Consider the following 57,671-nt stretch of genomic DNA (forward strand, 5'->3'; position numbering starts at 1 on the left):
CCTGCAGGACCGCACGCTCGAGGTGTACAACCTGCCTCCGCTTAGCCCCGAAAACCGCCGAGAACAGGCGCGGGAACAGCAAGCGTTGGAGAAGATCGCGGTCCCGCACGCTGCCAAGGTGCGGATCGGCATAGCACCCACGGCAGACAAAGCGCCAGCCAAGCCCTAAGCTTCGCCCTTGCTATAGGCCGGTCTCGTCCGTCCTCAAGCGGTCCAGAACGAAAAACAGCGGAATCGCCACCGCGGTGTTCAGCCCGGCACGCAACACTTCGTGTCCCCACCGGCCGCTGTACTCCTGCACGCCCAGCATCACGCGCTCCAGCACAAACAGCATCGCCGACTGCGCCATCGACAGGCCAAACACCAGCAGGGCGCGCGTCAGCGAGTTCTCCACATCCACCTTCAGCCCGACCGACGAAGCCGCAAATCCCACCAGCGTCTTCGCAACCCCATTCACGCCGATGTACTGATTGCTTAGAGTGTCCTGCAGCAGTCCAACAAAGGCGCCCATGAACGTTCCGCCGATCGCACTGCGTTGCGACAGCGAAAAGAAGATGACCACCAGCAGTGGCAGATCTATCAGGGCGCTTGCTGGCACCAGCTTCGGCAGGTACGCCGCGATCAGCAGCGTTACCAGCGGCACGCCGATCAGCACCAGCCACGGAAAGTGGTGCTCCTCCAGCTCCCGCCGGGTGGTAAAGCGTCGAACCCGCACTACCGCCCTCCCGGCTGCAGATCCGCAGCGTTTGGCGCCGAGCCCGGCGAGTAGCGGTCCGGGTGCAGCGCCGGCTTAGCGCTCACGTGGCCCGCAGCTTTGGCCTGTGCCTCGGTCATGGGCGGCGCGTTCTTCTCATCCTGCGCGTTCTTCTTGTCGGCTTCTTTCAGTCCCGGCAGTCGCTCCGCCACGATCTCCGATGCGCGGCGGTTTGCATCGTCCCCGTCCGACGCCGCAGACGCCGCCAGTTGCTGCGCCACATCCGTGATCACCAGCACCTCTTCCAGGCGGTCCAGGTTTGCCGCTGTCTTCAGCGTGATGGTCGTGTACGGCTGGTGATCGGGATCCATCTGCACGGAATCCACAACACCCACATTCAGACCGCGCGGAAACACGCGGTCGCCGCCGCTGGTCACCACTGGCTCTCCTGGCTTGATCCGGTCGTCCGGCAACAGGGAAGTGATCCGCACCCTGCCGTTCGCCGAGCCGCGCAGCACGCCGCGGCTGCGCACGTTGGTCAGCAGCACGCCTGTTCCGCTGCTCACATCATTGATCAGCAGCAGTTGCGAGCTGTTCGGGTACACATCGCGCAGCTTGCCGACGATGCCGTCTGGCGTGATCACCGCCATGTCCGGTTGTAGGCCATCATTGCTGCCCTTGTTGAGGATCAGGATGCGCGAACGATCGCTGCCGCCGGTGCCGATCACCTGTGCCGCGACCGTCTTGCCCACATATTGTTCTTTGAATCCCAGCAGGCGCTGCAGCCGCTGTCCCTGCCGTGCGTCTTCCAGCATGCCCGCTTGCTGCAGCCGCAACTGATCGATCTGGTACTGCAGGTCGCGGTCATGCTGCCGCACGTGTCGCAGGTCCACATAGCCGTGCCACGCTTCGCGTACCGTGTGGCCCACGCGCCAGAAGCCTTTTTCCACGGGCACAATCGTCCACGCTTCCCATGCCCGCGCCAGCCGCACGTGGTGCCCGTCGGCACGTCCGCCGTAATCCGGCCGGTGCATCTGCGTGGCCAGCGCGATGAACTGCAGCAGCAGCACCGCGAACAGCGTAATCAGGCTCTTGTACCGCGCGAAAAAAGAGTCCACGTCCTGCCAGTGCCTCAGATAGGTGAGTCAGGAGTCCACGCCAAAACGCCGCTGACCTGCTGACCCGCTGACTCGCTGGTTCGCTTCTAATCGATGCTGATCTTGCGCAGGAGGCCGAAGTCCGAGAGCATGCGTCCCGTTCCAAGCACCACCGACGCCAGAGGATCGTCCGCGATCGAAACTGGCAGCCCCGTTTCCTCGCGGATGCGGCGATCCAGGTTCTTGATCAGTGCACCGCCGCCCGTCAGCACAATGCCACGGTCCGAGATGTCGGCCGAAAGCTCCGGCGGGGTCCGTTCCAGCGCTACGCGGATCGCGTTCATGATCGTCGCAATGCACTCGCTCAGCGCGTCGCGGATTTCCGAATCGTCGATCGTGATCGTCTTCGGCACGCCCTCGATGAGGTTGCGGCCCTTGATCTCCATCGTCAGAGGCTTGTCCAGCGGAAACGCCGAACCAATCTCAATCTTGATCTGCTCCGCCGTGCGCTCGCCGATCAGGAGGTTGTACTTGCGCTTCAGGTAGTTCATCACGGCTTCGTCCATCTGGTTGCCGGCCATGCGAACCGAGCGCGAGTACACAATGCCCGCCAGCGAGATAACCGCGATGTCCGTGGTTCCACCGCCGATGTCCACGACCATGTTGCCGCCGGCTTCAGTGATCGGCAGGCCGGCGCCAATGGCTGCGACCATCGCCTGCTCGACTAGATACACTTCACTCGCCTTGGCGCGGTAGGCCGAATCCTCGACGGCGCGCTTTTCCACCTGCGTGATCTCGCTCGGCACGCCGATAATGATCCGCGGATGCACCAGCATCTTGCGGTTGTGCGCCTTCTGGATGAAGTAGTTCAGCATCTTCTCCGTCTGCTTGAAGTCGGCGATTACGCCGTCCTTCATGGGACGGATGGCGACGATGTTGCCCGGCGTGCGGCCTACCATCTCCTTGGCCTCTTTGCCCACCGCCTCCACCTCTTTCGTCACGGTGTTGACCGCGATAATGGAGGGCTCATTCACCACCACGCCCTTGCCACTGGCAAACACGAGTGTGTTTGCCGTGCCCAGGTCGATGGCCAGGTCATTCGAAAAAATGGAAAAGAGAGAGCGCAGGCTGCGCGATCTGGAGTTGCGTCCCTTGTAGTCGTTCTGCGGCATTCTCTTGGGCTGATCCTGGATGGGGCGTTCCTTTGATTCTAGCCCCATGGAACACACCGCACCGTCCCTCGCCCAACTTGGCACTTCATCAGGCGGGACAGCCTTGCCGTCCTGCAGCGCGAAACTGCTGTTCCGGTGCGCCAAACGCGCTCGCTCTGCGGCAGCGCCTCTCCCCCGCGCCGCGCTACCATGAAGATCGAGGTTACGAATTACCAATGATTGTTGGCGTTCCCAAAGAGATCAAGGATCACGAGAGCCGGGTCGGCATCACTCCCGCGGGCGTGCGCGCCCTGACTGAGGCCGGTCACAAAGTGCTCGTTCAGACCGGCGCGGGCGACCTGTCCGCCTTTCCCGACGATGATTACCAGAGCGCCGGCGCTGAAATCGTCGGCACCGCCTTTGACACCTGGCGCCTCGCCGACATGGTCGTCAAGGTGAAAGAGCCCACCGAAAAGGAATACGGCTTCTTCCGCGACGGGCTCACCCTGTTCACCTACCTGCACCTGGCGCCGCTGCCCGCGCTGACCGACGCCCTGATGAACAAGGGCGTCACGGGCATCGCGTATGAAACCGTGCGCGACGCCGCCGGCACTCTGCCGCTGCTCACGCCCATGAGCGAGGTCGCCGGCCGCCTCAGCGTCCAGATGGGCGCTGCCTACCTGCAAAAGGAACACGGCGGACGAGGCGTCTTGCTGGGCGGCGTTCCCGGCACCCTGCCGGGCTCCGTCGTTATCCTTGGCGGCGGCATCGTCGGCACCAACGCGGCGAAGATGGCGCTCGGTCTTGGCGCGCGCGTCACCATGATCGACCTCAACCTGAACCGCCTTCGCGAGATCGACGACATCTTTTCCGGTCGCGTCCTCACCCTGGCGTCGAACAGCTATAACATCGCCAAAGCTGCCGAAGAAGCCGACCTGCTCGTCGGCGGTGTCCTCATCCCCGGCCACGCCGCGCCCAAGCTCGTTACTGCAGCCATGGTCAAGAACATGAAGAAGGGTGCCGTCATCGTGGACGTCGCCATCGACCAGGGCGGCTGCATCGAGACCGCGCATCCGACCACGCACTCCGATCCCTCCTATGTGGTCGACGGCGTTGTGCACTACTGCGTCACCAACATGCCCGCGGCGGTGCCGAACACCTCGACGCTGGCTCTGACCAACGCCACGTTCCCCTATGTTCTGCGCATCGCGAGCCAGGGCGCGGAGCAGGCAATCCGGAGTAATCCAGGCCTTGCAGAAGGCGTCAATACGTACAAGCAGAACTTGACCTACGCCGCCGTGGCAGAGTCACAGTCCCGCGACTGGAAGCCCGTCGCGGAGCTACTCTAAACCGCGAGACTGCGTACCGATCGATAGTGTCATCCTGAGCGGAGCGAAGGAGATGCTTTCTGCCCGCAGCAGCACCTCTGCTGCGGGCCTCCGCACCAGCCCATCGCACCCGGAGGCGACGGCACAGTGGAAAGCAGAAAGCAACGCGACATCATCCTGCTGGCCGTTGGCGCCACGGTCCTGTCGCTCCTCATCGCCGCGCTCAACGCCTTTCGCCTTCCGTTCCTGAACCCCTCCACCGCCGGCGAAATCCTCGCCTTCTCCACCGTCACGGTGGTCGCGTTTCTCCTGTTTCTCGTCTCGCTCGTTCTGCTTGTCCGCAACACGCTGCGCATCGCTGCGGAGGGCCGCAGCCGCGTCCTGGGTGCCCGCCTGCGCACCCGCATGGTCTGGGGCGCTCTGCTCATTTCGTTGCTGCCCATCACCGCCATGTTTGCCTTCAGCTATCAGCTCATGAACCGCGCCGTAGAGCGCTGGTTCTCGCAGCCGGCAGCAGCTCTTCGCGCGGAAAGCGCCAGCCTCGCGCAGAACCTCTCGCTCTACGTCACGGCGAACGCCCGCGCTGAGGCCGCCAGCATCGCCGTGGATTTCTCGAACGACGCCAAGGCAAAGGACAGTGCAAAGCTCTTCGCCGATGACCTCCAGTCGCACGAGGCCACGCTCCAGGGTGGCTTCGTCGTCCTGTACCAGGACGGCGTTCCCGCCACTCACTTCCGCACGCCCGTCAGCGACGACGCAACCGTCACGCTGGAGCAGGCTGAGGTAGCCTCCACCGCGGGAGCGCTGGACAGCCACGCTCGCGCGACGCCCCGCTCCGGCCCGTTGCGCACCGTGCTCTGGCAACTTGCGCAGGGTGGGGAAGACGGCATGCTCAGCATCAACGGCACCGACTACCTGGTCGGCTCCGCCTGGCACACGCCGCGCTCGCTCATCGTCGTCGCATTGCCGCTGCCGGCCGGTCTCAACGAGAGCATGCAGCGCCTGCGTCGCGACGGCAATCAGTACTGGATCCTCTTCCGCCAGCGCAAACAGATTCGCCTTACCTACATGCTGCTCATGCTCATGATCAGCACCCTCGCGCTCTTCTGCGCTTCATGGCTCGCGCTCCAGCTCTCTCGCCAGATCACGCGCCCGGTTGAGGCGCTTGCCGAAGCTATGACCGCGCTCGCCCACGGCGATTACGGCCGGCGCGTCGACGCCGCTACGACCGAGGAACTCGGGGAACTCGTCACGATTTACAACACCATGGCCGGCGAGCTGCAAAACAGCCGTCGCCTCGTCGAACGTTCGACCCAGCAGGTCGTCGACGCCAACGCCGCGCTCGAATACCGTCGCCGCGAGCTCGAGACGATGCTCCAAACGATCCCCAACGGCGTCGTCATGCTCGATCCCGAACGCCGCATCCGCCTCGCCAATCGCGCCTTCGGCGAAATGCTCGATCCGGGCGGCCAGCGCGTCTTCGTTGGCGAAACGCTGCGCGACGTCCTTCCTGCCGACAACATCGACCCCGTCGAGCGGCTTTTGCAGCGCTGCCATCGCATGAGCTCCGCCTCTGCCGAGATGGAGATGCGCGCACCATCGGGCACACTCAACATCGCCGTGACCGCAGCCCTGCTGGAACCCGGCGGCACATCCGAACGCACCGCCATCGGCTACGTCGTCGTTCTTGAAAACGCCACCGAGCTCCTCCGCGCGCAAAAGCAGTCCGCGTGGAAAGAAGTCGCGCGCCGGGTCGCGCACGAGATCAAGAATCCGCTCACGCCCATTTCGCTTTCTGCGGAACAGATTCGTCGCCACATCGGCCGCATCGCCGACCTGCTCGCTACCAACAATCTCGAGTCACCCTCAATCGCCACGATCCAGCGTTCGAGCGAGGTCATCAGCGGCTCCGTCGAAAGCATGCGCTCGCTGGTCGACCAATTCTCATCGCTTGCCGAGTTTCCTCACGCCCGCCCGCGCCCGGCCGACCTGAACACCATCGTGGACAACTCGCTCGCCATGTTCGCCGGCCGCCTTCACGGCATCTCCGTCATCAGCGATCTCAGCCCTTCACTCCCGCTTGTTCTCGCCGATCCCGAAGCCCTGAAACGTGCCCTGTCCAACCTGGTCGACAACGCGGCCGAGGCGATGAATCAAAGCCTGCTGCGCGAGATCCGCATCACCACCGCCTTGAGTCGAACGGCCGAACACATGGTCGAACTCATCGTGGCGGACACCGGCCCCGGTGTGACCGACGAGATGCGCGAGCGCCTCTTCCTGCCATACTTCTCCACCAAGCAGCGCGGCAGCGGCCTTGGCCTCACCATCGCGGCCAAAATCGTGGCTGACCACCAGGGCACGATTCGCGTCGAAAAGAACCAGCCCTCCGGCGCGCGGTTCGTCATCGAGCTTCCCATCGCGTCGCAGGGGATCGAAGCCTCAGCCGATCCCGCATCGTCCCAGGTTGCCGAAGCTTCCTTCCCTGCATCCACCACCGACGAGGTACACGCATGAAGCACGTCCTCGTTGTGGACGACGAAGCCGACATCCGCTCGCTGCTGGAAGAGATCCTGCGCGACGAGGGCTACATCGTCACCACCAGCGGCTCCGCGGTCGAGGCGATGGAACTCATCCGCGACGCCGAGTACGACGCCGTCCTGCTCGACATATGGCTGCCGGATGGCGACGGCCTCGATGTCCTCGGCAAGGTGCGCGACCTGAACCTGCCATCGCCTCCGGAGATCATCATGATCTCCGGCCACGGCACCATCGAATCCGCCGTGCGCGCTACCAAGCTCGGCGCCTACGACTTCCTCGAAAAGCCCCTCTCGCTGGAACGCACGCTGCTCATGCTCAAGAACGCGATCGAGGCGCGACAGCTTCGCCGCGACAACCGCGAACTGCAGCAGCAGCTCGCGCAAACCGCATACGTCACCGGCGAGAGCGTTCCCATGAAGGCGCTGCGTCAGCAGATTCGCCTCATGGCACCCACCAACGGCCGGGTGCTCATCTTCGGCGAATCCGGCACCGGCAAAGAGCGCATCGCCCGCACCATGCACGCGCAGAGCCAGCGCGCCGACCGCGTCTTCGTCGAACTAAATTGTGCAGCCATCCCGGAAAACCACATCGAAAGCGAGCTCTTCGGCCATCGCCACGGGGCTGTGGACGGCGGCGCCCACGAGAAGCGCGGTACCTTCGAACGCGCTGACGGCGGCACACTCTTTCTCGACGAAGTCGGCGACATGAGCCTGAAGACGCAGGCCAAGGTGCTGCGCGCTCTGGACGAGCAGCGTTTCTACCCCGTCGGCGCGCATAATCCCGTCCACGTGGACGTGCGCGTCATCGCCGCAACCAACAAGAACCTGGACGACGAGATCGCCCGCGGCAACTTTCGCGAAGACCTCTTCTACCGCCTCAACGTCATCCCGTTCTACGTTCCGCCGCTGCGCGACCGCATCGAAGATCTCCCGCTCCTCGCCCATGAGTTCCTGCAGGAGTTCGGCCGCCAATACGGCCGGCCGCGTGTCGAGATCGCGTCCGATGCCGTCGCAGCCCTGCAGAACTATCGCTGGCCCGGCAACGTTCGCGAGCTGCGCAACGTGATCGAGCGCGTGCTCATCCTGAATCCCAAAGCCAATCGGATCGAGCGCAAACACCTGCCCACGCTGGCTCATCGCGAACTCCGCACCGACGGCGTGCCCGCGGCAGACGGCTCACGCGGCAGCAGTCTCGCGGAGGGCTCGCGCACGCTGGTCGAAGCCCGCGAAGCCTACGAGCGCGATTACATCCTGAAAAAGCTCGACGACTGCCACGGCAACGTCAGCCGCGCCGCGGAAGCACTCGGCCTGGAACGCTCGCACCTCTACCGCAAGATGAAAGCTCTCGGCGTGCCCATCCGGGAGTAGCTGGACCTATTCGTCGTCCCGCTTCGCCTGCTGCTCGCCCAAGGCCTCCAACTGCCGGCGCCAGTCCAGCTCTTCCACAAAGCCGCGCGACGACCGCCAGTCCTCGCGCACCTTCACGAAAAGCTCAAGGAACACGCGCGTACCCAGCAAACCTTCCAGCTCCTTGCGTGCCGCCGTGCCAATCTGCTTCAGCATGGTGCCGCCCTTGCCGATCAGGATCGCCTTCTGCCCAGATCGCTCCACAAAGATCGCCGCCGCAATCTTCGTCAGCGGCAGCTTCGGCTCCTCACCCTTCTTCGGCTTCTTCACCGGCCCGGGTTCTTCCCACCGCTCGATCACCACGGCCGAGGCGTAGGGAACCTCCTCGCCCGTGTACAGCAGAATCTTTTCCCGAATCAGCTCGGCCGCCAGGAACCGCTCCGGCTGGTCCGTCAACTGGTCGGCAGGGAAGTAGCGATCGCTTTCCGGCAGCAACGCCACAATCGCGCTCAGCAGCTCCTCCAGCCCATCGCGCTTCTTCGCACTGATCAGCATCACCTGCGCAAAGTTGTGCTTCGTCGACCAGTGCTGAATCAGCGGCAGCAGTTTTTCGCGCTCGATCAGGTCCACCTTGTTCAAGACCAGGATCACCGGCGCGTCCACGTTGCGCAGCAGACTCAGCGCAAACGCATCTTCTTCGGCGCTCAACGCCTTGCGATCATCTTTGTCCACGCGCCCCGCGGCGGGATCGTGCAGGCGATGCGTCGCGTCAACCAGGAACAGCACGGCATCGCGCGACTCCAGCGCGTCGTGGACCTCCTGCATCATTCGCTTGTCCAGTTGCGTGCTCGGCTTGTGAACGCCGGGCGTGTCCACCAGGACCACCTGCGCCGGCGGCTGCGCGGGCCGCGATCGCAGCTTTGGCCGCTCCGGCACCTCCAGCACGCCCAGGATGCGGTTGCGCGTGGTCTGCGCCTTGTGCGTCACAATCGCCACTTTTTCGCCCACCAGCGCGTTCAGCAGCGTCGATTTGCCCGCGTTCGGCCGGCCGATGATTGAGACAAATCCAGAGCGAAAGGGAAGAGAAGCCATGCTCTGTTCAGTCTACGTGGCCGGCATGGCGGCAGCAGCCTACTCTCGCCCGCGTTGCGGCGCCTCGGCCGGCTTCACCAGCAGTCGCACCCGCGTCACCAGACGCGCCGTGGATGCCAGCACCTCCAGCCGCAGGCCGTTCGCCTCTACCACCTCACCCGGCAGCGGGATGTGGCCCGCAAGCTCTGACACTAAGCCGCCCACGGTTGTCGACTCCAGGTCATCCGGCAACAGGCGGTACCGAACGCGGCTCTCGCCGTCCTGCTCGTTCTCCTCCACCTGCTCCTCGTACGCCTGCAGCAGGTCGCGCAAGTCGCTCATGTCCAGGTTGCCGGGCAGCACCCACACACCGTCTCCCTCAGCCTGAATCTCCTGGTGCGGAACGGCTGGCTCGTCGTGTTCGTCCTCAATGTTGCCGACGATCGCTTCCAGCAGGTCTTCAATCGTCACCAGACCCGCCACCGCGCCGTACTCGTCAATGACGATGCGCATATGCTGCTTCTCGTTCTGCATCTCGCGCAGCAGCTCGTTCACGCGCTTCGGCTCCGGCGTAAACGCCGCCGGCCGCTGCATCTCGCGCACGGTGCGCTTCGCCGCGTCCTCGTCTGTCACGCTCAGCAGGTCATGCGCGAAGGCGATGCCCGTGATGTTGTCCAGCGAGCCGTGGTACACCGGCACACGGGAGAACGCGCTCTCCACTAATTGCTCGGTGAACTCCGCCAAGGTCGTCGTGTCTGGAATCGCGAACACCTCCGGTCGCGGTGTCATCACCTCGCGCACGACCATGTCGCCAAACTCCACCACGCTGCGCACCAGCGCGCGGTCGCTTTCCTCCAGAATGCCCTCTTCCTCGCCCGCCTCCAGCAGCGCATCCACGCCTTCACCGGTCGACGGAACCTCTTCCGCGTCCTCGTGTTCTGCCAACTGCGCAATGCCCAGCAGCAGTCCGACCAGCAGCGTCAGCGGCAGCACCACGTAAAACAGCACCTGGTATGCCCAGCGCACCCGGCGCACCCAGTTGCCGCGCGTTCGCAAGAAGATCAGTTGCGGCACCAGCCGGTCAAACACCACAACCACCAGCGCCAGCTCCAGCAATTGCACCACGTACCGCAGCACGCCCGGCTCCCGCGAGTGCCTCCCCAGCAACAATCCCAGCGCGGCCACCGACGTCAGCCGCAGAACCGTGGCCGAAAGCGCCAGGGAATCCCGCGACAGTCCGAAGCGCGGCTCGATCAACTCGACCCAGGAGTCCAGGTTGTCTTGGTACGCGCGCGCCAGGAACTTGCCCATTTCCGAGTACACGCGGTCGGCGTACGCACTCAGCACCAAGGCCGCAAACAGCAGCAGCGTTACCAACGCGAGCATCATCACACGCGTTCCTTTCCAGCGCCGCGCCGCGTTCCTTTTGTCGCCGCCTGCTTCGCCGATCTCTGCTTCACGGCAACGCTCTTCGCTCGGACGAGCTGTACGTTCTTCACCGCACCGTCACCCGCTGCGTTCGCATCCTCGCTGACGCGCTCGATCAACCCACCTGGCAACTTCAGCTTCAAGCGCAACTGGCTCTCCAGGGCGCGCATCTCGCCCTCGTCTGCCTCATGGTCATAGCCGGCCAAGTGCAGCACCCCGTGCAGCGTCAGCACCCGCAGCTCGTCTTCCAGGGAATGCCCGTGCTCCGCCGCCTGCCGCGCGGCTGTCTCCACAGAGATCGCCAGATCGCCCGCCATGCTCTCATCGCCGAGATCCTGACCGTTCTCCGCCGCCGGGAATGACAACACGTCTGTCGCCTTGTTCTTGCCGCGAAACGCCTTGTTCAGCGCCTTGAGCCGGGCATCGTCCGCCAGCAAGAGGTTCACTTCGCCGGGCAACTGCACCGCGCGCTGCGCTGTCTTCAGGAACCGCGCAAGCACCGCCTTGCGCAGCGTCCGAAACAGGTCTTCGCTCCGCCCGCCATCCGGCTCTTCGATCACGATCAAGCGAGCTTCTCGCTTCGGTAGGGGTCGTCCTTCATCCTGCTTTGGATGCTACCCGAACGTCCCCCGAGCGTTGAAAGGCCCTGCCGAAACCGGCAGGGCCCCACATTTCAGTTTGGCAACGAGACCTATTGCATCGTCTTCGTTCCCGGAGCAACCTCCACCGGCGCATCCACCCCGTCGGTCAGCGTCAACTGCATCTGCTGCTCGCGCGCATGCGTGTCGTACGCCTTGACGATGCGCTGCACCAGGCTGTGCCGCACCACGTCGTTGTCTTCAAAGTGCGTGAAGCGAACGCCTTCCACATCGGCCAGCACCCGCAGCGCGTCCAGCAAACCGCTCCGCTTCGGGTTGGGCAGGTCGATCTGCGTCAGATCACCCGTGATCACAGCCTTCGAGTTCATGCCCAGGCGCGTCACAAACATCTTCATCTGCTCGATGGTCGTGTTCTGTGCCTCGTCCATGATGATGAAGGCGTCGCTCAGCGTCCGGCCGCGCATGAAGGCCAGGGGCGCGATCTCGATGATGCCTTTTTCCAGCAGCTTGTCGACGCGCTCCTTATCCAGCAGGTCGTACAACGCGTCGTACAGCGGCCGCAGGTAGGGATCAACCTTTTCCTGCAGCGATCCCGGCAGGAACCCGAGCCGCTCGCCCGCCTCCACCGCGGGCCGCACCAGGATGATGCGGCTGACCTTCTTCGCCATCAGCGCGCTCGCCGCCATCGCTACCGCCAGGTACGTCTTGCCCGTACCCGCCGGTCCGATGCCAAACGTCATGTCTGCCGCTTCGATGTTCTCTACGTACTTGCGCTGATTGGTCGACCGCGGATTCACCATCCGCTTGATGCCGGTCGCCGTGCGCTGGCGCCCGGAATCGACCAGTTGCCGCAACGTCACATTCGGGTCCGTGACGGCCAGCTTGATAAGCGCATGCAGTTCCGGCCCAGCCAGATGCACGCCCGAGCGCCGCAACGCCTCAAAATCCGCCACAATCCGCTCAACTCGGTTCACCGCTTCCGGCTCGCCGCTTACTTCCAACGCATGGGATCGCAGATCGATTGCGACGCCCAGCGCCTGCTCCATCAGGAAAAGGTTCTCATCGCGCGCTCCAAACAGGGCTTCAGTATTGGGCGAGATCTCCAGCGAGCTCTTCACGGACGTAGATACCAATGCGGGCTATGCCTCCGGACAACGGGGTTGGCGTACAAGGATTGGATGGGAGAAGGAGAGACTTCGGCTCACCCCGTGGCGCAACCTGGTGCACAGAGACTGTGTCAGGTGTGTGGAACCCACGGGATTGGCGCGCATCACCAAATCGGCTCGAAGTTGGGCAAAGCATAGCGCCGGGTATCGGGGGCGTCAAGCAGGTTCTGCATGAATCTTTGTGCAAAAAGCGTCCAGCCTAGTGCCCTCCGCACCGACAGCCTGTGATTGCGTCGGCTGTGAATTTCGCGTACATTGGAAGGGTTGCGTGCTACGCGGCAGCGATCTGCTGTGTGCCCGCCCAAGACATTCGCCCGCGCGCCGGGCACCCAGAGAAAAGAGAACCATGGCAAACCACGTATCGTCCCTGAAGCGCGCCAAGCAGACGCTGGCCAAGACCGCCGTCAACCGCTCCAACCGTTCCAAGCTGCGTGGCAGCCTGCGCCTCCTGCGCGAAGCGCTCGTCAAGGGCGACGCCAACGCCGCCAAGGAGCAGTACCGCTCCACCGTCTCCATCCTCGACAAGGCGGTCCAGAAGGGCGTGCTGCACGATAACACCGCGTCACGCTACAAGAGCCGTCTCAACGCCCGCCTGAAGGCGCTGGCGACCAAGGCCGCCTAAGCGTTCTCGATCTACTGGAGCGGCACGGACCTGGTCCGTGCCGCTTTCTTTGTCCGCACGTTCATTGAAGGTGCCCGGGCGCTCACCGCATCCGTTTTGGCGCGCCACATTCGATCGACTGCCATCTACACTAGCCACACGTGCTGCCCACCGAACAAATCCCAGCCACCATCGGTACGCGCGAAGAGAAGATCTCGCCCGTCAAGCTGGCGGCTGTTCAGTACGTCATCGCGACCATCATCCTTGTCCTGCTCGCCGGCCTCTGGCGTCTGCAGGTGCTCAATGCCAGCGACTTCCGCATGCTGGCCGAGGCCAACCGCATCCGCAAGGTTCCCATCCTTGCGCCGCGCGGCAAGCTGCTCGACCGCGAAGGCCGCCTCATCGTCGACAACTACTCGTCGGTCGCCTGCTACCTGCTCCGCGAGCAAATGCACGACGCCGATGCCGAGATCCGCATGATTGCGGACGGCCTTCACCTGACGCCCGACCAGGTGCAGGACACCATCCGCCACTACCAGTACGCCCCCAAGTACCAGCCCATCCCGCTCAAGGCCGACATCTCGCCCGACGAGCAGGCCTTCATTGAAGCGCATCGTAACGAGCTGCCCGAGCTCGAACTTCTGGAGGAACAGCGCCGGCTGTACCCGCGCCACGGCTTCGCCGCCCATCTGATCGGCTATGTCGGCGAAATCTCGGAGCAGGACCTGAACAACCCGAAGTACGCCTTCTACGAACCGGGCGATGTGGTGGGCAAATCAGGAGTTGAGCAGGCCTACGACTCGCTCTTGCGCGGCGAAGACGGCTCCCGCGACCTGATCGTGAACAGCCATGGCCGCGAGATCGGCAAGCTGGGCGAAGAGCTCGCCAAGCCCGGTCAGGACCTGCGCCTGACCATCGATCTCGACCTGCAGACTGCCGCCGAGAAGGCGATGGAAGGCAAGAACGGCGCCCTCGTCGCCATCGATCCGCACACCGGCGAGGTGCTCGCCATGGTTTCGAGGCCGGTCTTCGATCCAAACCAGTTTGCCGTGCGCCTCACTCGCACCTACTGGAACAGCATCCTGACGGACCCCGAGCACCCCTTGCTCAACAAAGCGATTCAGGCCCAGGTCGCGCCCGGCTCCACCTTCAAGATCATCATGAGTGTCGCCGGCCTGGAGCAGGGCATCGCTCAAACGCAACACGTCGTTTGCTCCGGCGGTGCCGAGTTTTACGGCCACTACTACCATTGTGACGCGCACCACGGGAACGTGAGCATCGACAACGCCATCCCGCAGTCGTGCGATGTGTTCTATTACGTCTTGGCCCAGCGCCTCGGCATCGACACCATCGCGCGGTACGCCACCGCGTTCGGCCTTGGGCAGAAGACCGGCATCGACCTGCCGGAAGAGGCCGCCGGCACCATGCCCAGCTCTCAGTGGAAGATGAAGAACTTCCACCAGCAGTGGTTCGCCGGCGAGACCATCTCCGTCGGCATCGGCCAGGGCGCCATCGCAGCTACGCCGCTGCAAATGGTGCGCGCTCTCAGCGGCATCGCCTCGGGTGGAGCCCTGAAACGCCCGCACATCGTCTTCCCGCAGGAGATTCCGGAGGATCAGCGATCAGCCTTCGCCGAAAGCTTTCCGGGCAGTGGCGACAAAAACGTGCCGATCCAGTCCGCCGTGTGGCAGACCGTCACGGAAGGCATGTCCGCGGTGACCACCTACGGCACCGCCGCCAGCGTGCACCTGGACGGCATCGACTTCGCCGGCAAGACCGGTACTGCCCAGGTCATGAGTCATGACGCGTCCGCGCGCAACGGCGGCGGCAAGAAGACCCAGCCGAACTCGTGGTTCGTTGGCATCTCGCCGCGTCGCAACCCGGATATCGCCGTTGCTGTCCTTTGGGAGAACGGCAACTGGGGCTGGCACGCCGGCTCAGTCGCCGCACAGGTGATCAACGCCTTCGTTGAAAAGCAGCGTTCGCACAGCAAGAACCTCCTGATCGCACAGGCGCCCGCTCCGGCTCCGGCCGCGCAGGGGAGCGACGCCGACAAGCAGGACGACGGTGGGCAGAAGAACGGAGACACCGACGGCAACAAGAACGAGAAGGAGCCAACCGCCTCCGCAGAAGCGCCTGCAGCGAAACCGGTGCATGTAAAAGCAAGTGCCGGCGGTGCAGGAACTTAGACGAAATATCAAGAACTTGCACGCGGAATCAAGAACTTACGGCATCTCGAAATCCTAAGCCGCCCGGAAAGAAGAACTTGCAAATCCGGTGGGAGGGGGAGGGAAGCTCTTCGACGCCTCATCGCTCTTTGCCCATGCACTGAACTGCTACTCCAGTACGACCTAGATACGACACAGATGTTCCGCTTCTCCAGCTTTCGCGATTTCGATTGGGCGCTTCTCGGCATGGTTCTGCTCATGTCGGCCATCAGTGTTCTCGAAATCTACTCCGCGACACTTCACACGAAGTTCCACGGCTTTCACACGAAGCAAATCGGCTTCCTGCTTGCCGGCTTGGTCGTGATGTTCGTCGTCTCGCAGATCGACTACCACAAGCTCATCGACATCTCGCCATGGGCTTACGGCATCAGCATCGTCTCGCTGCTGGCAGTGCTCGTGGTCGGGCAAAAGGTTCTGGGTGCGCGGCGCTGGATCAAGCTCCCCGGTGGCATCCACTTTCAACCTTCGGAATGGGTCAAACTCGTCCTGATCCTCGCGATGGCCCGGTACTTATGGGGTCTGGTCGGTCGAGAACTCGACTGGCGCGAGATTGGTAAAGCCTTTGCGCTCATCGGTGTGCCGATGCTGCTCGTTCTAAAGCAGCCCGACCTAGGAACTTCGCTTACCTATGTTCCTGTCCTGGTCGTGGGATTGTTTCTTGGCGGGATCCACTGGCGTCGCGCGCTGATCATCGTGGTCACGTTCGCCGTGTTGATCACCGGGATTTGGAAGAGCGGAAAGATCCTGAAGCCCTACCAAAAAGCACGCTTGACCAGCTTCCGCCACCCGGAAGACGACCCAAAAGGCACCGGCTACCAGGTGCGTCAATCCCTTATCGCCGTCGGCTCAGGAGGCGTGTGGGGCAAAGGCGCGACCAAGGGCACGCAGACGCAGGGTGATTTCCTGCCCATCCCCTACACCGACTTCATCTTTGCCGCGCTGTGCGAAGAGCACGGCTTCGTTGGAGCGGCCCTCGTTCTGCTGCTCTACCTATTTATTCTGCTCCGCCTGATCCAGAACGCGCAGACCGCAGCGGATCCGCCAGGGACCTTCCTGATCATGGGAGTCACAGCGGTGCTCATCTTCCAGATCGCGGTCAACGTAGGCATGGTGGTCGGACTGATGCCGGTAACGGGCATCCCTTTGCCGCTGCTCAGTTATGGTGGTTCCAGCGTCATCTTTTCCTTCTTTGCGCTCGGGATGGTGATGAACGTCCGTATGCGACGGTTTGTGAACTAGTCAAAACGTTGAAGGCGGTGCAGGGACCTGTCCGCAAACGCTGGCGCGAAATCATTTCCTGTTGCACAATGAACGCAGCGAAGTTGTACCTGTACCGCCGAGGAGCGGCGGGACGCCGGGCGAACTGTCCGGCAACCAACGAGTTTTGAAGTTTTTTGCACCAACGAACAAGCCGCCGGGCAGAGGGCAACAGTCCACCGGGGCCGATGCAGAACAATGAAGCGGTGCTCGCGGATGGCGAACGTTCCCGCCCGGCCTTTTGGCCCGGTTCGTGTGAACACAAGTCCTGCAAGGGCCCGCGTAAGTTAGAGGTTTGTATTTGGCAAGACCACCGCAGATGCGAAGCAACCATCCTGGCCGTTCCCCAATGGCCGGGCTGCCTTGCGTGCGCCTGCGGTTTTGGCGTGAGCGCATGAGCGTTCCTGCCGGTGTTGCCGTGCATTCTGTCTGCGCCAGCCTTCACGGGTAGCAGCACGCGCTGCGGACCACGGCTCTCTCTCCGCGTGGCGGAAAGAGCAAACAGAAGTGTCCAAAGAAATCTATATCTCCACAACGCCGCATGAGACGCGCCTAGCGATTGTCGAAGACGAGCAGCTTTCGGAGATCTATTACGAACGCGAGAACGAGTACACGCTCGCGGGATCCATTTACAACGGCAAAGTGACACGCGTGCTGCCTGGCATGCAGTCCTCCTTTGTGGACATCGGCCTGGAGCGCGACGCGTTCCTGTATGTGACCGACTTCATGGAGGAACAGGGCGACGCTGCCGACTTTGAGTCGGAGAACGGCGGCAGCCGCCGTGGCCAGCCGCGTGAAGCAGGCAGTCGCGATGAGGGTCGCCGCGAAGAGGGCCGTCGCGAAGAAGGCAGCCGTGGTGCGCGTGATCGTGGCCGCCGTGGTCGCCGGGACGCGACCGAGCCAACGCAGGAGACCACGAGCTTTGATGAGCCGATTGCGCCCGCTCCGGTGGACGAGTCGGCGAACTATGACAACCAGGCGGCGCTGGACGAGCAGGGAAGCCGCCGCTGGCGCGGACGTCGCGGGCGGCGCCGTGGTCGTGGTGGCCGTGAAGGTGGCAGCAGCGACGCCTCGACCGGAGGTTTCCCGGAGCAGGGCGACGTGCGGTCCGATCTGAGTGGCGAGACGATCGTGCTGGAAGGATCGTCGGACGATGAGGTTGAGTTCGACTCAGGCGTTAGCGCTGACGGAACGATCACGATCGATCTGGAAGGAGCTGCGGAGCCCGAGAACCTGGGGCGGCGCAACGTGCACCGGCCCGGCCGCGTTGGCCGGCCAGGCAGCGACGAGCGCGCTGCGCGCCAGAACCAGCCGGAGGAGCGAGAGCCGCGTCAGCGCGATGATCGTGGTCGCGATCGCCGCAGCTTTGGGTCGCGTGACCGGGAAGAGGATTTCGTGCCCGCGGGTGCGGCCGTCACGACTCTGCCGGGCGAGTCGATTCGCAAGTATCGCGATCCGGCCGAAGTGGCGGCCGAAGATGCCGCGCGTCAGGCTGCTGCGCCGCGTGCCCCCGAGCCCTTGGTTGCAGCGCAACCATCCATCGAGATCGTGGGTTGGAATGGTGGAGCCACCCTTCCAGGTGAGTCGATCTCGCGCTATCAGCGGTCTGAACGCTCCAGCAGGTCAAAGTCAGTAGCCGCGGCACCTTCGACGATGGACCAGGCGGAAGATGCGCCGGCGGAGACGCCGGAGGTTGTTGCCGCAGCTCCGGAAAGCTCCGAAGATGCTCTGGAGATGGCCGCGCCCACGACCGCTGGTAGCGCCGAGGTCGTGACGGAAGAGGTTGCACCCAGCCCGATTCCCGACCAGCAGAGCGATGTTGCCGCAGCGGCAGCACCGGATGAGACTGGCGGTCTGACGCAGCACCCGGCCCACGCAGACGAAAGCGCGGCAGTCAGCCCCCAAGTTGTGGACAATGCTCACGCCGCCGTAGAGGCTGCGGAAGAGAACGCCCCGGTGCCCGATGCCGGTGAGTATGAGCCGGCTGAAGGAACAGCCGCGCGGCTGAGCGAGACCGATCGTCGCGATCTGCGGCGCCGTACGCGGCGTTCTGAGGCTGTGGCCGCGGAGACGGGCGCCGACAGCGCCAGCGGCGAGCCAACTGCGGAAGATGTATCCGCGGACACCCACACCGTTTCCGGTGAGGAGCATGAAACGAGGGTGGAGGAATCGGCAGGCCTGATCAGCCTGTTCGGATCCGCCGGTGTACCCGGCCCGGTGGACCACACGATCACACAAGAGTCCGAAGCTCCCACTGCTTCCGAAGCTGCTGTGGACCAAGAGGTGGTGACTGCGCCGGAACTGGAGTCCGCTGCAGGCTCTGCAACTGCGACCGAGATTGGACCGGAACAGGATGCTGAAATCGTCAGCGGGGAGGCCGCCGAGCCGGCAGCGCACGAGTTCACCAGCATCCAGCCGGACGGCGTGATGCTCACTGAGCCGCTGCAGGACAAGGCCGACGCTGAGCCAGAGCAACAGGAAGAACTGGCAACGCCGTTCGACGCTCACGCCTATGACGAGACAGAACTGAGCGTGGCGGAGCTGTCCGGTGCCGAGCCCGTGCCCCAGGTTCATGCGTATGGGGAAGGCGACTTTCACGAAGAGGAGCTGGACGGCGACGAGTACGAGTTCGATACGGCGTTCGCTGCCATTGAAGAGGACGACTTCGACGAGTACGAAGAAGAAACTCTGGATGAGGCTACGGAGCAGCATGCTGACGGGCTGGACCAGCACGGGGACGAGCGGTCGCTGCTGAGCGGAGACGAGGACGAAGACGAGTTAGAAGCCTCGCCGGATACGGGCGGCTTTACGGTAGACGACTTCGGCGGCGAGCCGGACGAGGATGCTGCCGAGGAGACGACCGGGAGCGCGCCGGCACAGGGCGGAGAGCGTCGCGGACGCCGCGACAACCGTCGTGGTGGACGCGATCGCGACCGGGGCGTGCGTGGCGAGCGGCCGTTCCGTGGTGGAGCAGGCGCAGACCGTGGCCGCGGCCGCAGCCGCCAGAGCGTGCAGACCATGGACCTGCCCGCGATCACGGATCTGCTAAAGCCGGGGCAGGAAGTTCTGGTGCAGATTGCGAAGGAGCCGATCGCCAAGAAGGGCGCGCGGATCACGTCGCATATCGCCTTGCCAGGGCGCTTCCTGGTGTTTATGCCAACGGTGAACCACACCGGCGTTTCCCGGAAGATTTCGTCGGATGAAGAGCGCCGGCGCTTGAAGTCGATCCTGTTGTCGGAGAAGGGCGAGCACCAGGGCGGGTTCATCGTGCGGACGGCCGCAGAGGGTGCGACCGAGGAGGAGCTTCGCAACGATCTGCGCTTCCTGATCCAGCTTTGGCAGGACATCAAGATGCGTTCGGAGACGTCGAAGTCGCCGGCGCTGATCTATCACGATCTGGGCCTGATTGAGCGCATCCTGCGCGACCAGGTAACGGACAACTTCTCGGCGATCTGGGTCGATTCCGAGCAGGAGTATGAGCGCGTGCTGCGTTTCCTGCAGCGCTTCCAGCCTTCGCTGGTGCGCCGCGTGAAGCTCTACACGAAGGAAACTCCGCTGTTTGAGCACTTCGGCATTACGCAGGAGATCGATCGTGCGCTGAAGAGCAAGGTCTGGCTGAAATCCGGGGGATCGATCGTGATCAACCAGACGGAAGCTCTGGTAGCAATCGACATCAACACAGGCAAGTACGTCGGCAAGACGGCTCGCCTGGAAGACACCATTCTGAAGACGAACCTGGATGCGATTCCGGAAATCGTGCGGCAGATTCGGCTGCGCGACCTGGGCGGCATCATCGTCATCGACTTCATCGACATGGACGAGCGCAAGAATCGCGCCAAGGTGATGCAGGCACTGGAGGACGAACTGAAGACGGATCGCGCTCCTTCGAAGGTGCTGCCGTTCAACGACTTTGGCCTGGTCATCATGACGCGCAAGCGCGTAAAGCAGAGCCTGGAGCGCACGTTGTGTATTCCAGACCCGGTCACGGAAGGCACCGGCATGATCAAGTCGCCGGTTACCGTGGCGAACGAGATCTATGTGGAGGTTCGCAAGATGTACCGCCACATCGAAAAACCGGACATGATGCTGCGTGTCCACCCGGAAGTGGTGAAGCAGTTGAAGCAGAATGGTGCTCGTCGCTTGCAGGAGCTGGAAGAGATGACACACAAGACGATCCTGCTGAAGAGCGATCCATCCCTGAGCCCGGAGCAGTTCGACATCCACTAGGCGCAGATCGGAAGCATCAGGAACCGTTGAGTTGGAAGAAAACGCGTAAGGGGAGCCACAACGGCTCCCCCTTCCGTGTTTCAGGCGCACAACATGGCGCAAACGGGCGTCGTCTAACGTTCGGTAGAGTACGTCGAACAACTTAGAGGGGCGGCCCGGGTTACAGACCACTACCCAGATCGTCTCGTGGAGGAGTGCCAGACCCATGACTTTATTTTCTCGACCGTTTGCAAAGGCGGCGTTCGTGGCGGGTGCGCTTGCCGCATCGGCAGTGGTGTACGCCGCAACGCCGGCTGCAGCCGAGCCAGCAAACGAAATCTCTCAGATGAATCGTGCCATGCTTACACCGGGTGCGTACTCGCTTGCGGATGTGAATGCAGATCTGCACTACCGTACGGATGGTGTGAGCAGCTCAACCGACGCGGTGACCGACGAAGTTGCAAGCCTGTCAGCCAATCCTGCCGATGCGGCGGAGGGAACCGGCGCGGGCCAGTATGGCGCCCGGCGCCGTAGCTACGGTCGCTCGCGCTACCAGGATCGCTGGCACAACGCTGACGGCTCGACCAAGATCGCCTTTGTCGGCGGCGCGGGTCTGAATGTGCCCGTTGGTAATACGGGCAAGTTCTACACGCCCAGCTACGACGTTGAGGTGGGTGGTGGATGGAACTTCAATCGCACCTTCGGTGTGCTTGCAGAGTTCCACTATGATCACGTAGGTCTTACGGGCGGAGCCATTCAGTACGAGTACAACAACCTGCTGAACGCGGGTGTGACGGCGGATCAGTTGGACGGGTTCGATGCGAACGGACATGTTCTGTCGTTTTCTGTGAACCCGGTGGTGAGCCTGACCCAGAGTCATAGCAAGCTGGGCGCCTATGTGACGGGCGGCGTGGGCTACTACCGGAAGACGACGAACTTCACCCTGCCCAGCATCGGCACGGCGTGCGACTACTACTACTGCTACCAGTACAGCAGCAACGTGAACGTGGACCAGTACACAAAGGGCGGTTTCGGGGCCAACGCAGGCCTCGGCCTGACCTACAAGCTCTCGGAGTTCTCAAGCGAGCGGCTGTTTGTGGAAGCGCGCTACCACTGGCTGAACCTGGCGAACAGTAACAACCAGGACTTCTTCCCGTTCAACCAGCGGAATTCGGAATACATTCCGGTTACGGTCGGTATCCGCTTCTAGCCGGGACCGGTTCAGCGCAGACGAGGAACAAGCCTGGCTTGTTCCTCGTCTGCGTTTACGGGAAGTTCGATTACGGAAGATGCGCCATCAGGAAGAAGACCTTGTTGACGGACAGCGCGAAATACGTGCCCACCAGAAGAGCGCCGACATTCAAGAGCAAAGCGAGCGCAGACATCTGCCCGGGTAGTTGCCGGAAGCTCCGAAGTATCACCAGCCCGAAGATGATGGTGAGTACCAAGGGAAATCCGAGCATGCCGTAGGGCGGCAACGGCGAAAGCGTGGAGCAGAGATAAGTACCGGCGAACGCGGCTAGGCCCCAGACAACGGCGTGCAATGCCGTGTAGGCCGGCCGTACCTTGCTGTTCTGCACAAAGGTGCGCTGACCCAGCCTGGTGATCAGGAAAAGCATCGCCATGTAAACGCCGATTGCGACGATGTAGCCGGCGAACAGCGCTTCAGCAATCGGAATGAAAAAGCCGATCAAGGTTGGCAGACTCCAGGGTTTCAGTGTAGCCGTCAGGCGATGCCGCTGCTAAATGCCGACGGGATAGGGCTTCTCATGCATGGCGCTGCCGGTTCCAAGGCGCTCAAATCTGCCCTGCAGCAGGCTGAGCAGGCCGGTATACCAATAGCCCAATACGAACAGCAGAAGGAATGGCACGGTGAAGTAGTTCTCGCTCGCAATGGCATACCAGACGGTCGCGGCGAAGTAGCAGCCGATGACCAGTTCGATCCAGGGGATCAGGCCGAGACGCTTGCGGTACTTCTGTGCCTGCGTCTTCTCGCCCTTCTTCTGAACTCGATATTTTGGGGTGCGCGCAAAAGCACTCTGCACGCCGAAAAGAGCTTCCAGCACTGCTTTGGTGTTGGTGATGGTCAGGCCGACGCCCAGCGCCATGAGAAACGGCAGATACAGGAAGGTGCGGTACCAGCGCCGGGGAAAGAGCTCCTTCTGAGAAACCAGGTAGAAGCTGGAGATGGAAAAGGTGCTGGCCATGAACAGCGGGAAGTCGATGAGCAGCATCTGCCAGATACCCTGCCACGAGCGGATGATCATGGCAGGCATGAGCAGCGTGCTGAGCACGATCATGAGCGGGTAACTGATGTTGGCGGTCAGGTGGTACCAGGCTTCCAGCTTGGTGTGCCAGGGCGCGTCGGAGTTGAGAACGCGCGGCAGGATCTTCTTGCCGGTCTGGATGAGGCCCTTGGCCCAGCGCGCCTGCTGCGTCTTGAACGCCGTCATCTCGATCGGCAGCTCGGCCGGGCACTCCACGTCTTGCAGATAGCGGAACTGCCAGCCTTTGAGCTGCGCGCGATACGAGAGGTCGGTGTCCTCGGTGAGCGTGTCGTGCTGCCAGCCGCCGGCTTCTTCGATTGCCTTGCGCCGCCACATGCCCGCGGTGCCGTTGAAGTTGAAGAAGACACCAGCGCGGGAGCGACCGCCGTGCTCGAGCACGAAGTGCCCGTCCAGCAGGATCGCTTCGACCTGGGTCAGGAAGCTGTAGTTGCGGTTCAGGTGTGTCCAGCGGGTTTGCACCATGCCTACCGCGGGGTCGGCAAACTGATCGACGACGCGGCGCAGCCAGTCGGCGGGTGGGACGAAGTCGGCGTCGAAGATCGCCACGAGCTCGCCGCGTGCCGTGTTCAGGCCAGCATCCAGAGCGCCCGCCTTGTAGCCGTGACGGTCGGTACGGTGGATGTATTCGATAGGCTGGGGCGGCAGCCCTTCGGTTCCCTCGGCGTAACGCTGCACGATACCGGCCGCTACGTCCCGTGTCTCGTCGGTGGAGTCATCCAGAACCTGGATCTCGAAACGGTCGCGCGGGTAATCCATGCGGCAGCAAGCGTCGACGAGTCGGTCGATCACGTACTGCTCGTTGAAGATGGGAAGCTGAATGGTGACAGACGGCAGATCGGCTTCTGCAAAGCGGGCGGGCGGAGCGGAGGAGTGCTGGGCGCGCTTGCGGTTGCGGTAGTACAGCCACACCAGTTGGTAACGATGCACACCGTAGAACGCCAGGATCAGCATGACGATGAAGTACGGGATGAGCAGAGCCACATCGAACCAGTTCCAGCGGTACATCCCTTGGAAGGTTCGCTGAGCATAGTGGGTTCGCCAGTAGTGGCCGAGGCCGTGGGGTTCGGCGTAGATCAGCGTCAACGCAAGCGTGTGGATCGTTGCGAACAGGGGAATACTCCGAGCGGGTGCGTTGGCTTCAGTCTACGTGAAAGCGCCGGGCGTGTTCCGGCACGGAACGGGCTTCCATTCACGTCGGCGATTGCCGGAATGTCATACTGAGCGCGTGACCCCTCTCCATTCATTGGTCCTGAGTGCTCTGGCGGCGCTTGTGCCGGTTGCAGCGTTTGCGCAATCCTCCACGGAGATTCCGGCCTTCGGTACCGGAACGCAGGTGTTTGGGGCTTCAGCGGAATACGCGCCTGCGGCCGGCGAGATCTGGGGCTACACCACCCACACTCGCTTTGAGAGTTTGCTGCTGCAGTACAGCGTTGCCATCACGCACGGCAAGCGCACACGGCTGCGTTACGCGCCCGAACTGGTTCCGTTTGCAACGCTGCTGGAGCGGACGCCGAGTGAGACAAACCCCACTGCACCTGTGCGCAGCTACGCGTACGGCGCCAGGCCGGTTGGCCTGGAACTGGATTTGCGGCGTGGCAGCCGGGTGGAACCGGTGTTTTCGACGAACGAGGGCTTCCTCTACTACAACCGGCGTGTGCTTTCGCCGGGCGGGTCGCAGTTCATGTACACGCTGGACTTCGGCGGAGGCGTGCGCGTGTTTGCCTCGCCTCAGAACGCTTTGACGGTCAGCTACCGCTATCAGCACGAGTCGAACGCAAACATCAGCTTGCACAATCCCGGGACCGATAACCACGTGATCGCGATCGGTTTTTCGCATTTCACGCGGCGGTAGCGTTTTTACGCAAGCGGTTGCCCGCTTGGTGTAAGGTGCGCTTGTGATGGCTTCCCGGTTGATGGCGGCGTTGGCCGTGGTGGGTGCGATGGCAGGGCAGGGCGCAGTTGCGCAGGGCGATGGACCCAGCAAGTGGGTTGATCCGTACATTGGCGTGGACTGGGGCGGAAACACCTTCGTGGGGTCCACGGTGCCGTTCGGCATGGTGAAGCTGGGACCCGATATGGAGACCTTCGATGGCCGGAAGTCGGGCTTCGGGTACAGCAGCTACGGCCGGATCGAGGGCTTCAGCCACACGCACCTGAGCGGAGCGCAGGGCAAGTACGGCAACATCCTGCTGCAGCCGGTAGTTGGCCCAGTGAAGCCGGGGGACCTGGCGAGCGCTCGCGATGGGGAGCAGGCGCGTGTGGGATATTACCGGGCGCACCTGCAGCGATATGACGTGACAGCGGAACTGACGTCGTCGCGGCGAGTCGGATTTCACCGCTATACCTTTCCAAAGACGGATGACGCGCACCTTACGGTGGACGTGGAGCACTGCCTGAGCCGAGGTAGCGGCAAGGGTTGGGAAGACCAACACTTCGTGGGTGGCGAGGTGCACGTGGTCAGCGACCACGAGGTTGCCGGGTTCGGCCGCTACACCGGCGGCTGGAACCGCGGTGGAGAGTACCGCGTGTACTTCGACCTGATCACGGACAAGAAAGCCACGGCTGAGCGCACATGGACTGCCACAACGCTCACCGAGGCGAAGAACGCCACCGTGTCGACCGAGACGCCGCTGGGAGCAGTGCTCGACTTCAGCACCCGCGACGGTGAAGTGGTGCAGGCAAAGGTTGGCATCTCTTATGTGAGCGTTGATCAGGCCCGGCAGAACGTGCAAAAAGAAGTGCCAGGCTGGGACTTTGCGGCGGTGCAGCGTGCGACCGCTGCGGCGTGGGACAAGCAGCTCTCCGTGCTGAAGATGGGGCCGGCGACGCCCGATGCACAGCGGCGCATGCTGACGACCGCGATCTATCACACCATGCTGATGCCGGTGGACCGTACGGGTGAGAACCCGGGTTGGCAGTCCGGCGAGCCCTATTACGACGACTACTACGCGACGTGGGACACGTTCCGGTCTTCCGGGCCCTGGCTGACACTGGTGGCGCCGGACCGGCAGCGTGACCTGCTGCGTTCGCTGATCGACATTTACCGGCACGACGGCTACATGCCCGACGCGCGTAGCGGCAATGTGAATGGGCGCACACAGGGTGGCAGCAACGCGAACGTGGTTGTTGCCGACGCTTGGGTGAAAGGGCTCGCAGGCATCGATTACATGACCGCGCTGCAGGCCATGATCCACGACGCGGAAGTGCCGCCCACGGACAAGCAGAAAGAGGGCCGTGGCGGTCTGCAGGATTACAACAGCAAGGGCTACGTGACGCTGGCGGATGAGAGGTCCGGGTCGCGCACGATGGAGTATGCGAACGACGATTTTGCAATCGCTACCGTCGCGTGCGGGCTGGGACAGAAGGACGTTGCCGCCAAGTATGCGGCACGGTCGAAGAACTTCGAGAATCTGTGGGACCTGTCGTTGAAGGAGGAGGGTTTCACCGGATTTTTGCGACCGAAGAACCCGGACGGAACCTGGGGTCCGCCAAACACCAAGGTGCGCGGCACGTGGCCCGACTTCTTCTACGAGGGTGATGAGTGGACGTACTCGCTCTACGCTCCGCACGACGTGCGCGAGATCATTCGACTCGCCGGTGGTTCGCAGAAGTTCAACGATCGCCTGGACTGGACTTTCCGGCGCGGTCACTTTGATGTGACTAACGAACCGGGCTTCCTGCTGCCAGTGCTGTACGACTGGAGCGGGCGGCCCGATAAGAGCGCTGACATCGTGCAGCTGCTGCTAGAGAAGTACTTTACCGCGGATCGCAGCGGTATACCGGGCAATGATGATTCGGGAGCCATGTCGAGCTGGCTGCTATTTCAGTCGATCGGTTTCTATCCCGTCGCGGGGCAGGATGTGTATGTGTTCGGTACGCCTGCGCTGGCCGATGTGACTCTCGACGTCGCGCCTGGAAAGCAGCTCCACATCGTCAGCAAGGGCTTCGATCCGAGCGGGGAAGTGCACTACATTCAGAGCGCGACGCTTAATGGAGAGCCGCTGAACCGGGCGTGGTTCCGCCACAGCGAGATCGTGAACGGCGGGACGTTGGAACTGGTGATGGGGACGGCGCCGAGTGATTGGGGCAAGACGGATCCGCCGCCGTCGATGAGTGATCCCGGACCGGGCTTTTGCGAGCGGGTTCCGCGGCACTAGCTCGTTGAGGCAAAGAAAAGGCCCGGCGACGCCGGGCCTCTTTGTCGCTTAGCAACTAGTTCAGGAACATGGTCGTGTAGAGCGTGTCGCGCTGCACGGGCTTGAAGCCGGCGTCGCGGATGATGCGGCGCAGTTCCTCTTCAGTGGTGCAGTTGGCAGTTCCCGCCGCTTTGACCACGTTCTCTTCCAGCATGACGGAGCCGACATCGTTCCCACCGAACCGCAGGCCCATCTGCAGGACCTTGAGCCCCTGCGTGACCCAGCTGCTCTGGACGTTCTCGATGTTGTCCAGGTAGAGCCTGCTAATCGCGAGCGTCTTCAGGTATTCGACAGAGGTCGCCTCTTCCCAGCCGCGGCCGCCGAGCGCGGTGTGGTTGGGCTGGAAGCTCCAGGGGATGAATGCGGTGAAGCCGCCGGTTTCCTCCTGCAGGCGGCGCACCACCTCAAAGTGGTTCACGCGCTGCTCCATCGTCTCGCCTACGCCAAACATCATGGTCGCGGTTGTGCGCATGCCGAGCTCGTGCGCCGTACGGTGCACGCTGACCCAGTCCTCGGTGCGGCACTTCAGGCGAGCGATGCGCTTGCGAACGTCGTCATCGAGGATCTCCGCGCCGCCGCCCGGGATCGAGTCGAGGCCGGCATCACGCAGGCGCGCGATGGTGGTGCGCAGATCGAGCTCGGAGTACTCCGCGATGGCAAGGATCTCGCTCGCGGAAAGGCAGTGAAGCCAAATCTTCGGGAACCGCTGCTTGATGCCGGTGAAGAGTGCCTCAAACCAGTCGATCTTCAGGTCGGGGTGAATGCCGCCCTGCATGAGTACGCCGGTGCCGCCCATCTCCTCCGTCTCGGCGATCTTCTGAAAGATTGTCTCGAAGTCGAGGATGTAGCCCTCTGCGGCGAGCTTGCCCTTGAGCGGCCGGTAGAACGCGCAGAAGGTGCAGTACTCCGTGCAGAAGTTGGTGTAGTTGATGTTGCGGTCGATGATGTAGCTGACGACGCCGTCCGGGTGCAGGCGGCGACGAACCGCATCGGCTTCCATGCCAATGCCGATCAGATCGTCGGACCGGAAGCAGTCAATCGCTTGCTCACGCGTAATGCCCATACAGCCTCTAGATTACGCTCGCGCGTCGCCGGATGCGGGTGGCAGCGGTCCGCTTTCTGCCGCATCGCACAGCTTGCACGGAAGTGTTCGCCCCAGCATCGGGGCGCGGCCTTCCGGCGTGACGACCCATGGGCGCAACTGCCAGGGCGGATCGTGGCGAACGTGTTGGGCATGGCCGCAGGCGAGCTCGGCGACCCAGTCTGACTGCTCGTCCTGGTGGAAACCGGTGATCGGTTGGAGCATCAGCGGTGCAGCAGGATTGAGGCGACCGCAGCGCCACACGCCAGCGCAGAGAATAGGGCGGCGACCAGGGCGTAGGCGCGGGTGACGCGCTGTGCCTTCGCGGCTACTTCGGCTTCGCTGGACAACTGGCGACCGAGAGTTTCGACTGCCTTGTGCAGGAGTTCGACCTTGCGGTCCACCACCGTGACCTGTTCGCGAAGCGTCTCAAGGCGGGCCGTCTGTTCGCCTACGGAGGTGACAAGCCCGGCGTGGGTGCGAGCGATGGCAGCCATCTCTGCATCGACTGTGGCCTTGATTTCGCGGGTATCTTTGCGGAAGCGCTCGCCCAGCCCGGCCACCAATTGCATCAGGTGCGGCGTCACTTCGCGCACCAGGGTGGGACCAAGTTTGGAGAGCAGACCTTCCAGTGCCATTGCGCCAGCTTACACGGGCTAGACCGAGCGCAGGTGCAGACCGGCGCGGGCGCGCTGGCGATTGCCGACGTATAGATTGATGCAGCTCAGAAGAAAGATGACGGCCATGATGGACTGCGACCAGACGCAGTAGATGCACCATTTCTGGAGGATGTATTTCTCCAGGAACGTGAGACCGAGCGCGAGGAAAAGGCCGATTTGGCTGATCTCAAATGCCCAGAAGTCGCAGCGGAAGAGCGCGAGCGCGGCGATGAGGACGTATCCGGCGATGCCTGCAATGGCCACGGGCAGATGACCCTTGGAGTTCGGGTCTTCGTCAAAGCTGCGCGGCGGGAAGACAGCGAAGCGGGAATGATTGACGGCGCCGCAATCCCAATGCTCGTCGACCGCACACGGCGGAGCGACCCCGGGATCCTGCAAGTGAACGCGAAGGGCCAGTACACTGACCACCGCACCGCCGACGGCAAGCAGCGCAATCAACAGACGAAGCAAACGCATACTCTTTTGACTCTACCGTGAGTCGTTGGACAACCGGGAAAAGGAACCTGCTGCGCTGGTTCAGCTATGTGGGCGTACGCAGCAAGAGGTATCCGCCCAGCATGGCGAAGAGCAGGTCAGGGGACCAGGCGGCCAGCATGGGCGGAAGAGCGTTGACGTTGCCCATGGCTTCGAACACGCCGGACACGAGGGTGTAAACGACGGCCATGGCGATGGCGACGCCGACGCCCGCGAGCGATCCACGCTTGCCCATGGTCATGGCAAAGGGCACGGCCAGCAGCGCCATGATGAGAGTGATGAGCGGATAGGCGAGCTTGCGGTTGAGCTGAACGCGCAGTCGCATGGTATCAAAGCCACTCTGCTTCAGATCGGCGATGTACGTGTTGAGCTCGTTGAAGCTCATCTCCTGCGATGGGCGAACTTCTTTCTTGAAGTAAGCGGGCTGTTCGCGGATTTCGGCAAAGCTATTCAGCGTGAATGGCTGATATTGAACCACCGCACCATTCTGAAAGCTGCGCTGCCAACCGTTCTCCAGGATCCAACGCTGCACCTGTGCGTCCCAGTGAGCGCTGGTGGCGTAAATGCGGCGGCTGAGCTGGAAGGTCCCGGGCTGGAACTCAAAGACGGTCAGGTTGGCGAAGACGTCCTTGTCCGGATCGAAGAATTGGTAGTAGAAGATGCGTGCCGGCTGGCCGACGGAATCCTGCTGTCCGCTGATCCACTTGCGGTCGGGGCGCAGAAACGTCTGAGCGGGTTTGCCCTTGATGACGGAGCGCAAGGCTTCCTGCCGTCGATTGGCCAGGGGCAGATAGAACTCATCAAAGGCGAAGAGCGAGACAGCAATGATGGCCGTGAGCACCATGATGGGTGCGATGAGGCGGTAGATGGACACACCGCTAGCCTTCATGGCGGTCAACTCGCTGGAGCGGCTGAGCGCGCCAAAGGTGACCAGCACCGCGAGCAGGGCGCATAGCGGTGTGAGGTTGTACAGCATGTAGGGGATCAGGTTCAGCAGGTAGTCGCCGACCGTAATCAACGCGGTGCGATTGCGGATGATGTCGCCCAGCAACTCAAAGAAGCTGAAGAACAGCGACAGCATGATGAAGCTGACCAGGATGAGCGCGAGTGTGGAAAGAAACTCGCGGAGGACATAGTCGTCGAAGATGAGCGGAAAGCGATTGCTGCGGCGAGGAGTGGGGCGGACTGTCGTCTCTGCCTGCTGCTTTTCCCTGGCCGGGCGGAACCGTTCCAGCGTGGAACGGATCCAGTCCATCGGATTGAGCAGGGCCGCATTGCTGGAACCTAGGTCGCCGGTCGACATGCGCCACAGCAGAAGCGTGCCGAACAGAGCGAAAACCAGATTGGCGCCCCAAACGCCAAGGACCGCGCTGACCTTGCCCTGTTTCGCAAGGGCAACACCTACGGAAGAAAAGAAGTAGTAGACAAAGACGAGCAGGACGGTGAGCACGAATCCGCTGCTCTTGCCGCCACGCCGGGAAGCCAGACCAAGGGGCGTTCCAACCAGCATGAGGACCAGGCAGGCCGCGGGGTAGGAGAAGCGCTTCTGCAACTCGATGCTGTATTGCCGGCCTCCAGGAGCGCGGCTGCGTTGCAGCAGCTCTGTGGGTGAGAGGGCCAGCAGCGGAGTCTCGGAGCGGGTGAGCCGAATGTCGTCCTGCGGGGCGGCCTGGATGGGCGTGTCCGCTTCCTGAAAGGTGGAGATGTCGTACTGGTTTGGATCCCTGGGAGAGATTTCGTGCCGAGATCCGTCTTCGAAGTGCAGCCTGACTATTCCCTTGGGGCCGTTCTGCACGATTGCCTGCTGCGCCGTGGTGATGTAAGGACTTGCGGGCTGCGACAGATCGGCGAGAAAGACGTGCTTCCACAAGGCGGCGCCCTGCGCAACGCTGGCGTCCTGCACGTAGAGAACGTAGTTGCGGAAGTCCTCATAGAAGACTCGCGGCTGCACTTCAAAGCTTGCTTGCGAGGTCTTCAGGTCGTTTTCAAGCCGGAGCAGAGCAGAGGAAGCTCGTGGCGCAATGTACAAGGAGTTCCAAAGTCCCAGAAGGACCGCGAAGCCCGCGGCTATGGAGACGACCCGGACGAAGTTGAAGATGCCGAAGCCCGCGGCGCGCATCGCGGTAACTTCGCTGTCGGCAGCAAGACGGCTGAGCCCAAGCAGAATGCCCACCAGTACGGCCATGGGTATGGTCAGCACGAGCGTGCTGGGCAGGGTGTACAGGATGACGCGGGAAACATCCAGAAGAGAAGCGGACCCGCGGACGACGAGTTCGAGGATGCGGCCGAGGTCTCGGATGAAGAGGACGAAGGTGAAGAGAACTCCGCCCAGCAGCGTGTGCGACAGAACTTCGCGAAGGATGTACCGGGAGAGAATGCGCACGGGCCGAGAGCGTTACCTGTTCAGTGTAAGGTTTGGACGCGTCCTGTCCCGCAAGCGCTTCAACTTTGATCGATCAGGTCCATGTGCCTTCGCCAACGAAGCGATAACCGACGCCGCGTACCGTGAGCAGGTGGACCGGGCGCGATGGGTCGGGCTCCAGGTAGCGACGGAGACGCACGACGAAGTTGTCGATGGCGCGCGTGTCCGTGTCTTCACGAACGCGCCAGACCTCCTCCAGGATCTCGCCACGCGAAACCACTTTGCCCGGCCGTTCGATTAGGTAGCGTAGCAGCTCAGCTTCCATGAGGGTGAGGCGGACCTGCTGGCCGGGCGAGGACAGCTCCAGGCTGTCGAAATGGATTTCGCGGTCGCCGAAGCGAAACAGATGACGCGGCGCAGGTTCTGGAGCAGCAGTCTCGGGTTCTGCGGCAGGCGGTGATTGAGAGCGCTGCCATTGCATGCGGCGCAGCAGGCCGTTGAGTCGCGCCAGCAGGATTGAGAGCTCGAAGGGCTTGGACAGGTAGTCGTCCGCGCCTGCCTCAAAGCCGGCTAGAACATCTTCGGCGCGCCCGCGGGCAGTCAGCATGAGGATCGGCGTGAAGTTGCCGGCTAGACGGAGCTGGCGCGCCACCTCGAAACCCTCGATGCCGGGAAGCATCACGTCGAGCAGGATCGCGTCGGGATTGGAGCCAGCGAGGTACTCGAGCGCGGTCTCGCCATCGGCGGCGTAGTGGGTGCGGTAGCCCTCGACACGCAAATTGAAGAGCACCACTTCTGCGAGATGCGCCTCATCTTCGACCAGCAGCACCAGAGGCGCCGCTGCGCCCTGCGCGTTCAACGCGCAACCTCTGGCGTCGAACCGGAAACAGATACGGGAACCGAACTGGACGGCAGCAGAGGCAACTGCAGCGTGATCGTAGTGCCAAGGCCAGTGCCGTAGCTCTGCGCCGTGGCGTCCCCGCCGTGCTCGCGTGCGATGGCCCGGGTGATGAAGAGCCCTAACCCGGTGCCTTTGATCTTGCTGATCTCGCGCGACCCCACGCGGTAGAAACGGTGGAACACACGCTTCAGGTGAGACGGAGGTATGCCGACACCCTTATCGGTGATGCGCAGCATGGCCACATTGCCACGCAGGATGCTGACCTCAGCCGTGATGTCGACACCGTTCGGCGAGTACTTCACCGCGTTATCCAGCACGTTGAGCAGAGCGGTGCGGAGACTCTGCACATTGGCCGAGACGAACACGCGTTGAGCGCTCTGGTTGTCGAGCCGTACTTGCTCCGGCTGCAGGTGATGCCGACGCACGGTCTCCGCAAGAGCCTCGCTGGCCAGATCAGCGAGGTCTACTGGAAGGCGCGAGGCGTTGTTCCGGATCACGCTCTTGGCGTTCGCTTCGCCGGCGCGCAATACCTGCTCGACCGTGTGCAGAAGCCGATCGTTGTCTTCCATCATGCGCGCGTAGAACTCCTGGCGTTGCGTTTCGTCCAGCGATCTGCGCTGCAGTGTTTCCAGGTAGAGCCGGATGGAGGCGATCGGAGTCTTCAGCTCATGCGTGACCGCGTTGAGGAAGCTGTCCTGGCGCTCATTGCGGCGAACTTCGCGGACCAGAAAAATGGTGTTCAGGACCAAGCCGGCAATCAGTACGGTGAAGAAGCAAATACCCAGGACCAGGAACACCACATGGCGCTGGTGCACGTTCAGGATGATCCAGCCGACATTGAGCGCAACCGCTAGTCCCACCAGGCAAATGCCAAGCGTGATGAAGAAGGCAATCGCGCCGCGGCGGCGGGTGATGTTCATGGACAGAAGTGTAAGAGTGCGACGTGGAAAGGAGAAGAGCCTGCGGCGAACGTGCGGGGTTAGGCCGTCGGACGCAAGAAAGGGCCGGAGATACTCTCCGGCCCTTTCTCTTGATCGTCTGTGCTGCTTACATGCCTGCCGGCTTCGGATCCATCGGGTCCCACTTGGCGACCTGGACCTTCTTGGCAAGGCCGAGCTTTTCCATGACCCAGATGCCGTAGTAGTTGATGTCGAACTCGTACCAGACCAGGCCGTGACGAGCGCTGACGGGGTGTGCGTGGTGATTGTTGTGCCAGCCTTCACCGCCGGTGAGCAGGGCCACCAGCCAGTTGTTGCGGCTGTCATCCTTCGTTTCAAAGCGGCGAGGACCCCAGATGTGCGTCAGCGAATTGACGAGCCAGGTGCTGTGCAGGCCACAGGTTACGCGCAGGAAGGTACCCCAAAGGCACATGCCGATGGCGCCCTTGACGCCGCCGAAGGCATAGCCAATACCCATCTGGGCAAAGCCGGTGAGCGTCAGCGGCAGCCAGTGGTACTTGCTGAGCCAGCGCTGGCCGGGATCGCGGGTGAGGTCAGGAGCGTAGCGGCCCAGCAGGGCAGTCTCGCTATGCAGAGCGCGGCCAGAAAGGATCCAACCGGCATGCGACCACCAGGTGCCGTCGTGCGGTGTGTGGGGATCGCCCTCTTGATCGCTGTTCTGGTGGTGAACACGGTGCGTGGCCACCCAGAAGATCGGTCCGCCCTCAAGCGCCAAAGTGCCGCAGGTAGAAATCGCCAGCTCCAGCCAGCGGGGAACGCGGTAGCCGCGGTGCGTCAGCAGGCGGTGGTAGCCCATACCGATGCCGACATTGATGGCGAGGAAATACATGATGGCGAAGGCAAGCACGTTCTTCCACGAGAAGAAGAACAGCGCCGCGATAGCGCCAACGTGGAACAGGCCCATGGCGATCGCAGTAATCCAGTTCACACGGCCTTCCTGGTGCTCGCGACCCATGCGGAGGTCTTCGCGCACCTTGCGACGCGTCTCTGTAATCAGCGAGCGAGCATCGATGGGCGTGATTTCAGGGTGCGTTGCCGCGCTGGGCTTCTGCGACTCGACCGGTGACACAAGTGCGGACATGGAACCTCTATTCTGAGCAGTTTGCGTTGGCGCGCACACTGTCTATTAGCAACCTAGCAGCGTGTGCGCCGGGCGTTTGTAATGTTTGTGTAAGGTCGATCTGACGCAGCCGTATGTCGTTCCTTGACGTGGCAGTAGGCGTGGAGCCGATACCATAGAACCATGGCCGGAACCCTCGCACCCTTTCTGCTCAAGCCTTTCTTTTCGCCTCGACCGTGGGGACGCGCGAATCTGCAGCCGTGGTACTCGCAGGCAGAGGTCGGGGACTCAGCAGAGCCGATCGGAGAATCGTGGCTGACCGGGCCGCAGAGTGAAGCCCTGGAAGGTCCGGAGGCCGGGCGGACGCTGGCGCAAGTCGCGCAGGAGAACACAGAAGCGTTGCTGGGTGAGTGGCGCGGCGAGAATGAATTTCCGCTCCTGCTCAAGCTGTTGTTTCCGGATGAGAAGCTGTCCGTGCAGGTGCATCCCGACGACGAGCAGGCTCGCGCCATGGGACAGCCGCGCGGCAAGACCGAGTGCTGGTACGTGGTTGACGCAGAGCCCGGCGCGGCCGTGGCCTGCGGTCTGCGCGCGGGTGTAGACCCGCAACAGATGCACGCTGCAGCCACGGACGGGACGATGGAGTCGCTGCTGCGCTACATCCCTGTTCAGCGCGGCGACATGGTGTTTGTGGATGCGGGCACGGTTCACGCGATCGGGCCCGGCGTCACGCTTTTGGAAACGCAGCAGACTTCGGACACCACGTTTCGCCTGTACGACTACGGCCGCCCACGCGAACTGCATCTGGACAAGGGCGTCGCCGTGAGCCGGGCAGAGACGCGCGCCGGCAAGGTGGAACCTGTGCTGATTGCGAATGGCGAGCGGTTGATTGAGGAACAGTACTTCACCGTGGATCGCTTCGTTCTGCGCGCGGGAGAGACGCTGCGATTGGAAGATGCCGTGGGACGGCCGCACTGCTTTACCACGCTGCAGGGCAACGGGATCGTGAGCTCAGAGGCAGGCGCCGGAACGTTGCGATTCGCGGGTGCCACTGTCGTTCCGGCGAGCGCGGGCGCAGTCACGGTGGAAGCCATGGAGGACCTGGTGGTGGTGCGATCGATGCCCTCGCGAGTTCCCGTCGCACCCAGCCACGGGCGGGCGCTGTAGACTCAGACCCATGCGCGTCTTTGGTATCGACTGCGGAACCGAGTACACCGGCTGGGGTGTGGTCGAGATGGTCGATGGCCCGCGGGAAAGCCGGTTGGAGCCCATCGCAGCGGGCGCGATCAAGCTGGACCGGAAGCATCGCACGCCGCAGCGGCTGCACCAGGTGTACGTGGAACTGACAGCACTGCTGGAGGCGTATTCGCCGGAGGTGGTTGCGATTGAGGACGTGTTCTTCGCTGCAAATGCAAAGAGCGCGTTGAAACTGGGGCACGTGCGTGGCGTTGCCATGCTCTCTGCCGCGGCGTGCGGCTTGCCGGTAGTCGAATACGCACCGCTCTCCATCAAATCCGCAGTGGTCGGGCACGGGCTGGCAGCGAAGGAGCAGGTGCAGTTTATGGTCGCGCGGCTGTTAGACCTGGAGCGCGCGCCCGAACCGGCAGATGCCGCGGACGCGCTTGCCATTGCCATTTGCCACATCCACAACGCGCGTTCTGCGCAAGGACTTCTTCGTTGATGCATCGCCCGAAACTTCTGCTCCGTTCCGTTCCATTCCTGATGTTGCTGAGCGCGAGTGCCGTGCAGGCCCAGGTTGCTTCGGGATTTCGGCTGAACGCCACCTATGATCGCCCGGGACTGCCGGTGCCGCATTGGCAATTGCGCATCGCACCCACGGGTCAGGCTGAGTACACGTCAGAGCACGCCGCTGGAGCACCCCCCGCTGCTGCTACACCCATCACCTTCAAGCTGTCGCAGGCGGGAAGCGCGAAGCTGATGAAGTTTCTGAGCGATTCCCACGGAATGCAGCCCTGCGAGACGAAGACCAAGGGCCTAGCGCGGATGGGGATGAAGACGCTGGAATTCCAAGAGGGCACGCACGCAGCGGCGAGCTGCACCTTCAACTACACGGATAACAAACCGCTGGCCGCAGCTACGGAGTATTTGCTGGCGGTGAGTTACACCATCGAACAGGGAGCCACGCTGGATCACCTGCACCGGTATGACCGTCTCGGTCTGGACCCGGTGATGACGCAGCTTGCGACGGCGTTCAAGAACGGGCAGGCCCAGGAAGTGCAGGCCATCCGGCCGACTCTGGCGTCGCTGGCGAACGACGACGCCGTGTTGGAGCGGGTACGCCAGAAAGCGGCGGAATTGCTGGTGGCAGCCGACCGCCCCTGACACTGGCCTCTGAACTCGTAGTGGGCGTATGCTCAGCGCGATGAGGGCACATGCGGTAAGTCGGTTGGCTTGCGTTCGGCGATGGAGCGGGTCACAGGGAGTTGTATTGATTTGCGCCATTGCGGGCAGCCTCGCCTGCGCGCATCTCCCGCAATTGCTCGCCCAGACGGGCGCGCGTGAGCCAGGGCCGGCGGTCGCTCGCATGAGCTTGATCGATGGCGAGGTTCACGTAGCCAGCGCAGGGTACAACGCCGAAGCTGTGGATGCTGCCCTCAACATGCCGATCGGTCCCGGGCAGTCGGTGCGCACCGGAGCGAACGCGGACAGCGAAGTGGAGTTCCCGGATGGCTCGGTCTTGCGCCTGGCTGCGGGTAGTTCTGCAACGCTGATCCGGTTGCAGCCGCAAACGGAGATCGGTCTGGACGATGGGCTGTACTACCTGGAGTTGCGTGCCGGTACCGATCCTCAATTTGTGGTCTACGCGGGCGAGGTCAGTGTGGCGCCGCTGGAGAACGCAAGCATTCGTGTTCGTGTGCAAAACGGTCAGCCGGAGGTCGCTGTTCTGCGTGGCAGTGTGAGCGTGACCCGGCCCAACAGCTATACCGTCGACGTGCAACAGGGAGAAAGCCTTCGCGCTGACGCGAAAGACTCGCGGCGCTACCTGCTGGCGGAAGGAGTCGCCGATGAGACGGCTGACCGCTGGAACGAGCGCCGGGCACAGCAGCTTGCCGACAGCAGCGCGAGTCAGACGATCGCCCGCGAGGATTATGCCGGGGACCAGGGCTATGGCTGGAGCGACCTGGATAGCAATGGTGCGTGGTACCCGCTGCCCGGAGAAGGCCTGGTCTGGCAGCCATACGGTGCCGACGCGAGTTTCGATCCATACGGGTTTGGGAACTGGGTCTATGCAGGTTTCGCGGGCGGCGGCGGATACGTCTGGGCGTCGGGCTATCCGTGGGGCTGGCTGCCCTACCACTGCGGATCGTGGAGCTTCTATCCCGGCTTCGGCTGGGGCTGGTTGCCAGCCGCCGGGTGCCGGAGCTACGGCGGGGGATGGCCGGTGGGAGGCCTTCCCGTGAAGAACGCCCCGCATGGGTGGCGCCCGCCGCTGCCGGTTCGGCCGCCTGCCACCGGAGGCATCGTTGTGCGGCATCCGACTCTGCCGGGAGCGCCACAGAACACGGCGGTCCATCAGATCGCGCAGGGGCCCAGGCAGGCGAGATCACTCGAGTGGAACGGAGTCACGCTGCAGCCGCTGAAGCCGATTGCAGCCGCTCCGATAGCACGCGGCAGCTCCGCTGTGGGATCGGCGCTGCGGCGTGATTTTCCTCTGCAGGATGGCACGCATGTTCCTGTGCTTGGGCGCGAGAGCACTGTCGCGGCGGTTATGCCGGGCCGAGCGCCGGAATGGCATGCCCCGACCGCCTCCCAGACCCGGAGTGACGAGGCGGACCGTACGGTTCCGCGTTCGGCGCCGACATCGGCCGGTTTGGCCGCTTCGGGGCACGCGACGTCCCAGGAAAGCCCGGCAGGTCCGGTGAATGCGGACGGAGCTGGTGGCGTTCTCGCAGCAGAGCCCGTCCTGAGCACAGGCTGGCACAGCCGGGTTTACTCGAACGTGCCTCCTGCGGCGAACCGTCCTGCGCCGGGCGGCTCGGTGGTGATCAGGCCCGCTGGTGTGCGGGCCGTACCTGCCGGTGCTGGCCCGGTGCTGCCGCCAGCGACTCGCCCGGCTTCTGCGATCGCACCTCCGGTCCGTCCTGCGCCCGTGACGATCGCACCGCCCCGAATCATTTCTCCTCCGCCAGCCCCGGTGCAGCACTCCAGCCCGCCGCCCCCGGCACCGGTGTTCCACAGCGCTCCGCCGCCGGCACCCTCAGCCGCTCCGGCTACTCACTCGAAGTAGCGGACGGGGAAGCGCCCAGGGCGTGGTACAGCGCCGCGAACTGCGACACGGAAAGAGCCTCCGCGCGCAGATCCGAGGTGACTCCGGCGGCCTCGCAGGCTGCGCGGATCCGATCCGGGCTGTACCCGGCGGAACGCAGGTTGTTCCCGAGCGTCTTTCGTTTTTGCGCGAAGGCAGCCCGCAGAAGCCGGGTGAACGCAGCATCGTTCAACACGCCCAACTCGGACGATCGGTCCCTCATGCGGAGGTGCAGCACGGTCGAGAAGACGTCAGGTGGAGGCGAGAAGGCGCTGGGTGGGAGAGTCAGCATGGAACTCACGTCTGCGTGGCGCTGGACCGAGACCGACAGAACGCCGTAATCGCGGGAACCGGGCGAAGCGGCGACGCGGTCGGCAACCTCGCGCTGCATCATCACGACCGCCGTGTCGATTGCGCTGGCGTGCCGGCACAGATGCAGAAGGATGTCCGACGTGATGTAGTACGGCAGGTTGCCGATCACGCGCAGCTTACCGTTTTCGGGTCGTAGCGCCGAAAGATCTACGGTAAGAATGTCGGCTTCGAGGATCTGCACATTCGTCGCGTTCCGAAAGCGGAAGCGGAGCTCGGCTGCGAGGGCGCGGTCTAGTTCCACACAGATCAGGTGGCCGGCGCGTTCGGCCAGCAGACCTGTGATGGCGCCGTGGCCTGGGCCGATTTCGAGGACCGTCTCGGTGGTGATGTCACCCAAGGCTTCGGCGATGCGCCGCGCGGCATCCGCATCGACAAGGAAGTTCTGCCCCAACTTCGGCTTGTGCTTCATCGGGTAGCGGGGCAGGGCGCCAGACGGACTGGAGCGCAGGAGAAGTTCAGATGCATCGTAGAGTCGAAGCCCTCTGGTTCAGGGTAACGCGGGGGCTGTGAGGGTCATGTATGCACATCGTTTTTGTGGCGCCGGAGTGCGCGCCGCGGGTCAAGACGGGCGGTCTGGGCGAGGTGCTCGGGGCTCTTCCCGCAGCCATCGCTGGCCTCGGCCATCGCGTAACGGTGTATGTCCCGCTCTATCGCAGCTTGCGGCTGGATATGGAGGAGCAGGGCGCGGCGCCTGTCGTGCTCGAAAGCCTTACCCTGCCCGGGCCCGGAAGCAACCGGTTCGCGCGTGTTCTGGATGGCGGCACCGACCGCGACGTTCAGTTCTACCTGGTCGACTGCCCTGAGTTGTTTGACCGGGAGGGCGTGTACGGTCCTCCCGGGGAGAACTACCTGGACAATGCGGTGCGCTTTGGTCTGTACTGCCGGGCGGTGCTGGAGGCCGTAAAGCAGCTTGGCGTCCCAGACGTTCTGCACCTGCATGACTGGCAGGCGGCGTTCGCCGCTATTTACTTGGCGACGAGCTACGCGGCCGATCCGATGCTGGGCAGGGTTGCGACCGTGTACACCATTCACAACGGCGGGTACCAGGGGCTATTCCCACCGGAGCAGTTGACCGATTTGCTGCTGCCGTTGTCGCTCTTCTCTTCGGGTGTACTGAGGGCGGACAAGCAGGTGAATCCTTTTGCAGGAGCCGTGCGGTCCAGCGATCTGGTGACCACGGTGAGCCCGGGATATGCCGAGGAACTGAAGACGCCAGAGTTTGGCGAGGGCCTGGAAGAGGTGTACTGCCAGCGTGGGAGGGACTTCGTCGGCATCCTTAACGGCATCGACGAAGAGGAGTGGGATCCCGCGACCGATCCTCACTTGGCCGCGCACTACTCGATCGAAGATCTGACGGGCAAGCGAGAGTGCCGCGCCGACCTGCTGCGAGCCTTTGGAGCGGATGAGGTCGCGGACAGTACGGCGGTGATCGGCATGGTCTCACGTCTTGCGGGTCAGAAGGGTTTCGACCTGATTGCCGAAGCGATGCCGAAGCTGGCCGAGATGAACCTGGTGCTGCTGATCGTCGGTCGGGGTGAGCCGGCGGTCGAGGCGCAGTTCCGCGATCTGGCCGACAAATACCCGGACCGTCTACGGGTTAGTCCTGACTTCTCCGAGGAACTGGCGCACAAGATGCAGGCTGGCGCAGACATGACGCTGATGCCCTCGCGGTATGAGCCGTCTGGGCTGACGCAGATGTACAGCCTGCGTTATGGGACGGTGCCGGTAGTACGGGCCACCGGCGGTCTGCGAGACACCGTGCAAGAGTGGGAAGAGGGAAACGGCTTTGTCTTCGAGGAGTACACCAGTGGAGCCTTGCTGGCCGCAGTTGGCCGGGCGCTGAAGGAGTTCGCCGACCGGGAGCGCTGGCGCGCCAGAGTGCAGAGGGGGATGGCGGTCAGGCGTGGATGGGATGGACCGGCGCGCGAGTACGACGCGGAGTACCGGCGCGCCGTGGAGGCCCACGCTGCGCGCACCAACGTCGCCAAGCTGACGGAGAAGGTCTGAACGCGCCGTCTGGAGCGAGTGCTCCGCTGGAGCTCGACGCAGGATGCGTGTTGCAGAGACAAAGTGGAGAGCCACGGCAAGCAAAGCCGGCCCACACTGCATCCAACTGCACGATTTCACCAAACAAGACGAGCAGGAGATCGGCACCATGGAATGGACCCCCGGCGGGATGAGCAATGATGTGGAGGATCGCCGCGGCGACTCGGGCGGCGGTGGTGGGTTCCTGCCGTTCGGGGGCGGCGGTTTGGGCATCATTGGCGTGATCGTACTGGTGGTTCTGAGTCTGGTGACTGGCCACAACTTCCTGGGCCTGCTGGGCGTCGGCGGTGGAACGCCACAGACACAAACGCGGCAAAGCAGTGGGCCCGTGCAGGAAAGCGCAGACGAGCATCGCGACACGCAGTTGCTCAGCTTTGTGCTGGATGACGCGCAGAAGTTCTGGACAGAAGACCTGCCGCAACAGATGGGGCGGCCATACCGGCATGCCAAGCTGGTGCTCTTTCGCAACCAGACGCAGAGCGGTTGCGGGGCTGCGCAGGAGGCGACTGGACCGTTCTACTGCCCGGAGGACGAGCGGGTCTACATCGACCTGGATTTCTGGGACGACCTGAAGCGCCTGGGCGGCAACACTGCAGACTTCTCGCAGGCCTACGTTTTGGCCCACGAGCTTGGGCACCACGTCCAGAACATCCTTGGAATTGAGCAGAAGGCGCAGCAGATGATGCAGGACCGCAGCCAACGGAGCCGCGCGTCCGTGGAGCTGGAGCTGCAGGCAGACTGCTTTGCCGGCGTCTGGGGGCACTCCATGCAGCAGCGTGGAAAGCTGGATCCGGACGATTTGCAGGAAGCCCTGAAGAACGCGGCTGCTGTGGGCGACGATCACATCCAGAAGATGGAACGCGGAACGGTTAGTCCGGAAAGCTGGACGCACGGCAGCAGTGCAGAGCGCCAGGGCTGGTTTAGCCGCGGGATGACGACGGGCGACGCCCGCCAGTGCAACACGTTCCAGGCGGGGCCGGACGGCTACCAACAGTAGTCGCTGATTGTGCTGCGTCTCTACTGAAGGATGCGCAGGCTGCCGCTGTTCGAAGTGGGTGTGCCGGTGCCGTCGATCGCTGCCTCGCGTTCGGCGAGGAAGAAGTCCCGGATCTTCTGTGCAGTCTTGGCGTTCACCACAGCTGTAAGGGCATCGGGCCCGGCGGCCTTAATGCCGCGAACGCTGCCGAAGTGCTCCACCAGACGCTTGCGTGTGGTGGGGCCCACGCCAGGGATGTTGAGCAGCTCGGAATCGCGGTCTCGCATTTCGCGGCGCTTGCGGTGATAGGTGATGGCGAAACGGTGCGACTCGTCGCGGATGCGCTGAACTAGGTGCAGAACGGGTGAGCGCCGGTCGAGGACCACGGGATCGTCCTCCTGGCCGTAGACGTAGATGACCTCTTCGCGTTTCGCAATGGACGCGAGCGGCTGCAGAGTGACGCCGATCTCTTCCAAGGCAGCGTAGGCGGCGTGGAGCTGGCCGAGGCCGCCATCAATGAGGATCAAGGACGGGAACGGTTCGCCGGACTCCTGCAGCTTGCGGTAGCGACGCTGAATCACCTCGCGCATGCTGGCGAAGTCGTCCACGCCGCTGACCGTTTTCACCTTGAACTTGCGGTAGTCGGACTTCTTCATCTCGCCCTTTTCCCAGACCACCATGCTGGCAACGGTCTCGGCACCCTGGATGTGCGAGATGTCGAAGCACTCGATGCGGGTGGGCAAGTCGGGGAGGTTTAGCGCGTCCTGCAACGCTTCAGCGATGGCGTTCTTGGATGGCTGCAGCGTTCGGAATCGCTGGTCGTAGCTTTGCTTTGCGTTCTGTCCGACCAGGTCGACGAGGGAGCGCTTGTCGCCGCGTTGGGGGGCCAGGATCTCGATCTTGCGGCCGCTCTGAGTGCTCAGCAACGAAGCGAGCGCCAGCCGATCGGGGAACTCGAGCGGAACGTAGATGGTGCGAGGCACGTACGGTTGGTCAAGGTAGTGCTGCTTGAGGAACGTGGAGAAGAACGCAGCCGGCGAGAAGGCTTGGGGCTGCGGGGGCAAGCTGTTCTCGACCACGGTTGAGAGCACGCCCGCATCGGCCTCGCTCCATGCGGGCTCAGGCTCTTCGGTGGGCGATGCTTCATCGGCATCGTCATCCTCTGCGCCGGCCATGAACTCCAGCTCAGGCAGGTCCTCCCAGAAGAAGTCGCGCTTATCGACGATCTTGCCTTCGCGCATGTGGAATTGCGCTACGGCCAGCATCTCCCGGTCGAAGTGGTAGCCGAAGACGTCGGCATCTTCGTTCTCAGCGGAGGCGATGCGCTGCTTTTCCTGAAGCTGGTGTACAGTGACGAGTTGGTCGCGGTACTTGGCGGCGAGTTCGTACTGCTCGTTCATCGCGGCGTCCGTCATGCGGCGCGTAATGCGCGACTCGAGCTCGCTTTCCTTGCCGTCCAGGAACAACTGAACGTCGCGGATGGCCTCGCGGTAGACCTCGGGAGCGACCAGGTTTTCGACGCACGGGGCTAGGCAGCGCTTGATGTAGAACTCCAGGCAGGGCCGCGGGTGGTAGCGATTCAGGTCGACCTTGCAGCTCGGGATCAGGAACGAGCGGTGAATCAGGTCGACGATGCGATGAGCGAGGTTGCCGGGGAAGTAAGGACCGAAGTACTGCCCGCCGTCTTTGCGCAGCTTGCGGGTGACGAAGACCTTGGGGTGCCGGTCGCCCATGGTGAGCTTGACGTACGGATAGGTCTTGTCGTCGCGCAGCAGGATGTTGAAGCGCGGCTTGCGCTGCTTGATCAGGTTGTTCTCGAGCGCCAGCGCTTCGTGCTCGTTGGCGACCTGGATGTAGTCGACGTCGACCGCTTCACGCATAAGCGTGCCGGTCTTCGCGTTCATCTGGTTCTTCTCGAGCAGGTAGCTCGAAACCCGATTGCGCAGGTTCTTGGCTTTACCGACGTAGATGACCTCGCCGTCGGCATTTTTGTACAGGTAGACGCCCGGCTGTCGGGGAAGCGACCGGATTTTCTGCTGAAGGTCCATCGGGAGGGCGTCGGTGCTTTTCCAGTTTAGTCGTTCGCACCGGGAAGAAAGTTCCCGGTCTGCCCCTTGTTTGGATTCGCGGAAGCTTGGAGAGGAGGCGTTATGGCTTTTTGGATGAGCAACTTACAAGTTAGGCGCAGATTGGTCCCGCACGTGCAACATACTCATCGAAACGTCGCGCCCATTTGGGCCACAGGGAGAGATGCGAGTGAACAAGTGGGGATCTGACGCACAGAAGTCGAAGGTTGCACGGAATGTGGGTGTTGCCGCTTCGGCGGCCCTGGTCATTCTGTTGAGCACCGGCTGCAGTTCAAAGAATTATGTGCGTTCGCAGGCCGGACCGCTGATCAACCAGACGAACGACCTGGACGCGAAAACCGCGGCGGATCACCGGGCCATTGTTGACACGGACCAGCGCGCGCAGCAGGGAATCGCTACAGCCAAGACCAATGCGGCGGCTGCCGATCAGCATGCTGGCGCGGCACAGACCGCTGCTGATTCGGCAAATAGCAACGCGCAGCAGGCTTACAACCGCGTTGATTCGCTTGCAGGGACCGTAGCCGGGCTGGACCAGTACAAGCAGGTCTCCGATACCAGCGTGACGTTCAAGTTCGACAAGGCGACGCTGACCGCGAGTGACAAGCGGCAGCTCGACACGCTGGCCTCCAGCCTGCAGAGCTCGCGCCACTACATCGTGCAGTTGACCGGCGGAACCGATTCGGTGGGGAGTGCGCAGTACAACTACGAACTGAGCCAGAAGCGTGCCGACGCAGTGGCGAACTATCTACAAGCGAAGTACGGCATTGCGCCTCACAAGTTCTACCTGGTCGGCATCGGCAAGGACTCGGCTGTGGCGAGCAACCGCACGGCTGCGGGACGTTCGAAGAACCGGCGTGTCGACGTGCAGGTGTTGTCGAACATGCAGGACGAGAACACGACGGCTGCCGCGAACACAGCGCCGGCAAACCCAAGCTAACGCTTTCTCAATCAGGAAAAGGCCCGCTTTTGGCGGGCCTTTCTGTTCTGCGGTTTACGAGCAACGGTTGGGTGCTGCAAGACGCTAGAGCGAACTGATGAGGTGACCCATCTTTTCGCGCTTCACCTGCAGGTAGCTCTCGGAATTGAGCGTTGGCGCGACCTCCGCCGAGAGGCGTTCGACCTGCACACCATGAGCTTGCAGGGCTGCTACTTTCTCCGGATTGTTGGTGATCAGCCGGACAGAGCGGATTCCCATCTGGCGCAGGATCTCCGCGGGCAGACTGAAGTCGCGATGGTCGCTGCGGTAGCCAAGCCGCACGTTGGCTTCGATGGTGTCCAGTCCCTGATCCTGTAGCTCATAGGCCCGCAACTTGGCCATCAGGCCAATGCCGCGGCCTTCCTGCTCCTCATAAATCACGAGGCCGGAGCCGTGCGCGACGATTGTGTCCAGCGCGAGTTCAAGCTGCTGACGGCAGTCACAACGAAGAGAGTGGAAGACGTCGCCAGTAAGACACTGCGAGTGGATGCGCAGGATGGGTGAGGGCTGCGACGCGATGTCTCCGTAGACGAGAGCGACCGCTTCTTCAATCCGCTTGCCCTGCGGCCCGGGTTCCTGATCCGGTGCCAATTCGCCCTCGAAACCGAGGATCCGGAAATCACCGGAACGTGTCGGCAGCTTGGCTTCGGCGACCTTGGTGACGCGACTGTACGACATACCTGGAGTGTATAGATGCGTTCGCAGCACGATGGATGCGGGCAGGACAGTGGTGTGACAGGCTGCCGCGCACGCATAGAGTAGAGGGGTGCACGAGTTTGACAGCAAGCTGGTTCTGATCTCGCTGCTGGTGAAGCTGGGTGTGGCTGCGGCCGTCTCCAGCTCGCTGACGCGGTCGGTGGCGTTCCGCCGATTGCTGCTGATGCCGGAACGAACGTTGCGCGACCGGTTGAAGCTGATGCTGCTGGTGACCACGCCACTAGTGCTGGGAGTGTGGGTGCGCGATGTGGTCCCGAACTTTCTAGCGGCCGACCTTTCGCTGGAAACGATCGTCCTGCTTGGCATCGTGGTTGGGCCGTTGGCCGCGGTGTTAGGCGGCATCCTGCTTGCGGTCCCCGCGATGCTGCATGGTGAGTACCTGACGCTGCCTGCGAACCTTCTGCTGGCAGCGGTCGCGGGAGCTTTCCACAGCTTCGTAGACATTGAAGATGTCTGGTCGTTCTCGCCATTGATTGACCTGAGCCTGTACCGTTGGGTACGGCGGAATCTGAAGCGACCTCACCTGGATCGGCAGATTCTGCTGCTGCTGCTTGTGATGGTGCTGCAGGCCGCAGCAAGCGTGTTGTCGCACTTCTATCCCAAGCTCTACTTCAGCTTGCGGGATGAGCACTGGTGGATCGAGGCACTGGTGTGTGCCACTGCACCGGTGGTGGTTGGCATTCCGCTGAAGATCTGGAACGCGGTGCGCATTCAGCAGAAGCTGGAAGAGCAGACGCGATTGCTGCTGGAAGCAAGGCTGGACGCTCTGCAGCGCCAGATCAATCCGCACTTTCTCTTCAACACTCTGAACTCGATCGCTTCACTGGTGCGCCTGGAGCCGGAGCTGGCGCGCGAGATGGTGGTGAAGCTGGCCAATATCCTGCGCGTGCTGCTGAAACAGCGCGAGGCCTTTGTGCCGTTCCGGGAAGAGCTGGCGTTTACGGATGATTACCTGGCCATTGAGGTCGTGCGCTTTGGTGAGAAGCTGCAGGTTCGCAAGGAGATCGCGCCGGAGACGCTGGACCTGCAGGTGCCGAGCATGCTGCTGCAGCCCCTGATCGAAAACAGCATCAAGCATGGGCTGGAGCCGCGCATCAGTGGAGGCACGGTCACGCTGCGCAGCAGGCGTTTGGGCAACGTGTTGCGGTTAGAAGTGGAAGACGATGGCGTGGGCATTGCCCCAGGGCGCGAGGCAGTGTCGCCGGTGAGTGGGCTGGTACGGGCGGGCACGGGCATTGGCATGAGGAATGTGCGGGAGCGGCTGCTGGTGCTGTTTGGAACAGCGGCTCACCTCGATGTTGAGAGCCGTCCGGGGCGCGGGACGCGTGTGAGCATCGAAATGCCTCTGGTGTCCGCGGAAGACACTGTGGGGAGCGACCTGTCTCGCATGCGGGAAGATGTCCTCTCGGCACTGCAGACCTTACGGTCGCTGGGCGAGCGGGCCGGTTGAATCGCGACCGACCTCTGCGAAGCTGATGCACTGAAAGTGGTCAGCCGGGAGTTGTGGGACTACGTCGAGAAGGGCTTGGCGTTCGATCTCCCGTGACTCGCGCAATTTAGTGTGCGCCTTCTGGAGTTCGGCATCGACATAACCCGGATGGCATACAAGTTCGTACGTACCCGGCGGAACTGAACTTAGAATGCGCTCGAGGATCGAGCTGTCTAGAGAGCCCGTAGCAATCAGGCCGAGTGAGGCGTCGGGGCTGAGCATGCCTTCCTCAGCCAGCAGCCGCTGAAAGGCTGATTGGAACTGGTGCAAGAGGCGAAAGGGCAGCTTCCGCGACAGTGGTGCGGGTGAAATCGCCGAGCACCACGCAGGCTCAAATGGGTTCCGGATGCGGCGGATGCCCATGCGTTGAGCGCCGCGCATGACCGCACGCGCGACCCTGGGCAGGAGGTGTGTGTGTTTATGTGTATCGACGTGGGTGACTGCGATGCCTGCGTCCTGCAGCTTCGCGATCTGGGCCGCGACTTCAATCTCGATGTGTTTTGGTTTGGTGTAGCGGGCTTCGACTCCGAGGGCAAAGTCCGCCATCGACGAGGTGAAGGCGCCATTGGGCGCGAGAAGGGATGCGGCAATCGTGGGCGGGCTGGTTGGAGTGCCATCGACCAGAACCACATGGCAGCCAACACCGAGCGAGGGCAGATCGCGAGCGATCCGTGCGGCCTCGTCGAACTTGGGGCCACACGCCATCAGGGTGGTGCTGGTGAGTGCTCCCGCCGCGTGCAGTTCGGCTACAGCGCGGTTCACGCCGGCCGTCATGCCGAAGTCGTCGGCGTTCACGATAAGTTGGATTGGGCTGCCGGCGGAGGACATCGCTTTGCTAGCGTCTCACACGTGCGCGGCGATGCTACACTCGCAGAGGCGTGGGCGAGTAGCTCAGTTGGTTAGAGCGCCTGCCTTACAAGCAGGATGTCGGGGGTTCGAGTCCCTCCTTGCCCACCACGCCTCCTCTCCTCATACCTTCACTACGCAGTTCTGATCTCGATGCGACCGCACGCGCAGTCTTGCGTGCAAGATTGCAGGAAAGCATCAAGGGCGGAGGTCCGGCAAGACCTCCGCCCTTCCGTGATGCGGCCCGTCGAACTAACCCGAGAAGAGAGGGGCAAGCTCAGAGTAGAGGCGATGTAGCCTATCGGCGATACTACTTTGGTTGTAATGTCTGTAGCTCAAGGGGAGAACGGGAGCCACGCAGGCGTGTGGCTCCCGTTCTTTTGGCGTTAGCTTACTGTTGCGATCCGGCGGGTGCCGTCGTTCGTGGCTTGGTGATGTCGTCAAGGTAGTCGGACGTGCCCTCGACACGTACCATCACGGGGAACCGCTCGCCGTCGTGGTAGTCGATGTCGATCGGGAACACCGCATCTTCCTGCTGCACCAGCAGGTGAATGGGATTCGTGTCGGTCTTGGAGGCGCGGATAGCCTCCCGAAGGGTGTCACCGCTGTAGGGTTTGCCATTCACGGCGAGCAGGGTCATGGACGGGGCGAGCTTTGCCTGATCCGACGGTCCGCCGTAGCGTACGTCGCCGATCTGTCCGCGCTCATTGAGCCGCATGCCGAGTGAATACCACACGTTGGTCCCGGCGGTGCGGCGGCCATGTGCCTCCTCCATTAGCTTCTCGGAGGCGCTTGGCTTGTCCTGGTATACGAGCTTGTAGCCACCCTGGTCGATGCCTTCCAGGTCTGCGCGCACGTTGATGCTGCGAATGCGATCGCTGAGGAACTTCGCCCAGTCATAGGGAACGACCTGGTTTAGATCGGCCACTAACTCCGGGAACTCGTACCCAACGATCAGCGGGCCGGTATTGCCGCCTTTGCCGAGAAAGATTTTAACGAAGTCATCGAGCGATTTCTGGTTGTTGGTGAGCTTGCGAATGGTCGTGTCGGCATCAAGCCAGACCAGTTCGCCCTCTTGGTAGTAATCCTGGCCGCGGCGCCAGTTCACCCATTCGGAGTTGCCACCCCGGATGAGACTTCCGGCAACTGCTGTGTCTTCTGTAGGGCGCCAGTCGCGGCCAGCCTTGTAGTCAAGCTGCGCAGCCGAGGCAGCAAGCAGATCACGGTATTGCGCCTGGGTTTTCAGACCGGCACGGGCGGCGAGCACGTTCCCCCAGTACTGGGTCATGCCTTCGTATACCCACATCAGATCGCCTTGCTGCGGTGTTGCGAAATCCGGCTGGTACAGACGCGCCGGGCGACGATATTTGCCGTTCCAGGAGTGCGTGAATTCGTGGGCCAACAAGTCGGCTTCCGCGAGCTGGTGCGCATCGTCCGAGAAGCCTTTCTCTCCAACGCCGTTGTCTGAGGATTGGCCGTGCTCCAGCCCCTCACCGCCCGCGACATCACTGAGGGTGAGGAGGAAGTGGTACTCGAAGTAGTGGTGGGAAGCGTAGTTCGCGTCGGCCTCGCGCACCAGATTGTTGATGGCGTTCAGCGTCTTGGGCCGTAGATTCACATCATTCGGCGAATCGCTCACAACATCCAGGAAGTGGGCCGGCTTGATCTCCGGAGCAAGGGTGTACTCGTGAAAGTACTTGCCGGTGATCACGGGGCTGTCTTCCAGTTGCTCCACGTTCGTGACGGCATATTTCGTGGTGACAGCACTCGCCTGCGGGCGGTGAGCGTCTTCGTTGACGCCTGTGGTTGGGGGCGTGGGGATTGTGCCCACGGGTTTGAGTGCCGTCCCGGTGCCCCAGCCAGCCGGTACCGTCACTGAGGGCTGGATTGCGATGTTTTTGACCGGCACGTTGGCCGGATACAACATGAGCCGCTCCCATTCGAGGACGCTCATGTTGCGGGTGACACGATTGCTGGTGATCGAGTCCAGGTGAACGTGGATGCTGGTCACACCTCTGGGGATCTCCACGTGAAACTCCGCCAGGTTCACATCGTCACGGCGCCAGGCCAGGGTCTGTCCGTTCGCGGTAAAGACTACGCCAGTGATGTCGGCCAGAGGTCCGCCGGGCGCATGCGTTCCGGGAATCCAGCGTGGCGTGATGAAGGTGGCCGGGCCCGCCTTCACCGGGAGATCGATCTCTGCGTGGTACAGATGCCGGTACCCCTCCGTCAGGTCAGCCGTAATTTGAATGGGGGTTTGCGCGGAGGCGAGCGGGGCAGCGCAGGCGAGCAGGAGTGTAGCGGCAAGGGCGACGGCGGTTTTCAAATGAGGCAATCTCCGGGAGATGAACTGGACGGGGCAGGGAACGAGTGCGAGAGCGTATGAGGAAATCCTATCCGGATTGACGTGAGAGATCCTCAATGAGCCGCACGAACCTGGTGACCTCCACCTAGAGCTCACGCGTATTCGGCCGAAAGTGCGCGGCGTGATGCGCCAGCGATGGTCGAGGTACTTCAATTTTCCCGTTCTATGGACGTCGCTCACTACGAGCGCGGACTTCTGCTACACTCGTTTCTGTTGAGGCCTGCAGCAAGCAATTGTGGCGAGCACGACAGGATCGAGGGTTGAGCAGATTGTTCCCTTCGGTCGACAATCCAGCAGCATGCTGGGGACGTAGCTCAGTTGGTTAGAGCGCTGCCCTGTCACGGCAGAGGTCGCGGGTTCGAGCCCCGTCGTCCCCGCCATACAAAGCAAAGAACTTAGCTTCGTATGGGACCTAATGTGACAAGCGAATCAGGGTCCGATTAGGGTCCATTACGCCCGCCGGGGTACCAAAAGCGAGTCAGTTTCAACCTCTCTCTGACCCACGTTGGGCACCATCATCCTTACAACCTTGCTCTGTGCGGCTCGTTTATGCGAGTTCACGGCCTGCGTGTATACGTCGAGCGTGATCCTGCTGTTCGCGTGCCTCAAGAGCTCCTGTACCGTCTTCACATCTTCCCCGTTCGCCTTCAGCAATGTGCCGAAGGAGTGACGGAAGGTGTGCCAGCCGATGTTCTTGGTGATGCCGGCCTGACGTGCCACCGGCCTGATGTAGCGCTTCATGAGATTGTCCGGCCAGTAGGGTTGTTTCCCCTTCATGCGCGGACTGGCAAAGACCCAATCACCATCCATCGGGTACGGGCTGTTGCGCCGCCAGCGACGAAGATCTTCAGCCATGTACTCGTCCATCGGGACGGGCTTGGCGGAGGCTTCGGTCTTGCAGACGCCGACGACCTGATGCCAGATCGATTCGGTGACTCGAATCTCCAAGTTCTTGAAGTCGACATCGTCCCAACGGAGTGCCAGGAGTTCGCTGACCCTCAGCCCGGTTGCGGCGTCGAGAAGCGCCAAGGTGCGCTCTCGAACCGCCAGTTTGCTGAGGAGAAGTTGGAGTTCGTGCAGTTCCAGAACGTCAGGAACTTTTTCTCGCTTCGCGCTTTGACGCACGAGTTTGATCGGATTTCGTTCGATCCACTCGTAGCGCATCGCGTGATGGAAGAGAGCACTCATGAGGTTCCGAATCTTTGCCTTCGTTCCCCTCGAACGCTTGATGCTACCCAGCCACTCCTCTACTGCAACTGGTTTTATCTGATCTAGCCGATGTGTTCCCCAACGAGGCAGAACCCATCCCCTCAGATAGCATTCGTAAGCGGCGCGTGTTGAGAACGCTTTGCGTCCCTGATCTTCACCGGCAAGTTCTTTTAGCCGGTAGTGATCGACCAGTTCCGCGATCGTGCTCGGCCCGCCTTCAGTCTGCGGGGTTTCCTGGTTGGCGTCGATGCGCAATGCTTGAGCGGCTCTGAGGGCTGCTGCTTCGGTTGGCAAGGCGGCAGTAGTGCCGACGATTGCTTTCCGACGCTTAGTTCCGCCGTCAGATGTTGACTGCCACCAGCGGAACACCCAAACATCGGGTCCACTCCGCCGTTTTTCGCACTGCACGCTTCCTTGCTGATACCGTGTCCGCCTTGGCATGTTTCTCCTATAGGCGTAGCGGATGGCTTGAACTAAGCCTATCGCACGCCGGGCAGAGGTTTTGTTGAAAATTGTCTTATCCGGCGAGACGCTCAGATATCCATCGGTCGATGTCGCTTGCGCGGAATCGCCACATGGACCCCAGCTGCAGACCCCTTACGATTCCTTGTCTGGCGTACCGCTGGAGCGTCTTGGGGTGAATGCGCATGATCGCCGCTGCTTCAGCGGCGTCGAGTAACGGTTCCGGGTGCATCTCCGCTGAAGTCGGAGGCTTTCTGGAAGCGGCGTCAAGCTCTGGATTAGGACGGGACGACAAGGGCTGCATGGTGACTCCTTGGCTTAGGCATTGCCTCGTCTGAGAGCAGACGATTCCTCAGCGTGCCTCGCGGCTCCGAAAGAGTCCAATACTTCCTATCTATGCCACCCGTGACAAAACTTATAGAAGTAGTCGTTGGTTGCACGTAGGGAGCACCTTCAGGTAACCGGGCACCTCCAGGTGCCCCGTTGACAGTGTTGGTACCTGCGGCCAAAGATTAGTCATGTCATTTCCACATAGCGGTGTGGAATGCACGGCCCACACCTGCGGAGCACAGGGCCATGTCAGAACCAGTAGAGTTTCGCCACCTCGAATATCTTGTCGCAATCAACGAAGGTAAGAACTTCACGAGGGCGGCTGAGAAGATGTATCGCTCTCAGCCTGCCATTAGTCAGCAGATCCGTGGACTAGAGAGCGACATTGGTTTCCCCATTTTTCTGAGACGAGGCAGAGACGGCGTCACGCCGACCCCTGCCGGCGAACTCGTCTTGAGTTGGGCTCGGACGGTTCTAAATGAACGGCGCGAGATCTTCGCGATCGCACGAGCGATCCATAAGGGCGAAGTGCCGACGCTGAGGCTGGGCTTCTCGTCATTTGTGAACCCAACACTCTTGACGACGTTCCGTCAGTGCTATTCCGATCTCTTTCCCAAGTGCGAGGTCATATTCTCAGGCGGTGATTCGGCTCTCATTGTGCAGAGGCTGGAGTCAGATGCACTGGATTGCGGCATTCTGCCATGCCCCATTGAAAGCAAAACTCTGGATGTAATCCCCGTCGCGCATTCTCAGCTTGTCGTGTGCATGAGAAGCGACGACCCATTGGCCTTACAAACACACCTCGATATCCACGAGGTAGCGCCGCGTATCAGAGTCTTCCGCGATCCCGAACTCCATCCGTCTGCCCATGCGCATCTGGTCCATTTGTTCGCTGAAGTTGGCATACCCATTAGCATTGCGAACTCGGTCACAAATCCTGCAGACATTCAATGGATGGTCAAAGAAAAGTATGGCCTAGCGCTGATCGATCAAGCATTGCCACTTGAGCCCGGCTTGACCACCCGACCGATTGCAGGAGTGAATTGGTCGGCACAGACGGCGTTCGTCACTAGCAAGAATAGCCAACACATCGCGGTTCCATTCATTCAGAAGTTCCTGAGGCAAGAAGGTCTTACTGTTCGGCGCAAACGCCCCCGCGGAGTGCGCGCGATGCCGAACCAGCTAGAACTGCTCGGATAGTCCCACTTCTATAAGCAAAACTTTGCTTGATCTAAGAAAGAAGACTTGGACTCACCGATACCAAGTGACCTAGTTTCCTGACATGGCAATCACCACACGCCATCAGGAGAATCAGAATGTCACTTCGTCACAATCTCAAACTACTGAGCCGGAAGCTTACTCAAGCATTTCGTGTAATGATGCCGTCGCTCTTCGTGCTCGCTTTCGCGAGCGTTGCCCACGCACAAGGAACGATGGACTTCTCCGGCGCTCAGACGCTTATGGGAACGTTCAAGACGTTCGCCATCTATGCGGGCGCTGTCATCTGTTTTGGCGGTCTGATCTTCGCCGGCATTCGGATGATGAGCGGTCGTTTCCAGGATGCCATTCCGGGGCTCTTCGGTGCGCTGTTTGGTGCCGGCGTTCTTGGATGGGGTGCGGGCTGGATTGGGTCTCTCACCGGGCAGTCGATGTAGGAGCTGCCATGTACACGACCAAGCGGGGAGAGCCGTTACCGATCAATCAGGCATTGAACAGGCCGAGAGCCAAGCTAGGGCTTGACCTCTCGGCATGGATGGCCATCGTGTTTGTCTGCGTGACGGTTTTCCTCGTCGGTTTCAGAATGCTGGCAATCCTAAGCTTTCCAACACTTGCGGTCGGTGCATGGTTGATCGTCCGTAAACACCCAAAGATGTTTCAGCTGTGGGGCCTCAGCCTCGGCCAGAAGAGCTACTATGACCCGCGCAAATACTGAACTGATCACACATACCCCATGGTTTGCGAAAGCGGGAGCGGCGTGCAGCATTGTCCCGATCTCTCGGTTCGTTGGCCCGAACATCTTCGCGCTGAAAGGCGGAGGTTACGGGTGCCTCTTCTCTCTCACCGGCTTAGATGAAGAGTCCCTAACCGATCTTGAACTTGAGGCCCGCGTCCGGCAGCTTGAAGGCGCTCTGCGTGGATTGCCGGAGGGTTCGTGCCTCTATCAGTACACGCGAGTGATTTCTGGGTTCGATCTTCCCCGGCAGAGGCGATACAAGAACGAGGTGACGGAGACGTTCGCGAGCGACCGTCTCACGCACCTCGACAAGACGGCGGCCTTTCGGCGCATCGACCTCCACTGGTGCCTGACGCTGGAGCCCTCCCAGGCGAAGGCGTTCCAGCGCAAGCCAGACGAGAATGTCGCAGACACATCAAAGATGCTTTCCGATCTTGAGAAGACGGCCACCTTGTTAGAAGGCCACCTCGGCAGCTCTCTCGGTCTCAAGTTGTTGGGCAAGGCCGAAGCCTTCCAGTTCTTCAGCTACTTGTTCAATCTGGAGGAATGGTCAGGCCGCGATCAGCTTCGCGCAGATACAGGTGTTGACCGCCAGATCGTCAAGAGCCCGGTTGCCTGGCATAGCGACCATGTGCAGGTGGGGCAGCGCCACGTCCAGATGTTCTCCCTGAAGACGACACCAGAGGCTTCGCGTCCGTGTCTCTTCTCCGGCCTGCTCACCTTGGATTGCGACAGTGTTGTTTGCTCGACATGGCGGGTGAAGTCCACTTCGGCGGCCCGCAGTGAGATCGACGCTCAAGAGAAATTCATCTCCTTCTTCAAGGTGGGCGTCTTGACGCGCGTGATGAGCGGACGCGATAGCGCGTCGCTCGATACCGGAGCCGGAGCGAAAGCTGCCAACAACAACGTAGATGACCTCAGCGAAGTCATCCGGTCGCTCGACAAGAAGGCCCAAGGTGAGTTTTCCCTTCGCTTGCTCCTTGCGGCCCGCAGCGCGGAGCAGCTCCGCGACACCGCCCCCACTGTGCATCGGGTGTTCGTTGATGCGAGGGCGCAGGTCATGGAGGAGACACTCGGCAACCTCTCCGCCTTCTATGCGATGTTCCCCGGCAATCACAAGTTCAATGTCTTCCCGCTGTGGTTGGCCGAGGACCATCATGCTCGCCTCTCGTCTGTGTTCGCGCCTCATCTCGGACATCCTCATTCGGAGGACCTCGACTCCGAGTACCTCAACATCTTCGAGACGCGCACACGGACGCCGTTCTTTCAGGACGTGTATGTGGATGGCGTTCGCGTCATGCTCATCATCGGCCCTACCGGGACCGGAAAGTCAGTCCACGGAAACCAAATCATCTCGCTTGAACAGAAATATGGCGGCTACACCTACATCTTCGACATCGGCGGGAGCTATGAAAGTGTTGTAGAGCTATACGGCGGCAAGGTTGATCGAGTCGGCAAAGATGGCCCTCGGGTGAATCCGTTTGCCTTGGAGCCTACCGAGAGCAACATCAAGTTCCTCTACTCGTTCGTGAAGCTACTTCTTACAAACGGCGGCGCCGAGCTGGAGCCGGAAGATGACGACGTGATCCACAAGGCCGTGCAGGATACGTATCTGCTCGACGCGGCGAATCGCAGGCTGTCCAATCTGTTCCTTCCGAAGAAGCTCGACAGGTATTTGGCGAAGTGGGTTGGCAAGGGCATCTACAACGCAGTCTTCGACAACGTCGAAGACAGCCTATCGCTCTCGCGGCTCCAATGCTTCGACTTCCAGGGTGTGAACAACGAGCAGTACGCCGACCTGATCGAGCCGTTGATGGTTTGGTTGCTGCGTCGGATCAACGACGTCCTTTACGACCCAGCCAATCTCGGAGTGCCGAAGCACATCCTCATCGAGGAGATCTTCTCTTCGATGAAGAACAAGCAACTCTTGGACGGCGCTTTGGCTTCCATCAAGACCGTTCGCAAGAACCTTGGCGGCGTGACAATGATCGGCCAGTCCGCCGACGACCTCGGTGCTAACGCAGACAGCATTGTGAACTCCTGTACCTCCTTCCTATTCCTCAAAGACGCCACCTTTAACCGGAAGCGCTACGCCGAGCTTTTCAAGATGAACGAGCAGCAGCTCGCTCTCTTCGAGAGCTTGCAGGACCGCGAAGGGCTTTACATCCGGCGCGATGGGTTGACGAAGGTCGTCACCCTGAATCTCGACAGTCGCAGCTACGCAACATTTTCGACCAAGCCGAAGGACCGTGTCCGCCGGACGAAGCTAATCGAAAAGTACGGACTCTCTGAGGGCATCTCTCGTTTTGCCCAGGGCGAGGCTGTGTAAACCGTGTCTCCACTTCACAACCAAAGGGCCCCTATGAAACCGCCGATGATCCTAACCGTCATGTCTCTTCTCTCCCTCGCCTGTGGCGTTGCTCAGGCCTCGCCTGCGAATCCGCCGCATCGCCTTGAGCCGAACGCGCCGCGTTCCGTCACCGTATCCGAGGCGCAGACGCCGCCCGTGATACGGGCCGGGCTGCTACAGTCCACCCTCATTCTCCTCCCGGCCGAAGAGAAGATCGCCACCGTCTTCGGCGGCGACACGGTGGACTGGGTGTTCGATGGCGGCCATGTAGCCAGCCGCTTCATCAGCGTCAAGCCAAAGCTCGCCAACACGACCACCGATATTCACATCGTTTCCGATCACGGCAATGAATACACATTGCAACTTCAGGAGATCTCGGACGACGCGGACGCGCACTTCGATTCCAAGGTGTTCATCATCCCCGGTGACAAGGCCGCTAAGGACAGGCTTACAGACATGCCCGTCTTCGTCCCTGCCGCTGAGTTGGATAAGGCCAAGCAGGAGGCCGCAGCAG

Annotated in this window: 48 protein-coding genes and 2 tRNA genes (2 of these 50 running past the window's edge); 26 read left to right on the forward strand and 24 right to left on the reverse strand. The window is 62.1% G+C overall.

Annotated elements, in window-relative coordinates; translation table 11 throughout:
* Positions 1-169, forward strand: the end of a protein-coding gene (locus tag OHL12_RS02075; RefSeq protein ID WP_263412185.1) for a hypothetical protein. It extends 1,178 nt beyond the left edge of the window; only the last 169 of its 1,347 coding nucleotides appear in the window; its start codon lies off the left edge, out of view; the stop codon is at positions 167-169.
* 12 nt (positions 170-181) lie between these two features.
* Here OHL12_RS02075 and mreD read toward each other — a convergent pair whose 3' ends face one another.
* The 3 genes from mreD to OHL12_RS02090 all read right to left on the reverse strand — a co-directional run bounded on the left by mreD (position 182) and on the right by OHL12_RS02090 (position 2,963).
* Positions 182-715 (reverse strand): rod shape-determining protein MreD, encoded by a 534-nt coding sequence (gene mreD / locus OHL12_RS02080; RefSeq protein ID WP_263412186.1) that lies wholly within the window; start codon positions 713-715, stop codon positions 182-184.
* On the reverse strand, positions 715-1,812 hold the full coding sequence (mreC, locus tag OHL12_RS02085; protein ID WP_263412187.1) for a rod shape-determining protein MreC: 1,098 nt from the start codon (positions 1,810-1,812) through the stop codon (positions 715-717). Before mreC ends, mreD begins: the two co-directional genes overlap by 1 nt.
* A gap of 86 nt (positions 1,813-1,898) precedes the next feature.
* Positions 1,899-2,963, reverse strand: coding sequence for a rod shape-determining protein (locus tag OHL12_RS02090; RefSeq protein ID WP_263415049.1), 1,065 nt, complete (start codon positions 2,961-2,963; stop codon positions 1,899-1,901).
* A gap of 215 nt (positions 2,964-3,178) precedes the next feature.
* Here OHL12_RS02090 and ald point away from each other — a divergent pair, with 215 nt between their 5' ends.
* From ald to OHL12_RS02105, 3 genes are all read left to right on the forward strand, one after another.
* Entirely contained in the window at positions 3,179-4,291 is a 1,113-nt protein-coding gene (gene ald, locus OHL12_RS02095) for an alanine dehydrogenase (RefSeq protein WP_263412188.1), read from the forward strand.
* A gap of 126 nt (positions 4,292-4,417) precedes the next feature.
* Complete coding sequence (locus tag OHL12_RS02100; RefSeq protein WP_263412189.1) at positions 4,418-6,784, forward strand: sensor histidine kinase; 2,367 nt, start codon at positions 4,418-4,420, stop codon at positions 6,782-6,784.
* Complete coding sequence (locus OHL12_RS02105; protein WP_263412190.1) at positions 6,781-8,175, forward strand: sigma-54-dependent transcriptional regulator; 1,395 nt, start codon at positions 6,781-6,783, stop codon at positions 8,173-8,175. Before OHL12_RS02100 ends, OHL12_RS02105 begins: the two co-directional genes overlap by 4 nt.
* Positions 8,176-8,181: 6 nt before the next feature.
* On the opposite strand, the gene era is transcribed toward OHL12_RS02105, so the two are convergent.
* From era to OHL12_RS02125, 4 genes are all read right to left on the reverse strand, one after another.
* Positions 8,182-9,246 (reverse strand): GTPase Era, encoded by a 1,065-nt coding sequence (gene era, locus OHL12_RS02110; RefSeq protein WP_263412191.1) that lies wholly within the window; start codon positions 9,244-9,246, stop codon positions 8,182-8,184.
* A gap of 39 nt (positions 9,247-9,285) precedes the next feature.
* Positions 9,286-10,614, reverse strand: coding sequence for a hemolysin family protein (locus OHL12_RS02115; protein ID WP_317889793.1), 1,329 nt, complete (start codon positions 10,612-10,614; stop codon positions 9,286-9,288).
* On the reverse strand, positions 10,614-11,213 hold the full coding sequence (ybeY, locus tag OHL12_RS02120; RefSeq protein WP_263415051.1) for an rRNA maturation RNase YbeY: 600 nt from the start codon (positions 11,211-11,213) through the stop codon (positions 10,614-10,616). Before ybeY ends, OHL12_RS02115 begins: the two co-directional genes overlap by 1 nt.
* Positions 11,214-11,344: 131 nt before the next feature.
* Positions 11,345-12,385 (reverse strand): PhoH family protein, encoded by a 1,041-nt coding sequence (locus OHL12_RS02125; RefSeq protein ID WP_263412192.1) that lies wholly within the window; start codon positions 12,383-12,385, stop codon positions 11,345-11,347.
* A gap of 379 nt (positions 12,386-12,764) precedes the next feature.
* Here OHL12_RS02125 and rpsT point away from each other — a divergent pair, with 379 nt between their 5' ends.
* The 5 genes from rpsT (at position 12,765) to OHL12_RS02150 (ending at position 21,920) form a co-directional block, all read left to right on the forward strand.
* Positions 12,765-13,040 (forward strand): 30S ribosomal protein S20, encoded by a 276-nt coding sequence (gene rpsT, locus OHL12_RS02130; protein ID WP_263412193.1) that lies wholly within the window; start codon positions 12,765-12,767, stop codon positions 13,038-13,040.
* A 140-nt stretch (positions 13,041-13,180) separates the two neighbouring features.
* On the forward strand, positions 13,181-15,208 hold the full coding sequence (gene mrdA, locus OHL12_RS02135; RefSeq protein WP_263412194.1) for a penicillin-binding protein 2: 2,028 nt from the start codon (positions 13,181-13,183) through the stop codon (positions 15,206-15,208).
* Positions 15,209-15,385: 177 nt separating this feature from the next.
* Positions 15,386-16,486: a rod shape-determining protein RodA gene (gene rodA / locus OHL12_RS02140; RefSeq protein ID WP_263412195.1), complete on the forward strand. Its 1,101-nt coding sequence runs from the start codon at positions 15,386-15,388 to the stop codon at positions 16,484-16,486.
* A 525-nt stretch (positions 16,487-17,011) separates the two neighbouring features.
* Positions 17,012-20,731 carry an Rne/Rng family ribonuclease gene (locus OHL12_RS02145; protein ID WP_263412196.1) on the forward strand — a complete coding sequence of 1,240 codons (3,720 nt, stop codon included), beginning with the start codon at positions 17,012-17,014 and terminating at the stop codon, positions 20,729-20,731.
* A gap of 205 nt (positions 20,732-20,936) precedes the next feature.
* Positions 20,937-21,920 (forward strand): hypothetical protein, encoded by a 984-nt coding sequence (locus OHL12_RS02150; RefSeq protein WP_263412197.1) that lies wholly within the window; start codon positions 20,937-20,939, stop codon positions 21,918-21,920.
* Positions 21,921-21,990: 70 nt separating this feature from the next.
* Here OHL12_RS02150 and OHL12_RS02155 read toward each other — a convergent pair whose 3' ends face one another.
* Together OHL12_RS02155 and OHL12_RS02160 are read right to left on the reverse strand one after the other, a co-directional pair.
* Positions 21,991-22,404, reverse strand: coding sequence for a hypothetical protein (locus tag OHL12_RS02155; protein WP_263412198.1), 414 nt, complete (start codon positions 22,402-22,404; stop codon positions 21,991-21,993).
* Between the two features lie 48 nt (positions 22,405-22,452).
* The gene (locus tag OHL12_RS02160) at positions 22,453-24,081 is read right to left on the reverse strand and encodes a cellulose synthase family protein (protein ID WP_399260392.1); all 1,629 of its coding nucleotides are present in this window, start codon (positions 24,079-24,081) and stop codon (positions 22,453-22,455) included.
* A gap of 142 nt (positions 24,082-24,223) precedes the next feature.
* Here OHL12_RS02160 and OHL12_RS02165 point away from each other — a divergent pair, with 142 nt between their 5' ends.
* A complete protein-coding gene (locus OHL12_RS02165; protein ID WP_263412199.1) occupies positions 24,224-24,850 on the forward strand; it encodes an acyloxyacyl hydrolase in 627 nt (208 codons plus the stop codon).
* Positions 24,851-24,896: 46 nt separating this feature from the next.
* A complete protein-coding gene (locus OHL12_RS02170; protein WP_263412200.1) occupies positions 24,897-27,155 on the forward strand; it encodes a GH92 family glycosyl hydrolase in 2,259 nt (752 codons plus the stop codon).
* Between the two features lie 55 nt (positions 27,156-27,210).
* On the opposite strand, the gene mqnC is transcribed toward OHL12_RS02170, so the two are convergent.
* The 8 genes from mqnC to OHL12_RS02210 all read right to left on the reverse strand — a co-directional run bounded on the left by mqnC (position 27,211) and on the right by OHL12_RS02210 (position 34,606).
* The gene (gene mqnC / locus OHL12_RS02175) at positions 27,211-28,257 is read right to left on the reverse strand and encodes a cyclic dehypoxanthinyl futalosine synthase (protein ID WP_263412201.1); all 1,047 of its coding nucleotides are present in this window, start codon (positions 28,255-28,257) and stop codon (positions 27,211-27,213) included.
* Positions 28,258-28,269: 12 nt separating this feature from the next.
* Positions 28,270-28,500 (reverse strand): DUF3565 domain-containing protein, encoded by a 231-nt coding sequence (locus tag OHL12_RS02180; protein WP_263412202.1) that lies wholly within the window; start codon positions 28,498-28,500, stop codon positions 28,270-28,272.
* Positions 28,500-28,913 carry a hypothetical protein gene (locus OHL12_RS02185; protein WP_263412203.1) on the reverse strand — a complete coding sequence of 138 codons (414 nt, stop codon included), beginning with the start codon at positions 28,911-28,913 and terminating at the stop codon, positions 28,500-28,502. Before OHL12_RS02185 ends, OHL12_RS02180 begins: the two co-directional genes overlap by 1 nt.
* An 18-nt stretch (positions 28,914-28,931) precedes the next feature.
* A complete protein-coding gene (locus OHL12_RS02190; RefSeq protein ID WP_263412204.1) occupies positions 28,932-29,411 on the reverse strand; it encodes a vitamin K epoxide reductase family protein in 480 nt (159 codons plus the stop codon).
* A 64-nt stretch (positions 29,412-29,475) separates the two neighbouring features.
* On the reverse strand, positions 29,476-31,812 hold the full coding sequence (gene lptG, locus OHL12_RS02195) for an LPS export ABC transporter permease LptG (protein ID WP_263412205.1): 2,337 nt from the start codon (positions 31,810-31,812) through the stop codon (positions 29,476-29,478).
* A 73-nt stretch (positions 31,813-31,885) separates the two neighbouring features.
* Positions 31,886-32,650 carry a response regulator transcription factor gene (locus tag OHL12_RS02200; RefSeq protein WP_263412206.1) on the reverse strand — a complete coding sequence of 255 codons (765 nt, stop codon included), beginning with the start codon at positions 32,648-32,650 and terminating at the stop codon, positions 31,886-31,888.
* Positions 32,647-33,612: a sensor histidine kinase gene (locus tag OHL12_RS02205; protein WP_263412207.1), complete on the reverse strand. Its 966-nt coding sequence runs from the start codon at positions 33,610-33,612 to the stop codon at positions 32,647-32,649. The genes OHL12_RS02200 and OHL12_RS02205 overlap by 4 nt, the downstream gene beginning before the upstream one ends.
* Before the next feature lie 127 nt (positions 33,613-33,739).
* A complete protein-coding gene (locus tag OHL12_RS02210; protein WP_263415053.1) occupies positions 33,740-34,606 on the reverse strand; it encodes an acyl-CoA desaturase in 867 nt (288 codons plus the stop codon).
* Between the two features lie 288 nt (positions 34,607-34,894).
* Here OHL12_RS02210 and OHL12_RS02215 point away from each other — a divergent pair, with 288 nt between their 5' ends.
* The 4 genes from OHL12_RS02215 to OHL12_RS02230 all read left to right on the forward strand — a co-directional run bounded on the left by OHL12_RS02215 (position 34,895) and on the right by OHL12_RS02230 (position 38,960).
* Entirely contained in the window at positions 34,895-35,878 is a 984-nt protein-coding gene (locus OHL12_RS02215) for a type I phosphomannose isomerase catalytic subunit (RefSeq protein WP_263412208.1), read from the forward strand.
* 10 nt (positions 35,879-35,888) lie between these two features.
* Positions 35,889-36,392, forward strand: coding sequence for a crossover junction endodeoxyribonuclease RuvC (ruvC, locus tag OHL12_RS02220; protein WP_263412209.1), 504 nt, complete (start codon positions 35,889-35,891; stop codon positions 36,390-36,392).
* The gene (locus OHL12_RS02225; RefSeq protein ID WP_263412210.1) at positions 36,392-37,054 is read left to right on the forward strand and encodes a hypothetical protein; all 663 of its coding nucleotides are present in this window, start codon (positions 36,392-36,394) and stop codon (positions 37,052-37,054) included. The genes ruvC and OHL12_RS02225 overlap by 1 nt, the downstream gene beginning before the upstream one ends.
* Positions 37,055-37,256: 202 nt before the next feature.
* Positions 37,257-38,960 carry a DUF6600 domain-containing protein gene (locus tag OHL12_RS02230; RefSeq protein WP_263412211.1) on the forward strand — a complete coding sequence of 568 codons (1,704 nt, stop codon included), beginning with the start codon at positions 37,257-37,259 and terminating at the stop codon, positions 38,958-38,960.
* Here OHL12_RS02230 and rsmA read toward each other — a convergent pair.
* A complete protein-coding gene (rsmA, locus tag OHL12_RS02235; RefSeq protein WP_263412212.1) occupies positions 38,944-39,759 on the reverse strand; it encodes a 16S rRNA (adenine(1518)-N(6)/adenine(1519)-N(6))-dimethyltransferase RsmA in 816 nt (271 codons plus the stop codon). The genes OHL12_RS02230 and rsmA overlap by 17 nt on opposite strands.
* 110 nt (positions 39,760-39,869) lie before the next feature.
* Here rsmA and OHL12_RS02240 point away from each other — a divergent pair, with 110 nt between their 5' ends.
* Both OHL12_RS02240 and ypfJ read left to right on the forward strand, forming a co-directional pair.
* Positions 39,870-41,357 (forward strand): glycogen synthase, encoded by a 1,488-nt coding sequence (locus OHL12_RS02240; protein WP_263412213.1) that lies wholly within the window; start codon positions 39,870-39,872, stop codon positions 41,355-41,357.
* A gap of 148 nt (positions 41,358-41,505) precedes the next feature.
* A complete protein-coding gene (gene ypfJ, locus OHL12_RS02245; protein WP_263412214.1) occupies positions 41,506-42,393 on the forward strand; it encodes a KPN_02809 family neutral zinc metallopeptidase in 888 nt (295 codons plus the stop codon).
* A 20-nt stretch (positions 42,394-42,413) separates the two neighbouring features.
* On the opposite strand, the gene uvrC is transcribed toward ypfJ, so the two are convergent.
* The gene (gene uvrC / locus OHL12_RS02250) at positions 42,414-44,420 is read right to left on the reverse strand and encodes an excinuclease ABC subunit UvrC (protein ID WP_263412215.1); all 2,007 of its coding nucleotides are present in this window, start codon (positions 44,418-44,420) and stop codon (positions 42,414-42,416) included.
* A 208-nt stretch (positions 44,421-44,628) separates the two neighbouring features.
* On the opposite strand from uvrC, the gene OHL12_RS02255 reads away from it, so the two are divergent.
* The gene (locus OHL12_RS02255; protein WP_263412216.1) at positions 44,629-45,396 is read left to right on the forward strand and encodes an OmpA family protein; all 768 of its coding nucleotides are present in this window, start codon (positions 44,629-44,631) and stop codon (positions 45,394-45,396) included.
* Positions 45,397-45,480: 84 nt separating this feature from the next.
* Here OHL12_RS02255 and ribA read toward each other — a convergent pair whose 3' ends face one another.
* On the reverse strand, positions 45,481-46,113 hold the full coding sequence (gene ribA, locus OHL12_RS02260) for a GTP cyclohydrolase II (RefSeq protein ID WP_263412217.1): 633 nt from the start codon (positions 46,111-46,113) through the stop codon (positions 45,481-45,483).
* An 88-nt stretch (positions 46,114-46,201) separates the two neighbouring features.
* On the opposite strand from ribA, the gene OHL12_RS02265 reads away from it, so the two are divergent.
* Entirely contained in the window at positions 46,202-47,602 is a 1,401-nt protein-coding gene (locus tag OHL12_RS02265) for a sensor histidine kinase (protein ID WP_263412218.1), read from the forward strand.
* Here the strand turns inward: OHL12_RS02265 and OHL12_RS02270 are convergent.
* Positions 47,573-48,469 carry a ChbG/HpnK family deacetylase gene (locus tag OHL12_RS02270; RefSeq protein WP_263412219.1) on the reverse strand — a complete coding sequence of 299 codons (897 nt, stop codon included), beginning with the start codon at positions 48,467-48,469 and terminating at the stop codon, positions 47,573-47,575. The genes OHL12_RS02265 and OHL12_RS02270 overlap by 30 nt on opposite strands.
* Before the next feature lie 52 nt (positions 48,470-48,521).
* Between OHL12_RS02270 and OHL12_RS02275 the strand changes: the two genes are divergently transcribed.
* Positions 48,522-48,598: transfer RNA gene (locus tag OHL12_RS02275), tRNA-Val, on the forward strand.
* Positions 48,599-48,878: 280 nt separating this feature from the next.
* Here OHL12_RS02275 and OHL12_RS02280 read toward each other — a convergent pair.
* Positions 48,879-50,822 (reverse strand): M61 family metallopeptidase, encoded by a 1,944-nt coding sequence (locus tag OHL12_RS02280; RefSeq protein WP_263412220.1) that lies wholly within the window; start codon positions 50,820-50,822, stop codon positions 48,879-48,881.
* Positions 50,823-51,155: 333 nt separating this feature from the next.
* Here OHL12_RS02280 and OHL12_RS02285 point away from each other — a divergent pair.
* A tRNA-Asp gene (locus OHL12_RS02285) sits at positions 51,156-51,232 on the forward strand.
* Positions 51,233-51,302: 70 nt separating this feature from the next.
* On the opposite strand, the gene OHL12_RS02290 is transcribed toward OHL12_RS02285, so the two are convergent.
* Together OHL12_RS02290 and OHL12_RS17355 are read right to left on the reverse strand one after the other, a co-directional pair.
* Positions 51,303-52,355 carry a tyrosine-type recombinase/integrase gene (locus OHL12_RS02290; RefSeq protein ID WP_263412221.1) on the reverse strand — a complete coding sequence of 351 codons (1,053 nt, stop codon included), beginning with the start codon at positions 52,353-52,355 and terminating at the stop codon, positions 51,303-51,305.
* 223 nt (positions 52,356-52,578) lie between these two features.
* Positions 52,579-52,827 (reverse strand): helix-turn-helix domain-containing protein, encoded by a 249-nt coding sequence (locus tag OHL12_RS17355; protein ID WP_399260411.1) that lies wholly within the window; start codon positions 52,825-52,827, stop codon positions 52,579-52,581.
* Between the two features lie 272 nt (positions 52,828-53,099).
* On the opposite strand from OHL12_RS17355, the gene OHL12_RS02295 reads away from it, so the two are divergent.
* From OHL12_RS02295 to OHL12_RS02315, 5 genes are all read left to right on the forward strand, one after another.
* Complete coding sequence (locus OHL12_RS02295) at positions 53,100-54,053, forward strand: LysR family transcriptional regulator (RefSeq protein ID WP_263412222.1); 954 nt, start codon at positions 53,100-53,102, stop codon at positions 54,051-54,053.
* Positions 54,054-54,169: 116 nt separating this feature from the next.
* Positions 54,170-54,508 (forward strand): TrbC/VirB2 family protein, encoded by a 339-nt coding sequence (locus tag OHL12_RS02300; protein ID WP_263412223.1) that lies wholly within the window; start codon positions 54,170-54,172, stop codon positions 54,506-54,508.
* A gap of 8 nt (positions 54,509-54,516) precedes the next feature.
* The gene (locus OHL12_RS02305) at positions 54,517-54,786 is read left to right on the forward strand and encodes a VirB3 family type IV secretion system protein (RefSeq protein WP_263412224.1); all 270 of its coding nucleotides are present in this window, start codon (positions 54,517-54,519) and stop codon (positions 54,784-54,786) included.
* On the forward strand, positions 54,767-57,136 hold the full coding sequence (locus tag OHL12_RS02310; protein ID WP_263412225.1) for a VirB4 family type IV secretion system protein: 2,370 nt from the start codon (positions 54,767-54,769) through the stop codon (positions 57,134-57,136). The genes OHL12_RS02305 and OHL12_RS02310 overlap by 20 nt, the downstream gene beginning before the upstream one ends.
* Before the next feature lie 33 nt (positions 57,137-57,169).
* Positions 57,170-57,671 carry the 5' portion of a TrbG/VirB9 family P-type conjugative transfer protein gene (locus tag OHL12_RS02315; RefSeq protein WP_263412226.1) on the forward strand. Its footprint extends 338 nt past the window's final position, so the window shows 502 of its 840 coding nt (coding positions 1-502); its start codon is at positions 57,170-57,172; its stop codon lies off the right edge, out of view.

The sequence above is a fragment of the Terriglobus aquaticus genome (assembly GCF_025685415.1).
GTDB classification, from domain to species: Bacteria; Acidobacteriota; Terriglobia; order Terriglobales; family Acidobacteriaceae; genus Terriglobus; species Terriglobus aquaticus.

Bases quoted from the DNA above. Each gene is read 5' to 3' on its own strand.
- OHL12_RS02170 (WP_263412200.1), top strand. From the start codon at position 24,897: ATGGCTTCCCGGTTGATGGCGGCGTTGGCCGTGGTGGGTGCGATGGCA.
- OHL12_RS02295 (WP_263412222.1), top strand. From the start codon at position 53,100: ATGTCAGAACCAGTAGAGTTTCGCCACCTCGAATATCTTGTCGCAATC.
- ypfJ (WP_263412214.1), top strand. From the start codon at position 41,506: ATGGAATGGACCCCCGGCGGGATGAGCAATGATGTGGAGGATCGCCGC.
- OHL12_RS02180 (WP_263412202.1), bottom strand. From the start codon at position 28,500: ATGCTCCAACCGATCACCGGTTTCCACCAGGACGAGCAGTCAGACTGG.
- OHL12_RS02210 (WP_263415053.1), bottom strand. From the start codon at position 34,606: ATGGGTCGCGAGCACCAGGAAGGCCGTGTGAACTGGATTACTGCGATC.
- ald (WP_263412188.1), top strand. From the start codon at position 3,179: ATGATTGTTGGCGTTCCCAAAGAGATCAAGGATCACGAGAGCCGGGTC.
- rodA (WP_263412195.1), top strand. From the start codon at position 15,386: ATGTTCCGCTTCTCCAGCTTTCGCGATTTCGATTGGGCGCTTCTCGGC.
- mqnC (WP_263412201.1), bottom strand. From the start codon at position 28,257: ATGGGCATTACGCGTGAGCAAGCGATTGACTGCTTCCGGTCCGACGAT.
- OHL12_RS02215 (WP_263412208.1), top strand. From the start codon at position 34,895: ATGGCCGGAACCCTCGCACCCTTTCTGCTCAAGCCTTTCTTTTCGCCT.
- OHL12_RS02230 (WP_263412211.1), top strand. From the start codon at position 37,257: ATGAGCTTGATCGATGGCGAGGTTCACGTAGCCAGCGCAGGGTACAAC.
- OHL12_RS02090 (WP_263415049.1), bottom strand. From the start codon at position 2,963: ATGCCGCAGAACGACTACAAGGGACGCAACTCCAGATCGCGCAGCCTG.
- ribA (WP_263412217.1), bottom strand. From the start codon at position 46,113: ATGTCGTACAGTCGCGTCACCAAGGTCGCCGAAGCCAAGCTGCCGACA.
- OHL12_RS02190 (WP_263412204.1), bottom strand. From the start codon at position 29,411: ATGCGTTTGCTTCGTCTGTTGATTGCGCTGCTTGCCGTCGGCGGTGCG.
- OHL12_RS02305 (WP_263412224.1), top strand. From the start codon at position 54,517: ATGTACACGACCAAGCGGGGAGAGCCGTTACCGATCAATCAGGCATTG.
- ruvC (WP_263412209.1), top strand. From the start codon at position 35,889: ATGCGCGTCTTTGGTATCGACTGCGGAACCGAGTACACCGGCTGGGGT.
- era (WP_263412191.1), bottom strand. From the start codon at position 9,246: ATGGCTTCTCTTCCCTTTCGCTCTGGATTTGTCTCAATCATCGGCCGG.
- OHL12_RS02310 (WP_263412225.1), top strand. From the start codon at position 54,767: ATGACCCGCGCAAATACTGAACTGATCACACATACCCCATGGTTTGCG.
- OHL12_RS02270 (WP_263412219.1), bottom strand. From the start codon at position 48,469: ATGTCCTCCGCCGGCAGCCCAATCCAACTTATCGTGAACGCCGACGAC.
- uvrC (WP_263412215.1), bottom strand. From the start codon at position 44,420: ATGGACCTTCAGCAGAAAATCCGGTCGCTTCCCCGACAGCCGGGCGTC.
- OHL12_RS02185 (WP_263412203.1), bottom strand. From the start codon at position 28,913: ATGGCACTGGAAGGTCTGCTCTCCAAACTTGGTCCCACCCTGGTGCGC.
- OHL12_RS17355 (WP_399260411.1), bottom strand. From the start codon at position 52,827: ATGCAGCCCTTGTCGTCCCGTCCTAATCCAGAGCTTGACGCCGCTTCC.
- OHL12_RS02205 (WP_263412207.1), bottom strand. From the start codon at position 33,612: ATGAACATCACCCGCCGCCGCGGCGCGATTGCCTTCTTCATCACGCTT.
- OHL12_RS02115 (WP_317889793.1), bottom strand. From the start codon at position 10,614: ATGATGCTCGCGTTGGTAACGCTGCTGCTGTTTGCGGCCTTGGTGCTG.
- rpsT (WP_263412193.1), top strand. From the start codon at position 12,765: ATGGCAAACCACGTATCGTCCCTGAAGCGCGCCAAGCAGACGCTGGCC.
- OHL12_RS02240 (WP_263412213.1), top strand. From the start codon at position 39,870: ATGCACATCGTTTTTGTGGCGCCGGAGTGCGCGCCGCGGGTCAAGACG.
- rsmA (WP_263412212.1), bottom strand. From the start codon at position 39,759: ATGAAGCACAAGCCGAAGTTGGGGCAGAACTTCCTTGTCGATGCGGAT.
- OHL12_RS02225 (WP_263412210.1), top strand. From the start codon at position 36,392: ATGCATCGCCCGAAACTTCTGCTCCGTTCCGTTCCATTCCTGATGTTG.
- OHL12_RS02150 (WP_263412197.1), top strand. From the start codon at position 20,937: ATGACTTTATTTTCTCGACCGTTTGCAAAGGCGGCGTTCGTGGCGGGT.
- OHL12_RS02300 (WP_263412223.1), top strand. From the start codon at position 54,170: ATGTCACTTCGTCACAATCTCAAACTACTGAGCCGGAAGCTTACTCAA.
- OHL12_RS02105 (WP_263412190.1), top strand. From the start codon at position 6,781: ATGAAGCACGTCCTCGTTGTGGACGACGAAGCCGACATCCGCTCGCTG.